54 protein-coding genes (1 of these 54 running past the window's edge) are annotated in these 56,654 nt (G+C 65.8%); 22 read left to right on the top strand and 32 right to left on the bottom strand.

Translation table 11 applies throughout. From position 1 onward, the window contains the following. The 4 genes in view from LK533_RS16945 to LK533_RS16930 are tightly spaced (at most 50 nt apart) and all read left to right on the top strand, a layout consistent with a single transcriptional unit that may run on beyond the window. On the top strand, positions 1-80 hold the final stretch of the coding sequence (locus LK533_RS16945) for a MotA/TolQ/ExbB proton channel family protein (RefSeq protein ID WP_229364250.1). Its footprint begins 397 nt before the window's first position; the window shows 80 of its 477 coding nt (coding positions 398-477); its start codon lies off the left edge, out of view; it ends in the stop codon at positions 78-80. Continuing rightward, on the top strand, positions 80-385 hold the full coding sequence (locus LK533_RS16940) for a DUF2149 domain-containing protein (protein WP_229364249.1): 306 nt from the start codon (positions 80-82) through the stop codon (positions 383-385). Before LK533_RS16945 ends, LK533_RS16940 begins: the two co-directional genes overlap by 1 nt. 50 nt (positions 386-435) lie before the next feature. Then, the gene (locus LK533_RS16935; RefSeq protein ID WP_229364248.1) at positions 436-2,847 is read left to right on the top strand and encodes a M1 family metallopeptidase; all 2,412 of its coding nucleotides are present in this window, start codon (positions 436-438) and stop codon (positions 2,845-2,847) included. Continuing rightward, entirely contained in the window at positions 2,844-3,332 is a 489-nt protein-coding gene (locus LK533_RS16930; RefSeq protein ID WP_229364247.1) for a DUF6702 family protein, read from the top strand. Before LK533_RS16935 ends, LK533_RS16930 begins: the two co-directional genes overlap by 4 nt. A gap of 40 nt (positions 3,333-3,372) precedes the next feature. Here the strand turns inward: LK533_RS16930 and LK533_RS16925 are convergent, their stop codons facing one another. From LK533_RS16925 to LK533_RS16900, 6 genes are all read right to left on the bottom strand, one after another. Further along, on the bottom strand, positions 3,373-4,827 hold the full coding sequence (locus tag LK533_RS16925) for an ABC transporter permease subunit (protein WP_229364246.1): 1,455 nt from the start codon (positions 4,825-4,827) through the stop codon (positions 3,373-3,375). After that, positions 4,824-6,224 carry a DUF3526 domain-containing protein gene (locus LK533_RS16920; RefSeq protein WP_229364245.1) on the bottom strand — a complete coding sequence of 467 codons (1,401 nt, stop codon included), beginning with the start codon at positions 6,222-6,224 and terminating at the stop codon, positions 4,824-4,826. Before LK533_RS16920 ends, LK533_RS16925 begins: the two co-directional genes overlap by 4 nt. Further along, on the bottom strand, positions 6,221-6,937 hold the full coding sequence (locus LK533_RS16915) for an ABC transporter ATP-binding protein (RefSeq protein ID WP_229364244.1): 717 nt from the start codon (positions 6,935-6,937) through the stop codon (positions 6,221-6,223). Before LK533_RS16915 ends, LK533_RS16920 begins: the two co-directional genes overlap by 4 nt. Before the next feature lie 11 nt (positions 6,938-6,948). Beyond that, positions 6,949-9,600, bottom strand: a complete 2,652-nt coding sequence (locus LK533_RS16910; protein ID WP_229364243.1) for a TonB-dependent receptor plug domain-containing protein — start codon at positions 9,598-9,600, stop codon at positions 6,949-6,951. 226 nt (positions 9,601-9,826) lie between these two features. After that, positions 9,827-11,122, bottom strand: a complete 1,296-nt coding sequence (locus tag LK533_RS16905; protein ID WP_229364242.1) for an aminotransferase class V-fold PLP-dependent enzyme — start codon at positions 11,120-11,122, stop codon at positions 9,827-9,829. Positions 11,123-11,161: 39 nt separating this feature from the next. Then, a complete protein-coding gene (locus LK533_RS16900) occupies positions 11,162-11,626 on the bottom strand; it encodes a RidA family protein (RefSeq protein WP_229364241.1) in 465 nt (154 codons plus the stop codon). 361 nt (positions 11,627-11,987) lie between these two features. On the opposite strand from LK533_RS16900, the gene LK533_RS16895 reads away from it, so the two are divergent. Then, entirely contained in the window at positions 11,988-12,362 is a 375-nt protein-coding gene (locus LK533_RS16895) for a c-type cytochrome (RefSeq protein ID WP_229364240.1), read from the top strand. Positions 12,363-12,464: 102 nt separating this feature from the next. Here the strand turns inward: LK533_RS16895 and LK533_RS16890 are convergent, their stop codons facing one another. The 6 genes from LK533_RS16890 to LK533_RS16865 form a co-directional block, all read right to left on the bottom strand. Then, positions 12,465-13,454 (bottom strand): LysR substrate-binding domain-containing protein, encoded by a 990-nt coding sequence (locus LK533_RS16890; RefSeq protein ID WP_229364239.1) that lies wholly within the window; start codon positions 13,452-13,454, stop codon positions 12,465-12,467. Continuing rightward, positions 13,451-14,683, bottom strand: coding sequence for an NAD(P)/FAD-dependent oxidoreductase (locus LK533_RS16885; RefSeq protein ID WP_229364238.1), 1,233 nt, complete (start codon positions 14,681-14,683; stop codon positions 13,451-13,453). Before LK533_RS16885 ends, LK533_RS16890 begins: the two co-directional genes overlap by 4 nt. A 300-nt stretch (positions 14,684-14,983) precedes the next feature. Further along, the gene (locus LK533_RS16880; RefSeq protein WP_229364237.1) at positions 14,984-15,724 is read right to left on the bottom strand and encodes an SDR family oxidoreductase; all 741 of its coding nucleotides are present in this window, start codon (positions 15,722-15,724) and stop codon (positions 14,984-14,986) included. A gap of 36 nt (positions 15,725-15,760) precedes the next feature. Beyond that, a complete protein-coding gene (locus LK533_RS16875) occupies positions 15,761-16,945 on the bottom strand; it encodes an alkene reductase (RefSeq protein WP_229364236.1) in 1,185 nt (394 codons plus the stop codon). A 264-nt stretch (positions 16,946-17,209) separates the two neighbouring features. Next, a complete protein-coding gene (locus LK533_RS17885) occupies positions 17,210-17,524 on the bottom strand; it encodes a DUF1330 domain-containing protein (RefSeq protein WP_324255330.1) in 315 nt (104 codons plus the stop codon). Beyond that, the gene (locus LK533_RS16865) at positions 17,521-18,207 is read right to left on the bottom strand and encodes a type 1 glutamine amidotransferase domain-containing protein (protein WP_229364235.1); all 687 of its coding nucleotides are present in this window, start codon (positions 18,205-18,207) and stop codon (positions 17,521-17,523) included. The genes LK533_RS17885 and LK533_RS16865 overlap by 4 nt, the downstream gene beginning before the upstream one ends. A 280-nt stretch (positions 18,208-18,487) precedes the next feature. On the opposite strand from LK533_RS16865, the gene LK533_RS16860 reads away from it, so the two are divergent. From LK533_RS16860 to LK533_RS18090, 3 genes are read left to right on the top strand one after another with little or no spacing between them, the layout of a single operon-like run. Further along, positions 18,488-19,090 (top strand): TetR/AcrR family transcriptional regulator, encoded by a 603-nt coding sequence (locus LK533_RS16860; RefSeq protein ID WP_267495493.1) that lies wholly within the window; start codon positions 18,488-18,490, stop codon positions 19,088-19,090. A 32-nt stretch (positions 19,091-19,122) separates the two neighbouring features. Further along, a complete protein-coding gene (locus tag LK533_RS16855) occupies positions 19,123-19,473 on the top strand; it encodes an ATP-binding protein (protein ID WP_229364233.1) in 351 nt (116 codons plus the stop codon). Then, entirely contained in the window at positions 19,401-19,616 is a 216-nt protein-coding gene (locus tag LK533_RS18090) for an ATP-binding protein (protein ID WP_420705880.1), read from the top strand. Before LK533_RS16855 ends, LK533_RS18090 begins: the two co-directional genes overlap by 73 nt. Positions 19,617-19,863: 247 nt before the next feature. Here LK533_RS18090 and LK533_RS16850 read toward each other — a convergent pair whose 3' ends face one another. From LK533_RS16850 to LK533_RS16815, 8 genes are all read right to left on the bottom strand, one after another. Then, the gene (locus tag LK533_RS16850) at positions 19,864-20,694 is read right to left on the bottom strand and encodes a hypothetical protein (protein ID WP_229364232.1); all 831 of its coding nucleotides are present in this window, start codon (positions 20,692-20,694) and stop codon (positions 19,864-19,866) included. An 8-nt stretch (positions 20,695-20,702) separates the two neighbouring features. Continuing rightward, positions 20,703-22,318, bottom strand: a protein-coding gene (tnpC, locus tag LK533_RS16845) for an IS66 family transposase (protein WP_420705878.1) whose coding sequence is annotated in 2 segments (ribosomal slippage) — positions 20,703-21,274 and positions 21,274-22,318 — 1,617 coding nt in all. Because the reading frame shifts where the segments join, the coding sequence is not laid out codon by codon here. 57 nt (positions 22,319-22,375) lie between these two features. Then, positions 22,376-22,729: an IS66 family insertion sequence element accessory protein TnpB gene (gene tnpB, locus LK533_RS16840; RefSeq protein WP_229364230.1), complete on the bottom strand. Its 354-nt coding sequence runs from the start codon at positions 22,727-22,729 to the stop codon at positions 22,376-22,378. Next, positions 22,726-23,187 carry an IS66-like element accessory protein TnpA gene (gene tnpA / locus LK533_RS16835; protein ID WP_229364229.1) on the bottom strand — a complete coding sequence of 154 codons (462 nt, stop codon included), beginning with the start codon at positions 23,185-23,187 and terminating at the stop codon, positions 22,726-22,728. Before tnpA ends, tnpB begins: the two co-directional genes overlap by 4 nt. A 57-nt stretch (positions 23,188-23,244) precedes the next feature. After that, positions 23,245-24,021 (bottom strand): DMT family transporter, encoded by a 777-nt coding sequence (locus tag LK533_RS16830; RefSeq protein ID WP_229364228.1) that lies wholly within the window; start codon positions 24,019-24,021, stop codon positions 23,245-23,247. A 78-nt stretch (positions 24,022-24,099) separates the two neighbouring features. Continuing rightward, the gene (locus LK533_RS16825) at positions 24,100-24,525 is read right to left on the bottom strand and encodes a GFA family protein (RefSeq protein ID WP_229364227.1); all 426 of its coding nucleotides are present in this window, start codon (positions 24,523-24,525) and stop codon (positions 24,100-24,102) included. A 335-nt stretch (positions 24,526-24,860) separates the two neighbouring features. Continuing rightward, the gene (locus tag LK533_RS16820) at positions 24,861-26,153 is read right to left on the bottom strand and encodes a spinster family MFS transporter (protein ID WP_229364226.1); all 1,293 of its coding nucleotides are present in this window, start codon (positions 26,151-26,153) and stop codon (positions 24,861-24,863) included. 82 nt (positions 26,154-26,235) lie between these two features. Beyond that, positions 26,236-27,186 (bottom strand): LysR family transcriptional regulator, encoded by a 951-nt coding sequence (locus LK533_RS16815; protein ID WP_229364225.1) that lies wholly within the window; start codon positions 27,184-27,186, stop codon positions 26,236-26,238. A 535-nt stretch (positions 27,187-27,721) separates the two neighbouring features. Here LK533_RS16815 and LK533_RS16810 point away from each other — a divergent pair. Continuing rightward, on the top strand, positions 27,722-29,008 hold the full coding sequence (locus LK533_RS16810) for a lipase family protein (protein WP_229364224.1): 1,287 nt from the start codon (positions 27,722-27,724) through the stop codon (positions 29,006-29,008). Here LK533_RS16810 and atzF read toward each other — a convergent pair. From atzF to LK533_RS16790, 4 genes are read right to left on the bottom strand one after another with little or no spacing between them, the layout of a single operon-like run. After that, positions 28,990-30,744 carry an allophanate hydrolase gene (gene atzF, locus LK533_RS16805; protein WP_229364223.1) on the bottom strand — a complete coding sequence of 585 codons (1,755 nt, stop codon included), beginning with the start codon at positions 30,742-30,744 and terminating at the stop codon, positions 28,990-28,992. The two genes, LK533_RS16810 and atzF, sit on opposite strands and share 19 nt — an antisense overlap. After that, positions 30,741-31,352, bottom strand: a complete 612-nt coding sequence (locus LK533_RS16800) for an urea amidolyase associated protein UAAP2 (RefSeq protein ID WP_324255329.1) — start codon at positions 31,350-31,352, stop codon at positions 30,741-30,743. The genes atzF and LK533_RS16800 overlap by 4 nt, the downstream gene beginning before the upstream one ends. A gap of 5 nt (positions 31,353-31,357) precedes the next feature. Next, positions 31,358-32,185 carry an urea amidolyase associated protein UAAP1 gene (locus LK533_RS16795; protein WP_229364222.1) on the bottom strand — a complete coding sequence of 276 codons (828 nt, stop codon included), beginning with the start codon at positions 32,183-32,185 and terminating at the stop codon, positions 31,358-31,360. A 12-nt stretch (positions 32,186-32,197) separates the two neighbouring features. Next, on the bottom strand, positions 32,198-32,818 hold the full coding sequence (locus LK533_RS16790) for a cysteine hydrolase family protein (protein ID WP_229364221.1): 621 nt from the start codon (positions 32,816-32,818) through the stop codon (positions 32,198-32,200). A 408-nt stretch (positions 32,819-33,226) separates the two neighbouring features. Between LK533_RS16790 and LK533_RS16785 the strand changes: the two genes are divergently transcribed. After that, the gene (locus tag LK533_RS16785; protein WP_229364220.1) at positions 33,227-35,560 is read left to right on the top strand and encodes a TonB-dependent receptor; all 2,334 of its coding nucleotides are present in this window, start codon (positions 33,227-33,229) and stop codon (positions 35,558-35,560) included. 156 nt (positions 35,561-35,716) lie between these two features. Beyond that, positions 35,717-35,983, top strand: coding sequence for a hypothetical protein (locus LK533_RS16780; protein ID WP_229364219.1), 267 nt, complete (start codon positions 35,717-35,719; stop codon positions 35,981-35,983). Between the two features lie 478 nt (positions 35,984-36,461). Here the strand turns inward: LK533_RS16780 and LK533_RS16775 are convergent, their stop codons facing one another. Further along, on the bottom strand, positions 36,462-37,409 hold the full coding sequence (locus LK533_RS16775) for a bacteriophage abortive infection AbiH family protein (protein ID WP_229364218.1): 948 nt from the start codon (positions 37,407-37,409) through the stop codon (positions 36,462-36,464). An 8-nt stretch (positions 37,410-37,417) separates the two neighbouring features. Here LK533_RS16775 and LK533_RS16770 point away from each other — a divergent pair, with 8 nt between their 5' ends. Both LK533_RS16770 and LK533_RS16765 read left to right on the top strand, forming a co-directional pair. Further along, positions 37,418-38,866: a toll/interleukin-1 receptor domain-containing protein gene (locus LK533_RS16770; RefSeq protein ID WP_229364217.1), complete on the top strand. Its 1,449-nt coding sequence runs from the start codon at positions 37,418-37,420 to the stop codon at positions 38,864-38,866. After that, the gene (locus LK533_RS16765; protein WP_229364216.1) at positions 38,863-40,386 is read left to right on the top strand and encodes a hypothetical protein; all 1,524 of its coding nucleotides are present in this window, start codon (positions 38,863-38,865) and stop codon (positions 40,384-40,386) included. Before LK533_RS16770 ends, LK533_RS16765 begins: the two co-directional genes overlap by 4 nt. Before the next feature lie 537 nt (positions 40,387-40,923). Here the strand turns inward: LK533_RS16765 and LK533_RS16760 are convergent. From LK533_RS16760 to LK533_RS16730, 6 genes are all read right to left on the bottom strand, one after another. Then, a complete protein-coding gene (locus tag LK533_RS16760; protein WP_229364215.1) occupies positions 40,924-42,114 on the bottom strand; it encodes an IS91 family transposase in 1,191 nt (396 codons plus the stop codon). A 6-nt stretch (positions 42,115-42,120) separates the two neighbouring features. Next, positions 42,121-43,029: a tyrosine-type recombinase/integrase gene (locus LK533_RS16755; RefSeq protein ID WP_229364214.1), complete on the bottom strand. Its 909-nt coding sequence runs from the start codon at positions 43,027-43,029 to the stop codon at positions 42,121-42,123. 373 nt (positions 43,030-43,402) lie between these two features. Beyond that, positions 43,403-44,803, bottom strand: a complete 1,401-nt coding sequence (locus tag LK533_RS16750) for a tyrosine-type recombinase/integrase (protein WP_229364213.1) — start codon at positions 44,801-44,803, stop codon at positions 43,403-43,405. Positions 44,804-45,456: 653 nt separating this feature from the next. Next, entirely contained in the window at positions 45,457-46,608 is a 1,152-nt protein-coding gene (gene lldD / locus LK533_RS16740; RefSeq protein WP_229364212.1) for an FMN-dependent L-lactate dehydrogenase LldD, read from the bottom strand. A 7-nt stretch (positions 46,609-46,615) separates the two neighbouring features. Continuing rightward, on the bottom strand, positions 46,616-47,380 hold the full coding sequence (locus LK533_RS16735; RefSeq protein ID WP_229364211.1) for an SDR family NAD(P)-dependent oxidoreductase: 765 nt from the start codon (positions 47,378-47,380) through the stop codon (positions 46,616-46,618). 14 nt (positions 47,381-47,394) lie between these two features. Continuing rightward, positions 47,395-48,210, bottom strand: a complete 816-nt coding sequence (locus tag LK533_RS16730) for an IclR family transcriptional regulator (protein WP_229364210.1) — start codon at positions 48,208-48,210, stop codon at positions 47,395-47,397. 111 nt (positions 48,211-48,321) lie between these two features. On the opposite strand from LK533_RS16730, the gene rhmD reads away from it, so the two are divergent. From rhmD to LK533_RS18020, 7 genes are all read left to right on the top strand, one after another. Continuing rightward, positions 48,322-49,512, top strand: a complete 1,191-nt coding sequence (gene rhmD / locus LK533_RS16725; protein ID WP_229364209.1) for an L-rhamnonate dehydratase — start codon at positions 48,322-48,324, stop codon at positions 49,510-49,512. Positions 49,513-49,522: 10 nt separating this feature from the next. After that, complete coding sequence (locus tag LK533_RS16720) at positions 49,523-50,380, top strand: fumarylacetoacetate hydrolase family protein (RefSeq protein WP_229364208.1); 858 nt, start codon at positions 49,523-49,525, stop codon at positions 50,378-50,380. Next, a complete protein-coding gene (locus tag LK533_RS16715) occupies positions 50,377-51,126 on the top strand; it encodes an SDR family NAD(P)-dependent oxidoreductase (protein WP_229364207.1) in 750 nt (249 codons plus the stop codon). The genes LK533_RS16720 and LK533_RS16715 overlap by 4 nt, the downstream gene beginning before the upstream one ends. Positions 51,127-51,186: 60 nt before the next feature. Further along, a complete protein-coding gene (locus LK533_RS16710) occupies positions 51,187-52,098 on the top strand; it encodes an amidohydrolase family protein (protein WP_229364206.1) in 912 nt (303 codons plus the stop codon). An 8-nt stretch (positions 52,099-52,106) separates the two neighbouring features. Beyond that, positions 52,107-53,189: an L-rhamnose/proton symporter RhaT gene (gene rhaT / locus LK533_RS16705; RefSeq protein WP_229364252.1), complete on the top strand. Its 1,083-nt coding sequence runs from the start codon at positions 52,107-52,109 to the stop codon at positions 53,187-53,189. A 28-nt stretch (positions 53,190-53,217) separates the two neighbouring features. Continuing rightward, on the top strand, positions 53,218-53,373 hold the full coding sequence (locus LK533_RS16700) for a hypothetical protein (protein WP_229364205.1): 156 nt from the start codon (positions 53,218-53,220) through the stop codon (positions 53,371-53,373). A 439-nt stretch (positions 53,374-53,812) separates the two neighbouring features. Continuing rightward, positions 53,813-54,061, top strand: coding sequence for a TraC family protein (locus LK533_RS18020; RefSeq protein ID WP_324255328.1), 249 nt, complete (start codon positions 53,813-53,815; stop codon positions 54,059-54,061). On the opposite strand, the gene LK533_RS18085 is transcribed toward LK533_RS18020, so the two are convergent. Beyond that, entirely contained in the window at positions 54,031-54,636 is a 606-nt protein-coding gene (locus LK533_RS18085) for a cupin domain-containing protein (protein WP_420705877.1), read from the bottom strand. The genes LK533_RS18020 and LK533_RS18085 overlap by 31 nt on opposite strands. A 146-nt stretch (positions 54,637-54,782) precedes the next feature. On the opposite strand from LK533_RS18085, the gene LK533_RS16685 reads away from it, so the two are divergent. Both LK533_RS16685 and LK533_RS16680 read left to right on the top strand, forming a co-directional pair. Further along, positions 54,783-56,258: an efflux transporter outer membrane subunit gene (locus LK533_RS16685; RefSeq protein ID WP_229364202.1), complete on the top strand. Its 1,476-nt coding sequence runs from the start codon at positions 54,783-54,785 to the stop codon at positions 56,256-56,258. Next, a partial coding sequence (locus LK533_RS16680) for a biotin/lipoyl-binding protein (protein ID WP_229364201.1) occupies positions 56,255-56,654 on the top strand: 400 nt, incomplete at its 3' end. The genes LK533_RS16685 and LK533_RS16680, both read left to right, overlap by 4 nt.

Here is a 56,654-nt window from a genome sequence, read left to right as displayed (position 1 = left end):
CGATCAGCTTCTTCGTCTACACGATCCGGCGGCGCTGGCTTCTCGAAGAGCTGCGCGCGATCGAGACGGCGACACGCTGATGCGCTTCATCGAGGACGACGAGAACGACGATCCCATCCTGTCGGTGGTGAACCTGGTCGACCTGTTCCTGGTGGTCACCGCGGTGCTGATGGTGCTGATCGCGCGCAATCCGCTCAATCCCTTCCAGTCCCGACAGGTCGTTGTGGTCGAGAACCCAGGCCAGAAGGACATGACCATCACCGTCAAGGATGGCGAGAAGATGGAACGCTACACGGCGTCCGATCGCGTCGGCCAGGGCGGCGGCGTCAAGGCCGGCGTCACCTACCGCCTCCCGAGCGGCGACCTCGTCTACGTGCCCGAATGATGCGGCGCCTTCCGCACACCCTCCGCCCAGCACCGCAAAGGACCCTGCGCATGGTCTCTCGGACCCCCGTTCCACTCTCCTCGCTTCTCGCCCTGGCGATCGCCTCGGCGTTTCCGGCCACCCCCTCCCACGCGCAGGCGCTGCAGCAGACCAAGGGGGACTTCCAGGACAAGTTCCGGCAGCTGGAAGGCGAGGACTGGCCCACCCCCACCGACTATCGCAACGCCAGCGGCGCCCCCGGCTATCGCTATTGGCAGCAGAAGGTCGATTACGACATCCGCGCCACCCTCGACGAGCAGCGCCGCACCGTCTCGGGAACGCAGACGGTCAAGTATCGCAACAACTCGCCGGACGCGCTGCCCTATCTCTGGCTGCTGCTCGACCAGAACGACTACCGCCGTGATTCGGCCGCGGAGCTGACCCGCACCGTCGAGGGCGACGAGATCAGCCTGGGCGAGATCCGCCGCGCCAAGCGGATGCAGGAATGGGAGGGTGGCTTCACCATCGCCGCAGTGCGCGACGCCGCAGGCAACCCGCTGCGCTTCTCGCTCAGCGACACCTTGCTGCGGATCGAGCTGCCCACCGCCGTGGCCTCGAACGGCGGAGAGACCAGCTTCACCATCGACTGGTCCTTTCCGATGGTCGAGAACAAGGTCGTCGGCGGTCGATCGGGCTACGAATGCTTCACCCAGCCGGGGGAGGACGGCAACTGCATCTTCGAAGGTGCGCAGTGGTTCCCGCGGCTGGCGGTCTATTCCGACTATGAGGGCTGGCACACCCTCAACTTCCTGGGCGCCGGCGAGTTCACGCTCGAGTTCGGCGACTATCGCGTCGCCCTGACCGTGCCCTCGGACCACATCGTCTCGGCGACCGGAGAGATCCAGAACCCCGACGCGGTGCTGACGCCTGCCCAACGCAGCCGGCTGGCGACCGCGCGGTCGGCGAAAGCGCCGGTCTACGTCGTCACGCCTGAGGAAGCCGCAGCGGCGGAACGTGGCAAGGCGTCCGGCACCAAGACCTGGCAGTTCGCCGCGACCAACGTGCGCGACTTCGGCTGGGCATCGTCGCGCAAGTTCGCCTGGGATGCGATGGGTGTCCGCCAGGATTCCCCTGAACAGCCGCTCGTGATGGCGATGTCCTTCTTCCCCAAGGAAGCGCGCCCGCTCTGGGACGCCTATTCCACCAAGGCGATCGCCCACACCATCGATGTCTATTCGCGGTTCGCCTTTCCCTACCCCTATCCGGTCGCGCAGTCGGTCAACGGGCCGGTCGGCGGCATGGAATATCCGATGATCAGCTTCAACGGCCCGCGCCCGGTCCGCGACCGGCGCACCGGCGAGCTGACCTACTCCGAAGCCACCAAGAACGGCCTGATCGGCGTGGTCATCCACGAGGTTGGCCACAACTACTTCCCGATGATCGTCAACTCCGACGAACGCCAGTGGACGTGGATGGACGAGGGGCTGAACACCTTCCTCCAGTTCCAGGCGGAGAAGCTGTGGGACAAGGACTTCCCTTCCCGCCGCGGGGAGCCGCGCGACATCGCCGAATACATGCTGTCGCGCGACCAGGTGCCGCTGATGACGCAATCGGATTCGGTGCTCCAGTTCGGCGCCAACGGCTACGGCAAGCCTGCGACCGCGCTCACCATCCTGCGCGAGACGATCCTGGGGCGTGAGCGGTTCGACCGCGCCTTCCGGGAATATGCCAATCGCTGGCGGTTCAAGCGCCCGACGCCGACCGACTTCTTCCGCACGATGGAGGAATCCTCGGGCGTCGATCTCGACTGGTTCTGGCGCGGCTGGTTCTACATCACCGACCATGTCGACATCGCGCTGGAGGACGTCGTGCGCGCCCGCATCGACAGCGGCGATCCGAAGACCGAGGCGGCAGCCCGCCGGCAATCGGACAATTCGGAGCCGGCATCGCTGACCGCAACACGAAACACCGAGCGAACCGTCGTCGAACGCGACCCGGACACCCGCGACTTCTACAACGCGAGCGATCGTTACACCGTGACGGCGTCGCAGACCCGCGAAGCAAGCGAAGCCGACGCGCGGCTTACCGCGGAGGAACGCGCCGCCCGCCAGGTGAAGGACAATTTTTACCGCTTCCGCTTCCGCAACGTCGGCGGGCTGGTGATGCCCGTCATCCTCAAGCTCGACTATGCCGACAAGAGCAGCGAGACGATCCGCATCCCGGCCGAGATCTGGCGCAGGAACGCCCATGTCGTAACGTGGCAGCATGTCACGCCGAAGACGGTGGTGCGCGCCGAGGTCGATCCGCTCTGGGAAACCGCCGACGCCGACCGCTCGAACAACGTCTTCGCCGGGCGCATCGCGGAGCGCACGCTCGGCATCGAGACACCCCGTGAGACCGAGAACCGCATGCGCGACGCCAACAAGAAGGTCGAACCCGCATCGCTGCGCACGAGCGATGCCCGAACCGGAGATGCCCGATGATCCGCGCGTTCCTTTCCGCCGGCGCGATCGGAGCCGCCCTGTTGGCCCCTGCCGCCATCGCCCACCGCGGCCATGACTCGCTGACGGTGGTCACGGTCGCGGATACCGGCGAGGTGAGCGTCTCGCACCGCTTCGAGCGCCACGACCTGGAACCTGCCCTCTCGAAGATCGCGCCCCAGGCACAACCCAGCTTCGACGATCCGGAGGCGGTGGCGGCGCTGGAAGCCTATCTCCAGCGCCGCTTCTCGCTCGCGACCGAGCGGGGGCAAGTCGCGCTGAAGATCACGCGACGGACGCTCGGCGCGTCCGAAATCCGGATCGAGCTCGGCGGACGGATCAAGCCGAAGGTCAAGACCCTAACGATCCGCTCGGGACTGCTCTCGGACATCTATCCGTCGCAGGTGAACCAGGTGAACGTCCGCCGCGGCGCCGTCACCCGCACGCTTCGCTTCGAGGGAAGCGCGACCAAGAGCGTGACTTTCTGACCCGACGCCCGCCGGACCGCACCCTGCGCGGCCCGGCGGGCTAGAGCGGCCAGCGTTGCAGCCGGCGATAGGCAAGCGATGCAACCGCGAGGACGGCGACCGCCAGATAGCCGATCGCCCATGCGAGCGGCGCCGGATCGGGAGCCGGGATCGACGCCCGGAACGCAGGAACCCGGTCGTGCTCCCGGAAACTTAGCCGGCCCGGGCAATCGGGGCACCGCGGCGGTTTACCCAGGGCCGCGACCACGCGTCGTTCGAACCAGCGGCGCAGATGCTGGGTATAGCCATCGGCGGCGTGGACATAGGCCTGCTGCCGCGACCCGTCGGTTCCAGCCAGGTGTTGCAGCGCTCCGTCCAGGACGAGTGCGGGCGAAACCAGCCGTGCCACGGTGCTGCCGTCCTGCAGTCGCGCGGCATGGCCCTCGAACGCCTGCCGCAGCGGAAGCAACGCCGCCCGATTATGTTGGTCGCGCGCCAGCCGGGCGAGTTCGGGCCCGAACACCGGGTTCGGATTGATCCAGCCGAGGTCATGCCGGCTGTCGAACCAGTCCGCGGCCGCGCCCTTGTCCATAGCCTCTCGGTCGGCAGCAACCCGGCTGGCGTCGACATAGGCGAGCCGCGACGGCGCGGGTGCCGCGAGATCAAGCAGCAGCGCGGCCAGGGACGGCAGCAGCACGGTCATCGTCGCCCAGCTGAGCACGAGCATCGCCAGCGCCGCGACCGAACCGCGCCACAAGGATGCGGCAAGCGCACACATCGCGATCCAGAAGCAGGCATAGGCTGCGCTCAGGATCGCCAGCGCGGACAGCATGGCTGCCGAGCTTCCCGTCCCGATCCCTCCGGTACTCCAGAGGGCGAGCAGGGGAACCGTGGCGATGAACGGAACGGTCACTGCGGCCAGGGCCAGGAACTTGACTGCTGCGACCTGCCGCGGCGCGACGGGCTGGGCGGCGATCATCCTGAGGATGCCGCTGTCCTGCTCGCCCGCCAATCGGGTGCCGCCCAGGGCGATCACCGCCAGCGGCACGAGGTAGACGAGGACGAAGCCGAGATCGAACGCTCCCAGCGCCAGCATCCGGGGGCTCCGCAACTCGTAGCCGCTGTCGGGAAACACGTTCGCGAAGTTGACCCGGATGAAGGGCGGCGTGAGGTCCGACTGGCCGACGGTCACCGCCGCGAGCGGCGCCGGAACCCGCGTCGCGTACACGGTGAGGAAGTTGTACATATAGCCGAAGGCGTCGCTGGGATCGCGGAACTGCGCCACTTCCAGCTGCGCGGGCGCAGCGTAGCGCCTGGCCGTCGCCTTCGCTTCCTCGACCGAGACCCGGGCCTCGTCGGTCACCTCGGCCAAGGCGGCGCGCTCCGCCGCGACCCGCGCGGCCCCGACGGCGCAGCCTGCCAGCATCGCCGCCGCGAGAAGCGCGAGCACGATCCAGGTGAGCGGTTGCCGCAGCGTTTCGCGCAGCTCGAGGCGGAACAGCGCCGCGTTGCTCATGGCTTTACCTTTCTTGCGGCCACCGCCGCGGCCCCGATCACGAGAACGATCCACGCCGCCAGGATCGCGAGCGGGACGGATGCGTCGCGCAGGGAGGTCGCGAGCGCGGTCGGGTTGTATGCATAGGGCGGCACCCGCTCCCACAATGCACGCCTGCCGAGGTACGGGCTGTCCGTACCGGCGGGATGTGCCGCCAGATCGAGGTTCATCGTGTCGACCAGCCGGCGCCGATAGCGCTCGGCGCTGGTGAGGAACTCGATGTGCCGGCGGAAGTCGGTCCCTGCGATCGCCTGGCTGACCGACTGGATCGCGACCATCGGCGAGAGTATCCCGGCCCATCCGGCGAGACGATCCTGGCGGATCAGCGCCGCATGGAATTCCGCCAGCCCGCGATCGTAGGCGGCATAGTCGTGCTGCTCGCGTTCGTGCCCGAGGGTCCCGCCCAGGTTCACCGGCAGTTCGTCGACCGAGCGCACGCCGTAGCGGGCAAGCAGGCGGCGCTGCCGCTCCGCATTGGCCTCACCGCTGTTGTAGCGTCGGATTTCGTCCTCGACCCTTGCGATCATCGTCTGCTGCGACGGCGTCGGAGCGATCGTCTCGACCCCGGCGGTGACGAGCCGCGGAACCGCGACGCACAGCAGCGCCCAGGCGAGCAGCGAGAACGCCAGCGCGCCGCGCGCCGTCCGTGCGAGGAGCGACGCCAGCAACGCGAACGCGAGGAACGCGGTCACATAGCCGATCTCGGCCGCGACCCACAGCAGCACCCGCGTTCCCGACTGCCATCCCGCACCACCGAGCGTGAGCGAGGCGAAGCCGCCGAGCAGCAGCGACGGAATCCCGATGGCGAGCACGAGAACCGTCCACAACGCCCCGAACCGCGCCGCGAGCAGCCGCCCCGGCGCGGTTCCATTGCCGAGCGCGAGCCGCAACGTCCCGCGCTCGCGGTCCACCGCAAAGGCGGAGAAGCCCAGCAGGATCGCTGCCAACGGCACCACCAGATGGAGGATGTCGGCGACCGTGCCGGTGCCGGCGCGAGTCAACGGACTGCGATCCTGCGCAGCGCGAAAGATCGCGTCGTTGTAGTGATGCGCTTCGGCTCGCATCATCCGGCCGACATAGGGCTCGACCCCGGGATCGAGCACCGCCAGCGGCGACGGCTGCTTGAACAGCCATTGCCCGTAATGCGCGGCGCTATGCGGGTTCTTGGGATCCTGGTCGAGCCAGCGGGCGCGCTCCGTCGACTGGAGCGCGTTCGTCTCCGCGAGGCTCTGGCGGGCCTCGCTCCACGCGAGCGCGAAGGAGATGCCAATCAGCAGTAGCAGCACGCCGGCGATCCAGCGGACCCGCGCCGCCCGAAGCAGCAGCGCGAGTTCGGTCCGATACAGGCGCCCGCTCATGCCGCCGCCAGGCGCTCGATGTAGATCTGCTCGAGCGCGACGTGATCGAGCGTCGCCGGGTCGATCTCGTCCGCGATCCTGCCGGCCTGGAGCACGCCTACCCGATCCGCCACCTCCTTGATGCGATACAGGTCGTGCGTCGCCATCAAGATCGCCGTCCCGCGCGCGGCCGCCGCGCGAACGACGTGCGAGAATTCGGCCGAGGCGCTCGGATCGAGGCCCGATGTCGGCTCGTCGAGCAGCAGCAGCTGCGCCTCGCGCGCGACTGCGATGGCGATTCCGACCTTCTGGCGCATTCCCTTGGAGTAGCGCCCCGCCTTGCGGTCCTGTGCCTCGGCGGCAAGACCGGCGTCCGTCAGCAACGTTCGGCACGTCGACTCGTCGAGCGAGAGGCCGGCCAGCGTGGTGAAGTAGCGGAGGTTCTCGATCCCCGTCATGCCGGGATAGAGGGCGACCTGCTCGGGGATGTAGGCGACGTGCCGCCGGGCAGCGAGCGGCTCGCGCCCGCTGTCGATGCCGCAGACCTCGACGCTGCCGGCATCGGCGCGCAGGAAGCCGAGGATCAGGTTGATCGTCGTCGTCTTCCCCGCGCCGTTGGGACCCAGCAGCGCGAACACCTCGCCCGCCTCGATCCGCAGATCGAGGCCGTTCAGCGCACTTCGCGGTCCAAATCGCTTCGTCACGCCACGGATGGCGAGCACCGGTTCCGTCATCGCGATACTCCTCAGAATCGGAACCCTGCCTTCAGATAATAGGCGCGGCCGCTGTATCCGAAGGGAGAGATGTAGTTGTACGGGAAGATCCCGGCATTGTCCGAACCGTTCGTCCCGACCGCCACGCTCTCCGCGGTCGACGCGATGTTCTTGTCGGGGTAGGTGTCGAACAGATTGCTAATGCCGGCGGTGAGCGTCATCTTCTCCGTGGCGCGCCAGGCAAGATTTAGATCGGTGATGATCTTGGCGCCGAAGTACTGAATCACCTGGCTGTTGGTGCTGCCGTCGATCGCAACGATGTCGACGTCGTATCCCGGCGTCAGCACGTCGATCTGATCCTGCCTCAGGCTCGTGAACGCGACGGCACCGACACGCCCGTAGCGGGTGTTGCTGAGGTTAAGCGTGAACGCCTTCCAATCCCAAGCAAAGTCGAGCGTCACCTTGTCGCGCGGAAGGCTGTCGGTGAACCGCACCTGCTGCGTCAGGTCGAACAAGGGCGTGGTGACGCCAAGGTCGGCCAGCGCCTGGGGCGTTCCGGCGATGCGATCGAACGACTGCTTGTTGTAGTTCGCCGCCAGCGTCGTGGTGAGCTTTCCCGCCGCCCCGAAGTCGTGGATGTAGCGCGCGGTCAGGTCGACGCCCCGGCTGGTCGTGTCCACCGCGTTGGTGAGATAGCTCACCGCGCTGATGCCGGTGAAGCCGTTCTCCGCAAGGAGGCTCGTGACCGCCGCGCCCTGGAAGGTCGAGGACAGGGCGATGCGGTCCTTCACCTTGATCTGGTACAAGTCGACCGATGCACTGAGCCCGGGAAGCGTGAGGACCGCGCCGATCGAGAGGTTGTCCGACTTCTCGGGCTTAAGGTCCGTCGCGCCCAGCAACCGAGCGACCGGATTGGACACGGGAAGCAGGCGCGACGAGGTCTGCGCGCCGTTCACGATCGTCATCGAGGTGGTGGCAAAATAGCTTTGCGGCAGCTGCGGCGCGCGAAAGCCGGTGCTGATCGAGCCGCGGAGCGCCAGCGGCTCGGCGAGCTGCAGCCGGGCCGCCAGCTTGTAATTGGTCGTGTCGCCGAAGTCGGAGAAGCTCTCGTACCGCCCCGCGCCCGAGATCAGCAGCGGACCGAAAGTTTTCTCGAGTTCCACATAGACGGCTTCGCTGTTGCGGCTTTCCTTGCGTGCCTCTTCGGGCGTGATGCCGGAGTTCGCCTGAAAGCCGATCGCCGCCGGCTTGCCGGCGTTCGGACCATCCAGGATCGCAACGCCGCCGTTGGTGTAGCTCGCGGTATCGCCGGCGACGATGCGATAATATTCCTCGCGATGCTCGTAGCCGAACGCGAGCTTCAGGGGCGACGTGTCGCCGAGCGGAATTTCGCGGGTCAGATCGGCGTTGGTGGTCCATTGGAAGAAGCGCGTTCCGCCGCGATACGAACGGGTCGGGCTTGCCGCCCCGAGCGAGGGATTGTTCGAATTCACCTGGTCGATGTCGATGATGCTTCCGCCGTACACCGTCGACACGTCGTAGCCGAAGCCCGCGAGATCGTCGCCGCGCACCCCCAACGTACCGGACGCGTTCTGGAGCGTCGCCTCCACCACCGGCGCGTAGCCGTCCGGATGCAGCGCGCGGACGGTTTCGTCCTGGCCGGCGCGGCGGGCGAAGCCGATCGACTTGCCGTCGAGTCGGCTGTATCCCCCGAAGCCGTAGAGATCGATGCCCGGAGCAAGCGGCAGCTCGGCATTCACGAACGCCGACTTCTGGTTGTACTCGGGCTCGCCCAGCCGGAACGTATCGCGGTCGACGGTTGCTTCCCGGGGATCGAGTGTGCCGTTTGACGCGGTGAGCCCCGTTCCGGAGCCATAGTTGCCGGAAGGCATCAGCGTGCCGTCGGAGCCGAAATACTGTTGGCGCGTATCCGGCCGCGCCCGGTTGGTTCCATCCGTCGTACGGTACGACAAGGTGGTCCGGACGAAGCCGCCGTCGCCGAGCGGAACGCCAAGCCACGCGTTGATGTCGGCTGTTTCGCCATCGGCCTTGTCGGTAATGCCGAGTGTCGTGTCGACGCCGGCGCCGATGCTCCGATCGAGCACCAGGTTGATGACGCCTGCGATTGCGTCGGAGCCATATTGCGCCGAGGCGCCGTCGCGCAGCACCTCGACCCGCCCGAGTGCGGCGGACGGTATGGCATTCAGGTCGTAGGCGACGTCGCCCCGACCGATCTGGTTGTGAATCGAGAGGTCGCCCGACGAGTGCCGCCGCTTGCCGTTCACCAGCACCAGCAACTGTCCCGGCGAGAGCCCACGCAGCGATGGCGCGGTGTAGAAGTCGACAGCGCCCGCCGTCGCCGGCCGCGGAATGCTGAACGACGGCACCTGGACCTTCAGCTGATCTTCGAGCTGCGTGTAGCCGCCCTTGCGCAAGTCGGCATTGGACACGGAGTCGATCGGAACGGGAGACTCGGCGATCAAGCGGCCACCGAAGCGCGTGCCGGTCACGACGACGTCCTGGGCCTCGGAGGGAGCGTCGTCGGGAAGCTGGTCCGAGGCGACGGTGTCCGCCGCGACGACCGGCGGAGTCGCTCCCGTCTGCGCACTGGCGGAAACCGCGCCGAACACGCTCGCGCCCACCATCAGGCCGGCAGCCGCCGTTCGCCCCTTGAACTTCATCATTCGAGATTTTCCCCCACGAACGCCAATTATGATATGAGACATCATCCCGTAACCGGGCGCTTGGTATTGCTCAAGCGATTTTGGAAACCCGATCGGCACAATCCCCCGGTGTCTCGTCGACGCTGCCGCCTTCCGAGGGGGACATCTGGTTGCCAGAGCCGGAGGGGTTCCGACGAGCGATGCCGCTGCTCCCATCGTGAGGGGGGCTCCGCGAACCGACGTCCGATCAGGCGAACAGGCGGCGCTCCGCACGAATCGCCGCCGCAAGCCGATCCAGTTCGGCGGTGGTGTTGAACAGCGCCGGAGTCACCCGCAGCACCGGCCCCGACGCCAGGCCGGCCTTCGCCACCACCAACAGCCGGTGGCGGGCGACGAAGCGCGCCTGCGCAGCCTTTGCCTGCTCCAGGGTCCGCATGCCAGGGAGACGGAAAGCGCTGATCGCACCATAGTTGCCGGGTTCGTCGGGCAGCATCAATTCGATGCCGGGAACCTCCCGAACCCGGTCCAGCCAATGATCGCGAGCGCCTTTCAGATAGGCGAACTTGCGATCGACGCCGATGTCGGCCTGAACCTTCAAAGCGGTGGGGATGGTGAGACGCGCGGCGAAGTCGACGGTGCCCGTGGGAATCCGCGCTCGAATGTCCCCGGCGTCATGGATGCGGTTGCCGAGCCAGGGCTGGATGTCTCCCTGCCGCTGCCTGCGGACGTAGATCGCGCCGGTGCCGAGCGGCGCACCGATCCACTTATGGAGCGACAGGCCGATGAAGTCGGCTCCGGTATCGGCGACATCGAACGGCATCTGCCCAACCGCCTGGGCGCTGTCCAGGATCACGTCCACACCACGCGAACGGGCGAGGGCGACGATTTCCTTGACCGGCGGGATCAGGCCGTTCCGGTTGGAAACATGCGTCAGCAGCAGCAGCTTGGCGCGCGGCGTATCCTTCAGCACCCTATCGTAGGTCGCGAGGATATTGGCTCGGCTATGCGGTTCGGGCAACGAAACGCGTACCAGCCGGGCGCCGCGGCTCTCCGCCAGATGGTCCATCGCATATTGCATCTCGTCATAGTCGACGTCCGCGTAGATCACGGCGTGGCCGGCCTTCAGCGGCCGGTAGTTGGCGATCAGGGCGTACAGTGCCTCGGTGCCGCCGCCGCTCAGGGCAACCTCGTCCAGCGACGCGCCGATCAACCGGGCGACCGCCGCACGCGACTTGTCCAGTTCGGGATCCCTCGGCACGCCGTCGACGGCACTTCGCAGGAAGGTGGAATTGTAGCGGTTCACCCATGCCGTTCGCGCGAGATAGGCGGCGTGTACCGGCTTGGTCATGGCGCCGTAGTAGGCGGCGTCGAAATTCGCGATGGTGCGATCGACATCGTACAGGCGCAGCAGTTCCGCCTGCATCGCCTCGAACGCGGATGGCGGAAGCGACACGTTCGCGCGCCGCTGCGCCAGCGCGGGACGGACAACCGTCGCCGCAGCGGCAAGGCTCGCGCCGGCGAGGAATTGGCGTCGGCTTTTCATGGTGGCGGCTCCGAATGCTTCGATCGACCGGGTGCCGGCTCAGGCGGCGATTTCGGCAATGGCGTCGATCTCGACGGCATAGCCCAGCGGCAGGCGGAAGACGCCCACGGCGGAGCGGGCATGCCGCCCGCGATCTCCGAACGCGGCGACCATCAGGTCGGAGGCGCCATCCACGATCGCCGGCACCGCATCGAACATCGGCCCTGCCTGCACGAAGCCGCCGAGCTTGAGGATGCGGGTCACCCGGTCGAGGTTGCCGCCGCACGCGGCACGCAGCTGGCAGAGCAGGTTGATGCCGCACAAACGTGCGCCGTGGACCGCCTGCTCGCGCGTGACGTCCACCCCGACGACGCCGCGAACGTCACCCTCGGCCCCCTTCGACAACTGCCCCGACACGTACACGGTCCGGCCCGAACGGGTGAACGGCACATAGTTGGCGATCGGGCTGGCGGTGTCCGGCAGCACGATACCAAGCTGCGCGAGCCGGTTCGCCACGCTCAGCACGCGCCCACCCGATCCGCCGCGCGATTTCGCCGTGGGCGAGCCATACGGTATATCATCGCCACCTTGATGTCGCCCCGCGCTCTTGTGATTGTCGCCATGCAGCTTGGCGGATCGAAGTGGCCCCTTCAATTGCCCAACCGACACAGCTCGATGCGTCGAGCTTATGAGGGCGTCGGGGGCGTGCGCGTCTGGGCTCCCATGACCTCCACGCATGGAGCGTAAAGCGATCGGCAATTGCCGGCGTGGCAGCGCGCGTCCAGAACCCGCGTTGCGCCGAGCGCCGGCACGACGCGCGAAGCAAGGTCGCTGGGACGCAACTGAGGTTCCTGGCGCTGTCGGCTCGCCAACAACGGAGAAGTTGATGCATCGTTCGTCTGCCGCGCTGCTTGCCGCCTTCGCGATCACGATCGCCGTCCCGGCCGCCGCGCAAAGCGGCAGCGCGGAGGGAGCGGCGCTGTTCAAGCGGCGGTGCAGTTCCTGTCATGCTGACCGCCCAGGCCAGCGATCGGCCATGGGTCCGAACCTGCACGGTGTCGTGGGGGAGAAGGCGGCCCGCACGGCATACCCCTACTCGCCCGCCCTCAAGAAGAGCAGCCTGCGCTGGGACGCGGCCACGCTCGACCGGTGGCTGACCCGCCCGGGCGCAGTCGTACCCGGCACGAGGATGTTCACCACGGTGCCGAGCGCCGAGGAGCGGCAAAAGATCATCGCCTATCTGTCCCGGTCCAGCCGCTGACACGATCGGGCGCCCCACCGATGCGAGCGCCCGGTCGACCCGAGCCAAGTCACGATGGGGCCCGGTTCGGCCGAACCGCGCAGTCGTAGCCTCGCCGCAACCTCAGGAGCGGCCGGCGCGAAGCGTATCGTTCAAGGCGGCAGCGAACTCCCGCACGAGCTGGGCGCGTTGCGCGTCGGGACGGAACAACATGTACGCCTTGAAGTAGACGGGTGGTTCGTACGGTCGGATGACCAGGCCGCGCTGCTCGAAACCGTCGGTCGCGACGGGATTAACCAGCCCCACGCCCACCCCCTGCAGCGCGAGCGCGCAGATCGTCAGCGACGCAGGCGTTTCCATGATGACGTGCGGTTCTACCCCTGCAGCATCGAAGCCCTCGTTGATGCGCATTCGGGCGCGGTCCTCCGGCGCCAGCGCCAGGAACGGAATGTCATGCAAGTCCTCTGGACGGATCACGGCTCGACTGGCGAGCGGATGGTCCGGCGGGAGGACGCAGACCGCCCGCACGCTGTAGAGGATGCTATGGTCGACGCCGGAGAGATCGACCTCGTCGGCGGCGAGCCCGATATCGAAGCCCTTGTTGACGACATGGTCGCGAACGCCCGCCGACGATAGGATCTGAAGCGTCAGGCTGACCTTCGGATTGGCATCGCGGAAGCGGCGCACCGCGCGAGGGACAACCGTCGAACCGAGCGCCGCCAGGCTGGCGATCTTGAGGTTGCCCGACCCGAAGTCGCGAATACGCGCCGCCGAGGCGCGCAGATGGTCCAGACCGAGGAAGGAGCTGTGGACGTCCTTGAAGAACAGCTCTCCTTCGGGAGTCGGGATCAGCCGTCCCTTGATCCGGTCGAACAGGGGAAAGCCGACGCGGTGCTCGAGGTCGGCGACCGCGCGACTGACCGCCGGTTGGCTGATGCCCAGCAGATCGGCCGCCCGCGAAGCGGAACCGCCGATCATGAGCGCACGATAGATCTCGAGCTGGCGGAAATTCACGTCCGAGCTTTCCGATGGGATTCGATCGGCGCGCGCGATCGGCGGGACCGGCGCCAGCCGCAGCGAAACCGCGCGGCAGGCACCGGTCCGAACGCTCACGCCGCGATGTAACGGCTCGGCCGGTAGGGAGCGAGCGACGGCGCCTGCCTGCCGGTCGCGATCTCCTGCGCGGCATATCTGCCGAGAATGGGCGCGAGGGTGATCCCGCTATGGGTCACGATGGTATAGAGGCCCTCCACCCCCGGCACCGGGCCGCATATCGGGCGATTGTCGAGCGGATAGGGCCGGAAACCGACCAGGATCTTCACGGGCTGGGCGTTTCCGATCGCCGGGATGTATTCGGCCGTGCGGGCGATCAGCATCTGGCCGTGGAACTGCCGGAGCTCCTCGCTGGGATGCTGCATCTGCCGCTTGAGCACTTCGGCATGCACGGGAAGATCGGGCGGGCCGCCGGTGAAGCTCGTGAGGAAGCGGCCGTCCGCATATTGCTTGAACTCGATGAGGCTCGATGCCTCGAATACCTTGTCGGTGACGACCGGCTGGGCGTCGGTGTGGATGACGAGGCCGGGCTTGTGGGCAAGCTGCAACTGCTTCCCCGCCATCGCCATGATGTGGGGGGTGTCGGTCCCCGTCGCGCTGACCAGCATGTCGAGCGGGAAGTCTCCCTTGCTGGTCCGGACTCCCGTCACTCGGCTCCCAGTCAGGAGGATCTTCGTGACCTCGCATGGATAGAGGATTTTCGCGCCCGCGGCGGCTGCGGCAGCCAGATAGCGTTCGGTCGCGTGGACGGGATCGACGTGCCCGTCCTTGTGCGACTGGAACGCGAACGCCACGCCGTCGCCGGGGTTCACACCCGGGCACGTCTGCCGGATCTGTCCGGCCGAAAGGGTGCGCGGCGGGTCGTCGGTGCCCTGAAGCACCTCGGCCTTGGCGCGAAGCGCCTTCTCCTTGTCCGCATAGGCCCAGCTTACCGAACCACCCCAGACCGCCTGCAACCCGAGGACACGATCGTCCTCGAGCCACGCCGCCATGCTTTCCAGGCGAAGGCGCATGTAGGTAGCGTCGTTCACCACCGGATTGATCCAGGCGACCGACGCCTGCGTCGCGCCTGCGGCCGGGCGCTCCTTCTCGAACAGGAATACGTCGGCACCGGCTCGGGCGAGCTGGAACGCGACCGAGGCCCCGATAATGCCGCCACCAACGACCCCCACCCGCTTTCTGGGGGTGGCGGCAAGCCCGCCAGCCGACATGGTAGCGGCCACCGCTACCGCCCCTCCGATGACCGTACGCCGTCGCATTCCCATCCACCGCTCCATCGTGTCAGACATGCGACGTTCTATCATGTCATCTCTCGCAGCGCAGCAAAAACCGGTTATGGTCCTGTGCGTCCATCTTATGTCATGCTCCAGGTCCGTGCTCCAGGCAATCGAGCCGATCACGTCGCCGGATGCGGGGTCCGTGACCTCGAGGGTCGCACCCTCCGCGGAGCCGCGCCAGACACCTCCGATCGCATTGGTCTGCCGCATCCAGCCATCGGCTTTCAGCGTTTCGGAAATCGAAATTTGCATGGTTTCACTTTCGGTGTGCCTCGACAGCGAAGCGGTGTCGGCGCCCGCGGTCGGGCCTGATCAGAACTGCTGGCTGGTTGGCCGGATAACGATGGCATTGACATCGACTTCAGCCGGTTGCTCGATGGCGAACGCGATAGCGCGTGCGACGGCGCTCGCCGGGATCGCCTGCCTGTAAAAGTCCATCACGGTGTCGGCTGCCATCCCTGTCGTCCCGTATTTCAGGTCGCTTTCGACAGCTCCCGGCTCGATCGACGTCACCCTTACTTTGTCGCCGACCTCTTGCCGCAACCCTTCCGAGATCGCGCTGACAGCAAACTTGGTTCCCGAGTAGACCGTGCCGCCCGGCGCAAAGACCTTGATGCCGGCGACCGAGCTGAGATTGATGATGTGTCCGCCACCTTGTGCCAGGAAGCGTGGAAGCACGGCCGCGATCCCGTAGAGCGTGCCCTTGAGGTTGACGTCGATCATGGCGTCCCACTCATCGGTGTTGACCTCCGACATTGGTCGGATGGGCATCAAGCCGGCATTGTTTACCAGCACATCGACCCGCCCCAGATCGGCGACGACGGCGGCGACCGCCCCCTCGACATCTTGCTTGCGCGTGACGTCCAGCGCATAGGCAGTTGCGGCTCCGCCTCTCGATGCAATCTCGGCGGCCACTTCCTCGAGCCGGTCCTTGCGTCGCGCCGCGATCGCGACCTTGGCGCCGCGCGACGCCAGCAGCCGCGCCGCCTCCGCACCGATCCCCGTGCTACCCCCGGTGATCAGCACCACCTTTCCCTCGATACCTTCAGTCATGTGTCCTGTTCCGTCCGTTTGTGTCTGGTTGATGCGTCAGCCGGCCACGTGCGAAGCCAGCAAAGAAGCGGCTCGCCGCGCTGTCGGATCGGTCGGGCTCGCGCCATAAGTCGGGTAGTCGATGAGGCCTTCCTCGCCCCCGCCGTAGATGGTCTCGGGCCTCAGCGGATTGAGCGGCCAACCGTTTGCGATCCGCTCGACCATATCTGGATTGGCGATGTAGGGGCGGCCGAATGCGACCAAGTCCGCGAGGCCTGTAGCCAGCAAGGCCTCTGCACGCACCGCCGTGTAGCGACCGGCATAGATGATCCGGCCGGTGAACGCCGATCGCACCGCCGTCCGGAACGTTAGCGGTAGATCCGGCGCATTGTCCCAGTCTGCCTCGGCGATGGACACATAGGCGATGCCCGCAGCTTCAAGAAGATTGATCGCCGCGATGTAGGTCTCGTCCGGATCGGCCTCGACGAGGCCGATATAGACGCGATCCTGATCGGTCGTTTCGAAGAGCGGTGTGAGCCGCACTCCCAATCGATCCGGCCCGACCTCGGCGGATACCGCGGCGACGATTTCGGCCAGGAAGCGCAGGCGGTTTTCCAGCGTCCCGCCATACTCGTCATCCCGCTGATTGGCATGCACCGAGATAAACTGGTTGACGAGGTAGCCGTTGGCGGCATGGATCTCGACCCCGTCGAAACCGGCGTCGATGGCGAGACGCGCCGACCTGGCATAGGCGCCGACCAACTCGCAGATCTCGCTTATGGCAAGCGCGCGCGGGGCGGACGGTTCGACCAAAGTGCCGACTCCAGGGGCCGTCTCGATGAATGCCTTGACGCCCTGAGCGGGCACGGGTGATGGGGCGACCGGCGCGCCGCCGTCTGGCTGGAGTGCCGTGTGCGAAACACGGCCTACATGCCAGAGCTGCGCGAAGATGACGCCGCCCCGCGCATGAACGGCATCGGTCACCTTGCGCCAGCCGATGGCTTGAGCCTTGCTGTAGATACCTGGCGTCCAGGCGTAACCCTGACCTCGGGGTTCGACTTGCGCGCCTTCGGTCACCATGAACCCTGCGCTTGCTCGCTGCGCGTAATAGCGCGCCATCAGCTCGGTGGGCACGTTGCCAGGCTGCGCCGCCCGTTGCCGCGTAAGCGGAGGAAGAACGATGCGATTCCGCAGAGTGTGCCGTCCCAGCCGGGCGGAGGTCAGAAGGAGGCCGTCTTTCATCTGTAGTTCCCGTGTTCTGCCCTGATCCGTCAGCACGCGCGTCACCGTCGTCGCGTGAGGGCAGTGCATTGAGGTGGACCGACCGCCAGCAGCCCGCAGCAGGGCTGCGCGGCGGATCAGGTCGGGCGCGAGCGAACAGTCACCGATACTCCGATGCGTATCGCATCGATTGTCATCAACAACGCTTCGATCTCTATTGCGTAGAGCGGCTGCGAGGTCAGGGCCCGCCGGAGCCAGCGCAACAGCCCTGCTATTCTGCCGCGACTATGCGCCATCCATCGTGTCAGGTTCGTCTGCGCCGGAGACGAGTATGACGCGCGAAACGCTACCCTGCTTCCGGTGGGATAGCGCCGCCTGATACTCGGGACTGAGATACCACGCCCGTGCCGCCGCCATCGATGGGAAGCTCAGGATCGCGACCCCCTCAACCTCGTCACCTTCCAGAATCTCGTGCGGCCCATAAAAGGCGATCGGCTCGAGGGGATGCTTCTCCCGCGCAAGCGGCGCCCGATCCCGATAACGCACTAGCGCATCGGGATCGGTCGTCCGTTCGCGAACAAGGACGACGTACGCTGTCACGCGGCTACCCGCACGGCGTCCAGCAGTGCCCGCGCGGTCGCGGCAGAAGATCCCGGGTTCTGGCCGGTGATCAGCAGTCCGTCCTGCACGACATACGATCCCCAATCCGGGCCGCGCGAGAAGATGCCGCCCTTGGCCTTCAGCTCGTCCTCGACAAGGAAAGGCACGACTTCGGTGAGGCCGACACCCTCTTCCTCGGTGTTGGTAAAGCCTGTCACGCGCTTGCCGTCGACCAACGGGCGACCGTCGGCACCCTTCACATGGCGCAGGGCGCCAGGCGCGTGGCAAACGAACGCCGCAGGCTTGTCGGCGCCGATGAAGCTTTCGATCAGCGCGATCGACGTTTTGTCCTCGGCCAGATCCCACAGAGGACCGTGGCCGCCGGGATAGAACACCGTATCGAAATCGCCGGACGACACCTGCGCCAGAAGGACGGTTTCGCCGAGATGCTTCATCGCGGCCGCATCTGCCTCGAAGCGGCGGGTCTCGTCAGTCTGGAAATCAGGCTCGTTGCTCTTCGGATCGAGCGGCGGGCGGCCGCCCTGCGGAGAGGCGAGCGTAATGTCAGCGCCCGCGTCCTTGAACGCGTAATAGGGGGCCGCCAGCTCTTCCAGCCAGAAGCCGGTCTTGCGACCCGTGTCGCCGAGCCTGTCATGCGACGTTAGAACCATCAGAACCTTCATATTCATCTCCATATCGCGGCCTCTATCACCGCATTCGAGTAGACCGGTCGGCTCTAGCTGGCGCGAGGAAGTGCCAGAGACTTGCTCGAATCAAGGCCTCGCCAATCAACCGATGAAAGGGATGTAGCACTTGCTAGACCGGTCGTCTAGTACGAGGTCGCACTTTTTCCTTCCGGTTGGCGAGCTTCGCTGCTGCTACCCTGACTGAGCACCTAACGCGCGCATTAAAAAGTACGGCGCGCCACTAGACGACCGGTCTATATGATCCTAAACTTCTAATATGGCACCAGCTCGACCGATACACGATACGCGTTCCGCAATCCTCACCTCGGGTCAGTCGATCATGAGCCGCAAAGGCTTCTCCGGCGTCGGTCTCAACGAGATTCTCTCGTCAGCCGGTGTTCCCAAGGGATCATTCTACCATTTTTTCCCTTCGAAGGACGCCTTCGGCGAAGCCATGCTCGCGACCTATTTCGACGACTATCTGGCCGAGATGGAACAGATTTTCGGCAAGCCGGGGCTTACTGCCGCGGAGCGCTTGATGCTGTATTTCGCCAACTGGCGGGAGAACCAAGGGGCCTCTGATTGTCAGGGGCGTTGCCTGGCGGTGAAGCTTGGCGCGGAGGTCGCGGATCTGTCGGAGCCGATGCGCCTTGCCCTCAAGGTTGGGACCGCCGGTATCGTGTCGCGCCTTACGGCAGCTCTCGAAGTGGGCGTCGCTGATGGCTCGTTGCACATCGAGGACCCCGCCGCGGATGTCGCGGCGGCGCTTTACAACCAGTGGCTAGGCGCAAGCGTCATGGCGAAAATCGTCCGGACGCATGATCCGTTCGAGAGCGCCCTCCAGTCGACGCGTCGAATGTTGTCGATCCCGAAGCGCTGATCTTTGCAGAGCACAGGTGAAGCGCGGGTCACATGATCGTCAGCGTCCCGCAAACCGCGCATGGCCTCTTCTATAATGAGAATACGATTTCACAGGATGTTGGTGAGCATCCGCTTCACGCCCTTGAATCCGCGCCCGAGAAGTGCCAAGGGCTGATAACGGCGGTCGCGCTTCAGCGGATGATCGAGAACCTCATCGATAATGCGCTCCGATACGGCGGTAACGTCGCGCGGGTGACACTACCCCCCCCCCGCGGCGAGGAACTGGTCGTGAATATCGAAGACTCTGGGCGGGTGTCCCTGACGAGCATCTGGCAAGTCTGCCCAAGCCATTTCGACGGCTGGAGACATCGCGCGCTCGTCACACGGGCGGTGTTGGACTAGGTCTGTCGATCGTCCAGGCGCTTGCGCACCGGTTCGGAGGCTCTCTGGAGTTGGAGAACCGCCGCGAGGGCGGCTTACGCGCCAGCCTTCGACTGCGCCGACTTCCCGACGCCCCCTCTCGCCCGGCTGCGACCGACACATAGCGTTACAATCGTCGCGACCGTCTGTTGCAGTGTTCAGCGATTGTCGGGCTCCAAGGAGTCTCCGCATGACACAGTTATCCGCAAGCAACAGGCCGTTGGCGACGATGCTGCCCGTGACGACATTGATGAAGACATACACGGCGCAACTCGTGATGGCGCTTATGATGCTGACAGCGGTCTTGGCGTATGCGTCCGGGCTGAACCGTTGCGTTAAAAAGCAGCCCTCCCGACATAAAACCGTTGCCACCTAATTGCTGAGCGCGGTTGTGGCACTCGCGCCATTCGCCGGCAGTGCTGCGGTCGTCGGCGCCCCGAGTTCATAGATTGCGTCCCACTGCCTGTCGGCAGCAACGGAATATTTGATGCCGGGTGCGACCTGACGCGTATAGCCATTGTCGTGGGGGCGGCACCCATCATCCTGGCAGTTCCAAGCCTTGCCGCCATTGCCATCAACATTGATGGTCATGGTTCGCTTGACCGGCATCATCGCGCCCGCGGGAACAATGATGCGGTGGCCGAAGGCGATCGGTTTTCGCATGGCATGCAAGTTGCCGACGTAGGCCAAGATGATTGCATCGTCGGGAGCTGCAATCTTTGTCCACGTTTGTGCCATTGCCGCATTGCGATCCTGACCCTCGGGAGTCGCACGGCCAACGTCCGAAGCGATTACACCGTCAATGCGTCCTGCTTGCTTTAACACACGCAATCGGTCGAACAGGCGCATAAAGGCGACGCTGCCGCGTCCGTCGTGGAACTCGGATTTGAACAACGACAGCTTCAACAGCGCAGCTTGGGCGGACGGTGACCCGTCGGATGCCAGAAAGGCATTGATGGCGGCCTGGTCATCGGAAGTATGTTCTACAGCAACAGTCACCGGGCGGCCTGTTGCACTCGCTAGGCAAACCAGATTGGCGAAGGCATCAGGTGACTCGTTCGTCCCGTGCATTTCGCCCACAATGACCCACCAAGTCTCTGGTTGCCACAGGCGATCTGCACCCGGCACGGAGGCACAGCTTGGCGCGGTGGCGCTCAACAGCGCAGCGGCGATAGCGAGCACGGTACAGTTCTCCTTGGTCAAAAGTAACGCTACTGACGACAACCACCCCGATGAAAGAGCCATGGCGCGAGTTCGCCGATGCGGTTGACCGGGTGCCCGTCGGCAATGCGGGTGAGCACGTCACACAGCCAGGCTTGCGGGTCGACGAAGTTGAGCCGGGCGGTCTGGATAAGCGTGTAGATCGCCGCTGCCCGCTCGCCGCCCTTGTCGGAACCGGCGAAGAGGTAGTTCTTGCGGCCGAGCGCGACGGGGCGGAGACAATTCTCGGCGCGGTTGTTGTCCGCCTCGAGCCGCGCGTCGTCGCAGAAGCGGGTCAGCGCCTCGCGCCGCTTCACGGCATAGCGGATGGCGTCGGCGAGCGCGCCCTTGCCCGAGATGCGGCGCCTGGTGTCCTCGGCCCAGTTGAAGAAGCCGTCCACGCCCACCCTGACGACTTGGCGCCGTTCGAGCCGGTCCTCCAGCGGCAGCCCGCGCCCGAGTTCCTCTGCCTCGTACATCAGGTCGATCATGCTCACGCCGGTGCGCGCTGTGGTCGAACCCGTCGCCTTCCACACGTCGTAGATCTTGCGGCGGACATGCGCCCAGCACGCCACCTCGAGGATGGGCCGGGTTGTCGGCGTCCATCATACAGCTGGTCGTAGCCCGCATAGCCGTCGGCTTGCAGGAAGCCGCTGAAGTCAGCGAGGTGCGCGCGCGCTCGCTCACCTTTGCGGTCGGGCGTGTAGAAATAGGCAGCTGCCGGTGGACCGATGCCCTGCCAGCCCCGGTCGTCGCGGGCATAGACCCAGAGCCTGCCGGTCTTCGTCTTGCCGGTGCCCGGCGCCAGAACGGGCACCGGTGTGTCGTCGGTGTGGATCTTGTCGGCCGCGAACACGTGGACGCGGATGTGGTCGACCAGCGGCTGGAGCAGCCAGCTGACCTGGCCAACCCAGTCCGCCATGGTCGAGCGGTCGAGGTCGACGCCCTCTCGGGCGTAGATCTCCGCCTGACGGTAGAGCGGGAGGTGGTCGGCGTACTTGGACACCAGCACGTGCGCGAGCAGGCCGGGACCTGCCTTGCCGCGTGGGACGGGCAGTGCTGGGGCCGGCGCTTGGGTGATGGCGTCGCAGCGCTGGCAGGCGAGCTTGGGGCGGACGTGGCGAACGACCTGAAAGCGGCCGGGTACATATTCCAGCACCTCGGTCACGTCCTCGCCCAGCGCCGACATGGTCCCGCCGCACGCGCCGCAGCCGTCCGCATGCGGGGCGGCGTGGACGACCTCGTGGCGCGGCAGGTGGTCGGGCAGCGGCAGGCGCTTGGGGCGGCGCTTCTCGCGCACGGGTGGCGGCACGCCCGCGTCGGCGGACGCGCTGGTCGCCTCGGCCTCAACCGTCTCCAGCTCTTCGAGCCGCAGCTCCAGCTGCTCGATCTCGCGGGAGAGCCGCTCGGACGACTGGCCGAACTGCATGCGGCGGAGCCGTGCCAGCTGGACCTTGAGCTTCTCGATCTCCAGCGCGGTCAGCTGGATAGTTGCCTTGGCCGCGCGAAGCTCGGCAGCGGTGCTGGCCAGTTCCGCGGCAGTGGCTGCGTGCTGGGCCTGCAACGCCTGTGCAAAGGCGCGCAGCTCGTCCGGGTCGGAGGGGAGATCGACCGTCGCCAGCGACATGGCCCATCCTACCACCGGCCCGACTCAGGCCAAGCGAAAAGGACGCAAAAGCGTCGTTCAGACGAGCGTCGGCGCGGCTACCGGAGCCGGCGCCACGGTGCGCCGCCAGTCTATGCCCTCGATGAGCAGCGCCAGCTGCGCGGGGCTTAGCACGATGCCGCCGTCGACCAGTGGCGGCCAGACGAACCGACCCTTCTCCAGCCGCTTGGCAAACAGGCACATGCCCGAGCCGTCCCAGTACAGCGCCTTGAGATAGTCGCCGCGCTTGCCCCGGAACAGGAACAGGTGACCCGAATACGGGTCAGCGCCGAGCATCTGGCTGGCAAGCGCGGTCAGCCCGTCGAAGCCCTTCTGCATGCTGACCGGCTTACAGGCGAGATAGACCTTGGTGCCCGGCGCCAGCGCTATCACGACGCATGTCCCAGCGCCCGCAGCACGTGGGCGAGCGCCTTCTCGTTGACGTAGCTGTCGACCGACAGGCGCACACCGGTCGGCAGATCGATGTCGATGCCGCCCGGTCGTGACCCCGGATGCGGGCGGACCAAATCTTCCGTCGTTGCGGCAGGTGGCAACGGCTTGGCCGGCGCAGGTGCAGGCGTTGCCGTCGTAAGCGCCACGCTCGGCTCAGACGGAACGACGTCCGTCACCAGGCCATAGGGGATGAACTGCAACGGCTCGCTGGCGATGCTCGCCGCCTTCCGCTGCGTCGACCGCCAGTTGTAGATGAGGCTCTCCGCGATACCGAGCCGCCGCGACACCTCGCGCACCGTCACGCCCGGCACCGAAGCCTCCGCGACCACCGCCGCCTTTTCCGCCTCGTTGTATGTCCGCCGGCGCTCCGTCCGGGTGATGACCTCCATCCGCCCCATCTCCTGACCTCCTTCTGGACTCCAGAAGGAGACCACCACAGGTCCAGACATCGATGGCTACGCCCGTTTGGACAACACGCGGCTCACCGGACGGTTACCCGCCGCGAACACTACGCTCGTCTCGCGGAGGGCGGAGACCGGCCCCATTGGGCCTAGCGACATGGCGACGATGACGATGCCGTACGCGACGAGCGACACGAGACCGCCGCCTGCTGATATCAGCATCTCGCGCGGGCTGCGCAGCAGGTCGCGCCGGCCCCGGAGTGCCAGGTACACCGGCGGTATCATAGCGCCCCAGAGCAGGCACATCCACACCGTGTAGCCGACCGGCGAGCCAGAGAGCCGGCCGCCAATGCCATCCGTCACGCTGTACGCGCCGATCAGGCACCCTGTCCCAAGCGCACTCAGCAACCCTGCCCTCCCGACCCCGCGACCCTGGAAGGCGAGCGAGACAATACCACCTGATACTAGTGCCACCCCGACAAGGGCGGCGGTTCCGGGCAGCTCGCCCGCGAACATGGCCGCGCCCAGCGTCACCAGCACGGGCGAGGATCCTCGCGAGATAGGATAGGTCTGTCCCAGATCCCCGGTCCGATACGTTCGAACCAGGAACAAGCTGTAGCCGACATGGATGACGGCCGAGAGGATGGCGTATGGCCAGCTCGCCCATAGTGGAAGTGGTACGAACGGGGCTAGCACCGCACAGGCTATGCCGATGGCGGCACACATAACCGTCATCGACCACAGCCGATCCGAGCCGGCGCGCAGGAGCGCATTCCAGCTCGCGTGCAGCACCGCTGCCACAAGCACGACGAAGGTGATCGGAAGGGACATGCCGGACATCTCTAACGGGGCAGCAAAAGCGGACCAGACGAGGCGTCCACTCCCAAGCCGACGCTCGTCGCGGAGCGCTTAATCTGCGGGCGTGAAGCGGAGAATGCCCGCGAGACGTGCCGCGCCACCGACATCGCTAGGATGGTTCACGCCGTCGACAACCGGCACTTCTGCGAAGTCGAACGGACTTACTCCGTCCAGACAGGCAACATTGACGCCATACTGATTTGGGTCGGATCGGCGCTGATGGTGCGTGTAGATGCCGCATCGGGAGCAGAAGAAGTGCTCCGCCGTTCGCGTGCCGAAGTGATAGCTCGTCAGAGTGTCCCTACCCTCGACGATGCTGACCCCGCCCATTGCCGCCGAAACGACCACAGCGCCGCGCATGCGGCAGTAGGAGCAGGTGCAGCGTCGGATTGTGTCGAAGCCGTCAACAAGCGTTGCCTCGAAACGGACCGCACCGCAGTGGCAGCCTCCAGCTAGCACATTGTCCACGAGCGTCATCGTCACTGAACTCCTCTGAGCCGCGCGTACATCCGCTAACAGCGGCCTTGCAAGAAGGCACAGGAGTTCAGGCACGCCTGCGGAGTTGGGCCGAAAGCCGGGTCGGCTTCACTTGGAAGAGGTATTCCAGCTGATGCCTGCGCTCCGTTCAGTGTAGCGAGGACCCGCATTCGCCATTCGGGCCACGATTTCGCCGCGCCAACTCCAGACGTTCATTCAGCTCGAGCTCCTCGGCATGAACTGGCGCAAGCCGACCTACTGCTACCGGAGTGCTGATGCTCAGGAACTGCTGTCGCCGCGCGGCACCTCGAGCGCTGCTCACGGGATCGGAATCCTCAGGAGGGCCGGAAGACTCTTGCGGCATAGGCGAGCGCCGCCATGCCGAGTAGTCCCAATACTTGCATGGCGATGATCGCGACGGAAAGGCCGCCGGCAGGGCCGGCGCCGCCGATCAAGTCGCTGGCCCAGCCAGTAAGGAAAGTGCCGAGCCCGGTGCCGAGCACATTGAGCATGAACAGGACAGTAGCCATACCGACCGCGCGGAGCCGCGGCGGGAGCAGCATCTGGCTCGCCGCGAACAGCGGCGCCGAATAGCCCGAGATGCAGAACTCGATCAGGAAGTAGCACACATACGCTGCGCTCTTCGACACGATGAAGAACAACACGATCAGAGGCGTCGCCGCAACCGTGCAAATCAGCGGAACCCAAATGTACCACGAGGAATTGCGCCGGGCGAGGCGATCGGAAAGGATTCCGAAGATCAAGGCGCCGACGATTGCGGTAAATCCCTGGGCCAGGCCGCTGACGGATCCCACCTCCGTAGCACTCAGGCCATAAGCACGGATCAGGTAGGTAGGCACCCAGTTCTCGAATGCCGAGGTTGCCAGAGACACGAGCCCGAAGCCGATCACGATGGCTGCAAACGCGGGCTGCCCCATCACATACCGGACTGCCTCTCCAAGCGAATAGTTGCGCTGATCCTCGCCAGCGACGTCTTCGAGTGTGCCGCGCGACGGCTCGCGGACGAGAAAGAACAGGATGGCTGCCAAGCAGAACCCCGGCAACCCAAGCACCACAAAGGCGCGACGCCATCCAAGAGAGTCCGCCGCATAGCCTCCCAATGTCAGCCCCGCCCAGGTGCCGATCGAAATGCCTAGCGAGTAGATCGCGATCGCCGTGCCCCGACGGCGCGCGGGGAAGATGTCGGCGATCAGCGAATAGACCGCAGGCGAACAACCTGCGGATGCGATCGCGATGCCGAACCGGCACGCCGCCAGCGTCACGAACGATGCGACGAGGCCGATTGCCGCGGTGAGCGTGCTCCAAGCCGCAAGAGCGGTTGAGATAACGCCGATCCGCGAGTTGCGGTCGGCGAGCCGCGCTATCGGAAAGCCGGCAAGCGAATACAGCAACGACGCACCGAAGCCGGTGAGCAGGCCGATTTCAGTGTTGGATACGTGGAGATCGCGGCTGATCGGATCGAGCGAGATGATGAGCAGGAACCGATCCATCCAGCTGAAGCTGTAGACCAGAGTAAGTATGGCAAGGATCCCCCAGGCCTTGCGGCTTTCGGTGCGGGGGGCTTCCGGCAGGGTGGCGGCTGGCGGCGTCAGCGAGGAAATGGTCATGGCCGCATGACCCCATGTCGGGCCACCACGATCCATAGAGTGATCGGAAACCAAACTTGCGTCGCTTGGCACGTTCGGCGGTTCAGGCCGATACGCGTGCGGGGATGCCGTGGTGCTGGCGGTCGGGCAACAGGCGCTCGATGAACGATCCCGCGAGCGGCGGCACCAGGCCCGAGCGTGTGATTGCCGAGATGCGGCTGCCTACGCTGAACTTCTCCGGCGCGATAACCCGGAAGCGATCGGCGCAATGCAGCGACTGAACATATTGTTCGGGCAGGAAGCCGAGGTAGGCATCGGAGTCGATCAGCATCGCGATCGACTCCATGCTGGTCGCGGTGGCGGTGCGATGCAGCAGGCCGCTCACGCCCATCTTCTCCATCATGTGCGCCATAGGAAACCCGGCGAACTCGTACGCGGACAGATCGACATCATCGATCCGGCCTGCATGGTCGCGCCAAAGTGGATGGGCAACCGAACAATAAAGGTAGCTGAACTCCTCGAACAGCACATGGTAGGAGAGCTGCTCCATGTGCCGGCGCTCGAAGATGATCCCCAGGTCGAGATTGCCGTTGATCACTTCCTGTTCGATGACGTTGGTGGTCATCGTCGCCAGGCTGAAGTGGATATTGGGGAACGTTGCCTTGTAATCGCGGATCGCGCCGGACAGGCTGAAATGCGGCTCGCTGATCAGTGTGTCGACCATGCCGATGCGCACCGCTCCGGCGGGATTGGCGTGGATGTCGCGTACCTGCTGCGCGAACTCGTCCAGATTGTTGAACAGGCGCGCGCAGGCGTCGTGAACCTGACGTCCCTCGTTGGTCAGCGTGAAGCCGCGCCGGCCGCGATCGCACAGGCGCATGCCGAGGCGGATCTCCAGATCCTTGATGTAGCGGCTGATCGACGGCAGCCCGATCTGCAATTCCGATTCTGCCGCCACGAAGCCGCCATGGCGCACCACCGTGCAGAAGGTCCGGAGCAGCCGCAGGTCGTTGTCGCTGACGCGGCCGGTGAACCGCTTTACGCCCAACTCCATAGTTGACCCTCCCGGCAACCAAAATTTTGCATCGCGTTATTTCCCTCCCCCACAGAGATCGCCTTGAATGTCATGAGATTGACGCTTCTGGGCAAGCGAAAAACTTATAAAGTTTCGCATCGCAGCATATCTGGAGAGAGTGAAAGACCCAATCAGGACCCATCCTGTGTTGGCCGCAGAACGCCAGGTCTTGCTCAACATTGCAGCGCAGCCTGCTCGAAATCCGGGCAACGGTGCGCCGTCGTACAGCAAGTGCAGGAACTAACGTGGCGAGGCACAGGCTAAAAAACAGGCAGGGCCCCGGCATGCGACAGGGTCCGCTCGCGCCTTGGCGTCTGGGCAGCAGTTGCAATCGCCATCAACACGGGCGCTGAAAATCATTGGCCGCCCGTGCTTGAGCCTCGAACAAGCGTCTTTCTGCGCCGGAGCAAGCCACCCGGGCGCGCGAATCACCCGCCCCGGGCGTCGGTCAGGGAACGCCCCCCTACCCAGCCATGCTGCCGGCGACAGCAGCGAGAACCGAAGGATGATGGACATGCTTTCACACTTCAAACGGCACGTTGCCGCCGTCGCGGCGAGCGCCCTCCCGCTCGCCTCCGTGCCGGTGCAGGCGCAAAGCGATCGTTGGGCAGGCGATGGCGGGCTGCCGCCCTTCTATCACTGGACCAAACCGGTGACCGGTCGGCCGGGCCGGATACTCAGGTCCGAGCCGGCGCCGGCCACGGTCTCGATCCCCGCAGCGGGCCGCGCGGAGCGAATTCTCTACAGCTCCAGCGACTGGCGCGAGCCGAGCCGCCGGATCCCCGTATCGGGTGTCGTCTTCTTTCCCAAGGGTACGCCGCCGAAGGGAGGCTGGCCGCTGATCGCCTGGGCGCATGGTACCACCGGCATCGCCGATGTCTGCGCCCCCTCCTCGCTGCCCCGCTCGGAACGCGATGCAACGTATTTCAGACATTGGCTGGACGCCGGCTATGCGATCGTCGCGACCGACTATCAGGGCCTTGGGACCCCGGGCGTACACCCGTATCTTCACTATGAGGCGGAGGGCATCGACATCCTCGACGGCATCCGCGCGGCGATCCGCGCCTACCCCGAACTCTCGCGTGACAAGATCCTCACCATGGGTCAGTCGCAGGGCTCCGAAGGAGCGATCGCGGCGGCGTACCTGGCGCCCCGCTACGCACCTGAGCTCAAGATCAGGGGCACGGTGGCGACCGGCATCGTCGCCGAAACGGCCAATCCCGGCAAGGCGCCCCAGGCGGCGGTGCCGACGCTCTACGCCAACGCGGCCGATTACGGAAACACGGCCTATGAGATCCTGTGGTTCCTCGGCACCGCGCGGTCGATGGATCCCGGCGCGATCCGGCCCGAGGACTATATCTCCGATGCCGGCCAGGCGATGGCTCAAAAGGCGCAGAGCAGCTGCATGAGCGGATTGCGCAGCTATGCCGCCGAGATCCGGCTGCCTTATGCCAAGTTCTACAAGCGGCCGATCGATGCGCTGGAGCGGCGGGTATTCGCGTCGACACGCTTCCCCGACACGCGGATCACCACGCCCGTATTCATCGGCATGGGGCTGGCCGACAGCGAGGCACAGCCCGCCAAGCAGTATAATTTTGTCTCGGCGATGTGCGCGGCAGGGACCCGCGTCGAGTTCCATTACTATCCCGGCGCGACCCACGGCTCCGCGGTACTGCGCTCGCTCGCGGACTCGCCCGCCTTCGTCGACAAGGTGATGAACGGCGCGCCGGCGCCCGGCAACTGCGCGGACCTGACGGCGCCAGGTCCGCTGCAGCAGCCCGATCAGCCGCGCGCGATGTAGGCGCGCCAGCCGCCGAGCGCCGTGATGTCCTCCGCGCCCGCAAGGGCGCGGGGCTCCGCGACGAAGCCCTTGACCGGCTCGCCCGACGCCAGGGTCACCGTACCGATGGCGAGCGGCGGGGGCACGTCCGCAACGAAGCTGCCGAACGCCGCGACGTCGAGCGCATAGACCTCGACCTCGATCTCTTGCCCATCTTCGGCGTGCGCCAGGGCCGGCTTGGGGGGCGTGGAATTCGCCATTGCATAGAGCCGGTAGGTCGGCGCGGTGTGGGTCTTCTCGACAAGCGTGGCGTTGCGCGACGTCAGCTGCCAATGCAGCGGCATGCCCTCCAGATGCGCGCCGACGACGCAGAGCTTGATCGTGTCCATGGTGTCTCCCAGGTCGAGCGGAGGGGGCGCGGCCAGTGCGGCCGCCGCGAGATAGGCTTCGCCCGCCGCCAGCAGTGCGCGATCGGCATGCGCCGGCCCGATCAGGGTGATCCCGAAGCCGGTGCCGTTCGATCGACAGCCGGCGGGCAGCGCAAGCGCGCTCATGTCGAGCAGGTTGACGAAATTGGTGTAGGTGCCCAGCGCGCTGTTGAGCCGGATCGGCTCCTGCCGCATCTCGGCAATGCGATACACGCATGGCGCGGTGGGGAGCGCGAGCAGGTCGATCGATTCCCACATCGCCGTAGCCTGCCGCTCGAGTGCCTTGCGGCGATACTCGCCGTGGAACAGTTCCACCGCGCGGATGCCCTGCCCGGCAGCGACGATCTCGCGGACCACGGGATCGATGGCGGCAGGGTCGGAATCGAGCAGCGGGCCGAGCGCGGCGGTCCGCTCGGCGAGCCAGGGACCGCCGTAGAGCAGCTGCGCGGCCTCGTTCAGGAAACCGATGTCGAGCGGTACGATGTCGGCGCCAGTGGCAGCCAACGCGTCGAGCGAGCGGGCGTAGAGATGTGCGGACGCCTCATCGCCCAGGAACACCCGCTGGTGCGGCAGCGGAACGCCAATCCGCTGTCCGGCGCGCGGCAGATCCTCGAGCGGACGTGAATAGGCGTCTTCGCCGTCGAAGCCGCCGACGACGCGATCGATCAGCGCCGCATCGGCAATGGTGTTGGTGAACACGCTGATGCAATCCAGCGAGCGGCACGCGGGCACCAGTCCGCTGCTGCTCCAGCGTCCGCGGGTCGGCTTCAGCCCGACAAGGCCGTTGATCGCGGCGGGCACGCGGCCCGATCCAGCCGTGTCGGTGCCAAGCGCGAACGCGACCAGTCCCGCCGCGACCGCCACCGCCGATCCCGACGAAGAGCCGCCGCTGACGAACGCACGGTTGCGGACGCAGGCGGGGGCACCGTACGGGCTGCGCGTGCCGTTCAACCCGGTGGCGAACTGGTCGAGGTTGGTCTTCCCCATCGGGATTGCCCCCGCCGCAAGCAGCCGCTCCACGACAACCGCCGACCGCGCCGGTGTGTAGGCGAACGCGGGACAACCAGCCGTCGTCGGCAGCCCGGCGAGATCGACATTGTCCTTGATGGCAAACGGCACCCCGGCAAGCGGCAGGTGCTCGCCCGCCGCCACCCGTGCGTCTGTCCGATCCGCGATCTCGAGCACCGCCGTGGACGAAAGGCGCTCGATCCACACCGTGTCCTGAACGGTGTGGTAGGCGTCGATCGCGTCCAGTGCGGTCTGCGCCGTCGCTCGGGCGCTCTGCTCGCCGGAGTGGACCGCGTCCGCGATCGCGCCCGCGTCCATCATGCGCGAACGATCATGCGAACCGGAGTCGGATTGAAGCCGTTGCACGGATTGTTGATCTGCGGACAATTCGAAACCACGACGGTGACGTCCATCAGCGCCTCCAGCGTCACCGACAGCCCCGGCGCCGAAATGCCGTCGACGATGCCGAGAGCGCCGTCTGCCTCGACAGGCACGTTCATGAACCAATTGATGTTCGAGACCATGTCGCGCTTGTTGCGGCCGGCGCGGCTGTTCGCGTCGAGGAAATTGTCGACGCAGGAATGCTGCGACCTGGTATGGTGGCCATAGCGCAGGGTGTTGGACTCGCACGAGCAGGCGCCGCCGATCGTGTCGTGATAGTCGACGGTGGAGGCGACGATCCGCATCATCGGATTGCCCTCGTTCGACAGCAGCACGGCACCGGTGTGCAGGAAGATGTTGCCCTGGGCCGCGATCGTATCCTGCGCGCTGTACCGCTCGGCATCGTCGGCGCTGCTGTAGAGAAGGAAGTCGACCGCCTGGTTCCCCTCCAGGTCGACGATCTTCAGCGTCTGCCCCTTGGCGACATCGTGCATCCACGGCGCGCGGGCCGGCACGGTCTCGTCGTGGAGGATGTCAGTGTCGGCCACGCGGCTCACCTCGCATAATAGGCTTCGGTATTGAGGAAGGCGCGCAAGCCCTCGGGCGTGCCGGTCCGGATGGGATCGTCCGGAGCGGCGACCGCGTCGCGCCAGGCACGGACACGCACCGGGGTCGCGTGATAATCGGCGCGCGGATCGAGCACGTGCGGGCAGTTGGCCAATACCAGGATCAGGTCCATCTCGGCGCGAAGCACCAGCCGGCGGTTCGGCGCGAACGGGCCGACCTCGGGCTGGGTGGCGCCGTCGGGGGCGATGCGCACGCCCTTGAAGAAGTTGACGCACGGGTGGATGTCCTTGCGGCCGAGCCCGTATTTCGCGACGGCGATGCGGAAGCGGTCGCGCGCGTTGGGATGCGCCCCGTGATTGTCGCCATCCCCGTATCTGCGGGCATTGGACGCCCGGTTCGACGCGCCGCAGAAGGCGTCGTGGGTGCCGGCCTCGTCCTCGACGATAGAGAGCAGCACGCGCCCCATGTCGGAAAGCAGCAAGCGCCCGGCACCGAGATAGCCGTGCCACTGGACCTTGAGCGTGTCGGCAACGTTGAGCCGCTCCACGGCGCATTCGGCGTTGAACGCCAGCAGCGAGATGCAGCCGTCGCCGGCGAGATCGGTGAGTTCGATCCGCGCGCCGCGGCCGACGATCTTGGATGCATAGCCGCCGCCCGCCAGCGTCTCGGCCCACAGCATCGCATCGGCGGCCACGCCCGCCGGCAACGCATCGGCATCGCGCGCGGGCAGGATCGGCATGGCCTCGGTCTTGGTCCCGGCCTGGGCGCGGGCATGCGCCTGTGCGCCATGGGGATCGGCGGTCGCGCTGGTCATCGCGGCTTCCCGTCAGGCCAGCGGCGCATAGTCGCGTGCGGCGAACGCATCGATGATTTCCTGCGCGCTGCGCACCGCGCCGTGCTGAAGATATTCCATCGCGTTGAGCGCGGCGTCGTGCGCGGGCGGCGAGGATGCCGTGGTGCAATCCTCGATCACCCGGCAGTAATAATCATGCTGGTGGCCATCCACGAAGGTGTAGTGCACGCACACGTCGGTGAAGCCGCCGGCCATCAGCAGCGTGTTCGCCTTCAGCCCCTTGAGCAGGATCTCCAGCTCCGTGCCGAAGAAGCACGAATAGCGGCGCTTGGTGATGACATAGTCGTCGGCGAGCACGCCCAGTTCCTCGGTGGCGACCGGCGTGTAGGGCGAGGTCTCGAGGCAGTGAATGTTCTCGGTCCCGTCCAGCTCGCGGCCGAAGTCGACAAGATTGGCGCGATGCTCCTCCTTGAAGAAGATGACCGGTACCCCGGCGGCACGCGCCGCGTCGACCACGCTGCGCACGCGGTACATCCGCTCCACCCGATCGGGCAGCATGGGCAGCCGCTCGCTTTCCTCCCAATCCGCAAAACTTCCCTTCTGAACGTCGATCACCACCAGCACGGGCCGGCCGACGATCAGGGGCTTGGGCATTTTCTGCGGCTCGGCCACGCAACTGCACTCCCTCAAGCATATCGTTGCCGCAGTTTTGAAAAGCCGAAGACATCGGGCAAATGTCCCGCTCGGCAATGATGGTTGCAATGCCCGGCAACTAAGCATGCCCGCACCGCGCCGCTCCCGGGACGAAAGGCCGGTTGTCGCCGCTCACTTTGCAAAACCGCCAACCATCTTTGTGCGTCGCGGCATTTTTCGCCTCGCGATCTTTGCAACTCTGTGACGGTCGAGCGGCGGATAAGCCGCCGCGGGGAGCGGCATTCAGCCGGCATCCGCTCCATCCAGAACAAGGACATCGCGATCTTAGCGCGAGGAAACTTCTGCGACCTGCAAAGGCAGGCGCCGTCGAGGGAGGAACGCTGCGGACAGACACTAAAGGGATGGTCGATGCAAGCTATCAAGACTCCTCGCGTATCGCACCTGGCGCGCCGGTATCGCTCGGCCGGGATGCTAAGCCGGTCCGCCCTGGCATTCGCGTCCCTGGTCGCGCTGCCCGGGCTCGCCTTTGCACAGGCAGGCGTGCCGGAAGGCACCAGTGAGCCCGGCGATATCGTGGTCACCGCGCAGAAGCGGGTCGAGGGGGTTCGCGACATCCCGTTGAGCATCAGCGTGCTCGATGCCGAGCAGCTCTCCCGCGCGCATATCACGGATTATGGCGATCTCGCCCGCAACGTGGCCGGCCTGTCCTTCACCAACACCGGCGCCTCGGGGCTGAGCCGCATCGCGCTACGCGGCGTCGCCTCGGCATCGGGCGCCGCGACCGTGGGCGTCTATCTCGACGATGTCGCCCTCTCCTTTCCCAACCAGTCGTTCACCGGCACCACGCTGCCGCGGCTGTTCGACCTCGAGCGTGTCGAGGTGCTGCGCGGCCCGCAGGGCACGCTGTACGGCGACAGTTCGCTGGGCGGCACGCTGCGCTTCATCACCAGCCAGCCCGAACTCGGCCAGATCAGCGGCTATGCCAACGGCCAACTTGCGGCCGTCAAGGGCGGCGGCACCGATTACGAGGTGAGCGGCGCCGTCAATCTGCCGCTGGGATCGCGCGCCGCGCTGCGCATCGCCGGAGTGAGTGGGCGCCAGAGCGGCTTCATCGATCATGTCGACGCCACCGGTGCCGTCGACCGCCAGAATGTCGACGCCGAGCGTTACCATGCGGTGCGCGCAACCTTGCTCGTCGAGGCCACGGACTGGCTCAAGCTCACGCCGACGCTGCAATGGCAATACAGCAAGACCGATGACAGCAGCGTGTTCAACCTCAGCCTGCCGCGCTTCCAGCGCGCCAATCAGGTCCTCGAACCCAGCCGCGACACCCTGATCGTGCCAAGCCTGACCGCCGAAGCTTCCTTTGGCGATTACACGCTGACCTCGATCACGTCCTACACGAAGCGCAAGTTCGACCGCCGGCTGGACGCTACCGTGTTCGACAGCGAATATGTCGCCAGCGCCATCGATCCGGACTATGGCGCTCCCTATGACAGGATCGCGGCGCTGCCTGGCGTCCTCGCCAATGTCGACCGGATCACCAACTGGTCGGAGGAACTGCGCCTCGCCTCGCCGGGGATCAAGGCCGGTGGCCGGTCGTACGAGTGGCAGATCGGCGCCTATCTCAACAGCCTCAAGGCGCAATCGCTCGACGACGAATATGTCTACGGCCTCAACGACGCGGTCACCGGCCAGTTCGGCACCAGTGTCCAGTCGATCATCGGCTATGCCGCTCCCGACGACCTGCTCGGCTATTTCCACTCCGACCGCACGCTGAAGCAGATCGCCGGCTTCGCGCAGGGATCGCTGATGATCGTGCCGAAGCTCAAGGCGACGGTAGGGGTGAGACAGGTCAAGGCCTGGACCGAATCGCGAATGGCACAAGGCGGCTGGCTCGCCGACGGCACCCCCGCATCCGAGAAGGTGAAATCCGACGAAAGCCCGTTCACGCCCAAGTTCGCGCTCGACTACGCCGTGAGCCGCGAACTGAGCCTCTACGCCAGCGCGACCAAGGGCTTCCGCCTAGGCGGCCAGAACAACACGCTGCCCAGCTTTTGCGGCCGGGCGATCACGTCAATCGGCCTCACCGCCGTTGGCGTGAAATCCTACGGCTCGGACACGATCTGGGCGTATGAAGTGGGCGGCAAGGCTGGCTTCTTCGGCAACCGGCTGCGGGTCAACGCGTCGGCCTACCGGATCGACTGGAGCAACATCCAGCAGCAGCTCCGGCTGGCGTCCTGCGGCTATGTCATCACTGCCAACGCCGGCGATGCGCGCAGCCAGGGCGGCGAGCTGGAGATCGCCGCGCGCGTCACCGACGCGCTGACGCTGAACGTGACAGGGGGCGTCACCGATGCGCACATCACGGAGGAGGCCGCAGGATCGACCGCGAAGGTCGGCCAGAAGGTGCTCGGCGTGCCGAACAAAACCTTGATGCTCGGGGTCGACTATGACCGGCGCCTGAGCGAGCGTCTGGCGCTGCACGCCACCATGAACTGGAACTACACCGGCGAGAGCCGCGGCAGCTTCACGGTCACCGACTCCGACTACGTCCGGGAGGATTATTGGGTCGGCGACCTCGATGCGGGCGTCGACATCGACAATCTGACGCTGGGCGTGTTCGTCAAGAACATCGCGGATGACCAAACGGTGATCCAGAAGCCCTCCATTCTCTTCATTCGGCAGGGACTAACTGTCCGTCCCCGCACGATCGGCGCTTCGCTACGTGTTCGCTATTGAGCTGAAAGGTGACGAGCCCGCAACGATCGCCGACCTCAAGTCATGACCTAAGTGGCTTTAATACCCTGCAGATGGGATAGGTGTAGGGCTGCCCGTACTGCTCCAATGATGGATCGAGCGCTCGGCTCGCGCCGACTATCCGATTGGTGTTCAACGATGGCGACAGCGGCTGGCGGGCGGCACGGGCGTCACCTGGGCGCGCTCTATTTCGCCGCGCATCCGTGCCGTCTGGTAGAACAGTTTGGAACATTGATCCGTCCAATCGAAGACGTAGCGGCATGGAGCGCGACAGCAGCTTGGGGCCCGCTCGACCCATTTTCCGACGTTCAGGGCACCGACAACGCTTCCCATAAGTCGACGGTCGTTCATGTCGCCATCCAAGACCGCGCCCTCACCGGAAAAAGTCGGGAACTGACCAACTAATAGACGGTTTGGTCCTTTGCACCACAAGATGGTGCTTGCTTGGAGCCGAAAGATGGCAAAGAACGAGCACACGAGCGAAAAAGCCGGCAAGGCAGCCTCGAAGGTCCTGAAGGACGGTCGAACCGGCAAGGACTCGAAGACGGCAGCTGGATCCGCACTGTCTCAGCGCCCGACAAAAAGAAGAAGTGATCGATCGGGCCGGTCGGTATCGGTTCCACCCGTCTAGAACAGGTATGAGTACGTCGACCAAATTCCGGTCATTTGTGTCGGTTCTGCCGCTTCCCAATCTCGGTCGCTTGTCAATATCGGCTGCGAGCGTTCTGCCAGGAATCGCTCTTGTCCCAAGCTCGGCGGGCGTTCTCAAAATGATCGGTTGATCGAGGCAGGTGATCATCGTCTGGACTGCACCGAAGTAACGCGCGAGGCCATCTTGCGCGCACGCGCTGCCTGATCCGGCGTCGCGTCGGACGCAGCACAGCTACATTTCGGACAAAGGCAGGTAGCGCACTAGGCGAGGGTCTATGCCGAAGGCACCGAATGCAGCTTGCCGCTCGGGCAGATCGTCATAGACGCTGATCGTCCACCGAGCGGCACCCTTGTCGACGCCAGAGATCACCGCGTCGATGTACGGTGCGTCCACAGAATGGAGACCGTGCTCCATGATCAACACCTCGCGAACGCCGGCGAGGTCGCCGAAGAAATCCTGCTCGCGCGCGATGATCTCCGCCGTGGGCTTAAGCGTCGCGCTCAGGAACTCATCGAGATGTGAGAGCCCGTCTCGCACCCGCCAACCGTCATCCGGCCCGTCAGTGCCGTGACTCAGAAACTCCTCATCGGACCGCTCCCAGCCGTGCCTGAGGATCAGCTTGGCGTCGGGATCCTCTGCGCTGCCATGGATGTGGAGGATCTGCGCTCGCGGAACGCTGTAGACCGTCTCCAATGTCGGGGTGTAGTTGAAGGACAGGAATCGAGCAGCGGGGTCCACACGCAGCGGGCGTCCAACCGTGGCGCGAGCGGGTATTGCGAGGCTGCGGATCCAGTCCCCGAAGCGCGCAGGCAGGCCATCGGAAAGTTGCTCGGCGATCTGCTGAAGCTCGAACTGGAAGTCGCTATACCCCTTGTCGTCGAGAAACATGGACGCATCGTCGGTCGCGCCATCGCTGTCGAAATCCGCTAGGCCGGCCTCGAAGTTCGACCAGAACGCGCCATCGACCGGGAAGTAGCGATCGATCGTCCGCGCCAGGCGTCGGTCGACCTGCTTTAGATAGGCCCCGAACGCGGCGTAGCTCGATCCAACTCCGTGATGCAGGTCGAAGCCGTTCCCGATGATGTAGAGTCTTTCCCGTCCCATCCCGAAAACCCTCTTTCCGCCCCTCGAATCCGCATCTGACACAGCCTTGTGGACGAGAGTATTCCCGGCGGCCATGATGCGTCATGGCCGATGCTGAAACCTCTCCTCAGTCAAATGATGGCGCGGACGCCTCGTCGCGTCGGACGGTATTCATCAGCCACGCCAATCCGGAGGACAACGAATTCACGGCTTGGCTGGGAACCCGCCTCATCGGCGCCGGCTACCACGTCTGGAGCGATCTGCTTCGACTGATAGGAGGCGAGCCGTTCTGGCGCGACATCGGCGACGCGATCAAGGACCATGCGGCGGTCGTCGTGCTCGTCCTGTCGCGCTCTTCGTTCCAGAAACCCGGCGTCCTCGACGAGATCGCGCTTGCCGTCGCGACGGCGCGCAGGCTGAAGAACCCCAAGTTCATAATCCCGGTCCGCCTCGACGACCTCCCATTCGACGAGTTTCCGGAGCAGGTGATCAGGCTCAACGCCATTAACTTCAACGGCAACTGGGCGGACGGGCTCCACCGCCTCCTCGAGGCGCTGGACGAGCGCGAGATCGCCAAGATCGAAAGCGCGCGCGAACAGGGCATCGCCGAGTTTCGAAACTTCCGACTGCGGCAGAGCGCCTCGATCGCGCAGGAGCCCGAAATCCTCGAAGGCAGCTGGCTTAGAATCGAGACGCTACCCGCCACCGCCTATCTGAACCGGTTCGGCGGCGACCCCAGGTCGGTCGCCAAAGCGCTCAGCCGCTTCACTACGCCCGTGATCGCCTGGGACAGGCTCGGCCTCGGCTTTGCGCGCGCAAGCGAGGTCGTCGAAGCCGAAGCTCCCGATCTCACCGTCGAGCACGCCTACGCCGTCGGCCTGCGGGCATTCGTCGCGGGCCGAACGGAGAATGCGCCGCAGCTCCGCGCCGCCGACGCGCGCCGCATGGTCGCGAACCTGCTGCGGCAGGCTTGGGAGGGCTTTGCGGCCAGCAAGGGGCTGCTTCCCTACGAATTCGCGAACAGCACCGGATGGTATGTTCCGCGCGGCCTGATCGAGAAGGACACCGTCGTCTTCGACGACCGCAACGGCAAGCGCCGGCGCAAGCGGCTTACGGGCCGAAGCGAGAAGCGTGGGGTCTACTGGAGCTTCGCTGTGACCATGCACCCCGTCGTCGGCCAGCGATGGCTGTTCGAACTCAAGCCACAGGTTGTGTTCACCGAGGATGGCTCGAAGCCGATCGACAGCAAGCCTAAGATGGCTCGACTGCGGAAGAGCTTCTGCAAGAACTGGTGGAACGACCAGTGGCGCACGCTGCTGAACGCCTACGTCCGCTTCCTCGCCGACGACGACGGCGTGATAAGGATACCACTTGGCGGAGCGGCCGAGCTCACCCTCAGGGGCGAACTGATTGCCTTCGAGGCGCCAACCCGGATCTTGGGGGACAGCATCTCTCCCGACGAGGACGCGAACGAGAGCGAGACCTCGGCCGACACGCTCGACGACGGCGAGGACCGTGCGGATTTCGACGATCTCGGAGAGGACCAGGCATGACGTCGCCGCTCAGGCTCCTCCAGCTTCCCGAACCGCTGCTCGGCTTCGGCTACCAGCAGCGCATGGAGCATCCCAAGGATGGCCTCTTCCTCTTCGGCCCGCTCGAGGACGGCGCCCATCCCGCGGAGATGCGGATCGGCGTGATCGGCACGACGGAGGGCCTCGGCCACTTCAATACCTGGACGAAGCGGATCCGCGGCCACATCCCCTCGGCAAACGCAGATTCGGCGCACCATGCGAGCTGGCCCGGGTTCGAGGCCGTCTTCGACACGCGCTGGCCGGACCGTCCGATCACCGAGATCGCGGTGGACGCCGACGCGCTTGCGAACGCGATCCGCATCGAGAACCGGCACGAGGCGATCTCGAAGGCCGTCGCAATTTTCGAGACCCCGATACGACGCTACCTCCGGCAGGAGGAGGCGCCTCCGACCATGTGGTTCGTTGTGATCCCGGAGGACGTCCACCGGTTCGGACGACCGAAGTCGGTCGTGCCGCGAGGCGAGCGGGTCAAAGGCGATGCGCGCCTGAGCCGGCGCGCCGGCAAGTTCGTCCTGGAGACTGGATCGCTCTTCGCCGAAGACGTGGAGGCGGCCGAGATCTACCGCTTCGAACTGAACTTCCACCATCAGCTGAAGGCAAAGCTGCTCGACCAGAAGGCGGTCATCCAGATCGCCCGGGAGACGACTCTAGCGCCTGAGGCCTTCGTCGACGACAAGGGACGCGCGGTCCGCGCCACGCAGGATCCGGCGACGATCGCCTGGAACCTCTGCACGACCGCCTTTTTCAAATCCAGCGGCAAACCCTGGCGGCTGGTCGACGTCCGACCTGGCGTCTGCTACGTCGGGCTCGTCTTCAAGAAAGACGACACTGCGCTCGGCGGAGCCAACGCTTGCTGCGGGGCCCAGATGTTCCTCGACAGCGGCGACGGCGTCGTCTTCCGGGGCGCAGTTGGTCCCTGGTATTCGGAAGCCGACAAGTCCTTCCACCTGACCGAGGCGAAGGCGGCCGAACTGATGGCGCTGATCGTGGACGCCTACCGCGACATGCACGGTATGCCTCCCGCCGAGCTCTTCATTCATGGCAAGGCGCGCTTCAGCGACGAAGAATGGGAGGGATTCTCGTCTGCCGTCCCCCCTGGGACCAGCCTGGTCGGCGTCCGGATCCGACCGACCAGCGAGCTGAAGCTGATGCGCCTCGGGAAGACGGCGGTTCAGCGAGGCACTGCCTACATGGTCGGCGATCGCCTCGGCTACTTGTGGACCAAGGGCTTTGTCCCGCGGCTGGCGACCTACCCCGGCTGGGAGGTGCCGAACCCGCTTCTCGTCGAGATTCATCGCGGCGAGGCCGATCTCGAGCGGGTCATGACCGACGTCCTCGGCCTCACCAAGATCAATTTCAACGCCTGCGTGTTCGCCGACGGGCTGCCTGTCACGCTCAAGTTCGCCGACGCGGTCGGGGACATACTTACCGCGGCGCCGGTCGGCGACCTCCCGCCCCTGCCATTCCGGCACTACATTTGAGACCTTTGACATGCGGGTGGTGGTCGACAGCAATGGCCTGCACAGCGACGAGCTTCGCACATTCCTCGCGATGGCACCCGCTAACTAGGCCATCATCACTGACTAAACGGCGACGGAGGCCTACAAGGACAACACGCTGGTCTCCACCACCAGCAGGCGTTCGTGCCCCCCTGTGCTACCTCCTGAACGAGCGGCAGCTTACCGCGATCGACCGCTTAAAAGCGGACCGACCGCTCCCCTGAAGAGTTTCGGATGCCGGCAGGCGTACGAAAGTCTTGGAGGCCCGAACCCGCGGGCCACGAGCGGTGTGCTATGGGGTTTTCGGTTTTCGGCCCGCGGGGATGACGAGCGGCACGGTAGGTGCGGGCGCGACCTTGGATGCGGACGGTCTGAATCTGGGTGGCCATGCTGGGCTCACCGGCGCGAGCAGTTCGGCTTGGCTTAAGGTGACGACTTCGCTGACGGCGATCGACGCAGGTGACATCGGCTCCGCAGGCATCGACGCTGCGGGGTATGTTGCTGCCAGGCCGTGCCGGGTCACGACGCCTGTGTCCCGGGTAGCGGCGCAGGAGCTGGCGGCGCGCGGGGCTGGCGCTGACGTTCGAAGGTCTCGATGACGACCATGTGCCCGCCGCAGCATGGACACGGCGGGCGGGTGTCGTCCGGCTCGGCCCGTGCTTCGGCTGTGGCCGGCGGCGCGCCGAGCAGTTGGCGGACCTGGTCGAGCAGAGCCTTGCGGGTGGCGCCGGCGAGCAGGCCGTAGTGGCGGATGCGGTGAAAACCCTTCGGCAGGACGTGGAGCAGGAAGCGGCGGATGAACTCGTCCGCGGTGAGCGTCATGACCTGCTGGCGGTCGGCGCCGCTGCGGCGATAGTCCTTGTAGCGGAACGTGACCCCGCCCTCGTCGAAGCGGAGGAGGCGGCTGTTCGAGATGGCGACCCGGTGGGTATAGCGCGACAGATAGGCGAGCACCGTCTCGGGCCCTGCGAACGGTGGCTTGGCATAGACCACCCAGCGCTTCTTCCTGACCGGCGCCAGATGCCGCAGGAATGCGCGCCGGTCGGCCAGCTGGGCGAGGCTGCCGAAGAAGCCGAGCCGCCCGGCCTCGTGCAGCGCCGTCAGCCGGGTCAGGAACAGACGGCGGAAGAGCTTGCCGAGGACCCTGACGGGCAGCAGGAACGCCGGGCGCGACGAGATCCAGCGGCGTCCATCCGGCGACAGGCCGCCGCCCGGCACAATCATGTGGATGTGCGGGTGGTGGGTCATGGCCGAGCCCCACGTGTGGAGCACGGCGGTGATGCCGATGCGGGCGCCAAGGTGCTTCGGGTCGGCCGCGATGGTGGTCATTGTCTCGGATGCCGCCTGGAACAGCAGGCCGTAGACCGCCGCCTTGTTCTGAAGCGCGATGTCGGCGACCTCGGCCGGCAGCGTGAAGACGACGTGGAAGTAGCCCACCGGCAGCAGGTCGGCCTCGCGCTCGGCGAGCCAGGTGCGTGCGGCCGCGCCCTGGCACCGGGGGCAATGCCGGTTGCGGCAGGAGTTATAGGCGACCCGCCAGTGCCCGCAGTCGGTGCAGGCTTCGACGTGGCCGCCCATGACGGCGGTGCGGCAGGTCTCGATAGCCGACATGACCTTGAGCTGGTCGAGGCTCAGGTGACCAGCGCGGGCGGCCCGATACGCAGGACCGGCAGCGCGGAAGATGTCAGCGACCTCGATGGAGGCGCGCATGCGGGCTCACCCGCTGGACGATCTTCCCTCCATGGCGGTCACCCCCAGCCTGTCGAATGGGCTGCTCACGTTGCGCAGCGTCCGGGTGGCGACCTTCGTGTAGAAAGCCGTGGTATCGAGCTTTGCGTGGCCGAGCAGCGCCTGGATGATGCGGACGTCGATCCCGTCTTCCAGCAAGTGGGTCGCGAAGCAGTGCCGCAACGTGTGCGGCCCAACCCGCTTGCCGATGCCCGCCGCCACACCGGCCTCGACGACGATGCGGTGGAGCTGCCGGGTGCTGAGCGGCTTGAGATAGTGCTGGCCGGGGAACAGCCAGCCGTCGACGTGCAGCACGCCTTCTTGGCGCCCGACCTTCCACCACTCTCGCAGCAGCGCCAGAAGCCCGGCCGGGAGCATGGCATTGCGATACCGACCTCCCTTGCCGCGCTCGACCCTGAGCAGCATCCGCTCGCTGTCGACATCGCGCACCTTCAGCGCTGAGACTTCGGCCGCGCGCAGACCCGAACCGTAGGCGACCGACAGCGTCGCCTGATGCTTGAGGCATGTGGTCGCGTCGAGCAGCCGCGCCACCTCGTCTTGGCTCAGCACCACGGGCAGCTTACGCTCGTGCTTCGTGCGGACCAGCTTGCGCGCGAGATCCGGCCGGTCGAGCGCGTGAGTGAAGAAGAACCGGAGCGCCGCCACAATGCTGTTCATGGTCGGCGCTGTCACGCCCAGGTCGCGCTGCTCGACTTGGAAGCGCCGCACCTCTTCCGCCATTGCTGTGTCGGGCGAGCGCTGCAACCACGTTGCGAACCGGTTGACGTCACGGATGTAGTTACGCTGCGTGTCGCGGCCGAACCGCCGTATCTCCATCTCGTCAATGAGACGCTGGCGTAGCGGGCTGACGCCAACAACTCGGGTGAGGATGTTCATGGCAGGGCTCCTTCTTGTGGAGCCCCGATGCTCTGCCTGCCTCCGGCCGCGCTCAATCCGAACGGAACGCTCGCCCCTTCACCTCAACCGTGCCTCAAGCACCCCTCCCGCGCAGCGGGTTCGTGCCTCCACCAGAATCACCTGAAAAGGAGACGGCCCGCCCACGATCAAGAGAAGACCAAACGCCCGGGCAGGTTGTGCGCATTTCGTCAAACGACATTATCGCGCCTACGCAAGCTTAGTTAGTGAATCCGGTACTTCGCTGATTTTCTTTCGGCTTTTCTGTTCATCACTGTGTGACATAGTTACAGGCTAATGGGCCGCACCCGGCTGTTCGAGACGCGCCATTCCTCAAACACCCCCAAGTTTGTACTCAGACTGCTCTTGATCGGTGGTGCGCGCGCCCTGCTGAAGCTGTCATCGTCATACCCGCGGTTGGCTCAGCCGCCGCCAGGGGGAAGGTGAAATCAGGAGCTACAGGCTCCGGCACCCGGCGGCGCGATATTGGGCCAAGTCTCTTGGTTGGACGACCTACAAGTAAAACCGGATCGGGGAGCCCCTCGCTCAGCATGTCCGCCCACTGCAAAGCGATTTCGCGACGGCGAGGCATGTAGGCGGCGCGGTTGTAGGCCCCCTCCACCTTCTCCTTGGGCACATGGGCCAGCATTAGGTCGATCACTTTGCGATCATGCGGGTCGCCGTGTCGCTCTGCCCACTCGTTCATGATCGTCGAAAATGCCGCTCGAAAGCCATGCGGGACATGGTGCCCATGGTAGCCGGCACGGTGAAGCAGGTAGCCGATCGCGTTCTCACTCATCGGCCGGTGAGCATGCCGGTTGCTGGGGAATATCAGCGGGCCGCTCCCCGTCAGTGGCCAAACTGCCCGCAGGACTGCAACTGCCTGCGGCGCGAGGGGAACGAGGTGGTCGCCGCCGGCTTCCTCTTTGCGATCGAGGTCGCCTTTCATCCGAGCCGAGGGGATGCGCCAGAGTGGCCGCTTCCCGTCGAGGTCTTCGAACTCGGCCCATTCGGCACCGCGCAGTTCGCTTGGCCGCACTGCCGTGAGCGCCAGCATCCGCAGCGCAAGTCGTGTGATCGGCCGCGCATGGTCATCCTCAGCCGCTAGGATCATGTTGCGGAGTGGCACGAGGTCCGTGATGGCCGGCTGGCGTCCCTTGCGCAGCGGCTTCAGAACGGCACCCAGTTTTTCTGCGGGATCTGCCGTTGCGGTGCCTTGAGCTATGGCCCAGACGAACACCGCTGAGATGCGCTGCCGGACGCGCTTCGCTGTTTCGATTGCCCCGCGAGCCTCGATCTCGCGCAGAACCCCGAGGATCAGTGGTGGGGTCAATTGCGCAATCGGTAAGGAGCCGATCGTTGTAAAGACATCGCGCTCCAGGCTGCGGATGACGTCACTGGCATGGATCGTCGCCCATTGCCCCTTGGCGTTCCCATACCACTCGCGAGCAACACGCTCGAACGTCTGGCGCCCGGCTTCAAGGTTCGCTTCGATCTTCAACCGCTTTGCGACATTGGGATCCTGCCCCTCGCACAGCACCGAATAGGCTCCGTCCCGCTTCTCGCGAGCATCGGCCAGCGACACGAGCGGATAGGCCCCGAAGGCCATCGTCTTGTTCTTGCCGTCGTATTCATAGTTCCAGCGCCACAGCTTGCCCCCGCTGGGCGTCACCATCAGGAAAAGGCGATTGGCGTCGGCGATTTTATACGCTTTGGGGCGCGGCTTGGCCGCGCGCACCTTGGCATCGGTAAGCATGGTTCGGTCTCCGAAAATACCTCGTTTTTCGACCGCGCGTACCTCGTTTTCGCCCTTCCAATTTGCTGGATGGGCACGGACGGCCGAGGCCGAACCGGTCTGCTAAGCGTCGGTAATCAGGAGGAAAAAGTCGAGACCAGTGGTCTATTGCGGACCCCTGTGGAACGGTCCGTGGCGGAGCGCCGAGCCTGGCCGACAGCCATCTCGTGCCTCCGCTCTATTCGGCCGAGTGCTTCGGCGTCACGCTCGCTCTCCACCGTCGGCGGACGGCGGCAGGCGAGCGGGCACGCGAGCTGCGGGGTTCTCCGCGGCACAGCCCGACCGTCAACCCAGCCCCCACTGGTCACGGCCTACACGCGTATCTTCGCCGACCCCGCTGGCGTGGCGGTCGGTCCGATTGACTAAATAGCCGATGGGAGGGGGGGCGCCTTAGTCCTCCAGATGCGCGCCGGTCGCTGGCGCAGGCGCTGGACAATTATCTCGCGCCGGGCGGCTAGTTGATCGCCTGCTCCTGGCATGTCGCACGGTTCACGATTGAGGATGGCGCTTGTGTCGGCGACCCGTGCATGGACCAGCGACTGACCCCTGGACCGACGACGGTAAAGGACGGCCTGCTGCGGACTGCGTGAGCGACGGATTGCGGGACGGCACGCCTACCGCACCGTTCGCGCCACCCTGCTGCCATCGATCGCGTTGATCGTGCGGGCGCCGGTCAACGCCATCGCCACGCGCATCTCCGCTTCAATCAATCGAAGCATATGGCTCACGCCCGCCTGACCGCCGCCTGCCAGCGCATAAACCCAGGCCCTGCCGAGCAGCACACCTCGTGCGCCGAGCGCCAGCATTCGTACGACATCCAGCCCGGAGCGGATGCCACCGTCGGCGAGGACGGTGAGCCGGTCTCCCACTGCCTGCGCGATCGACGGAAGCGCCGCAGCCGTCGACGGCACGCCATCGAGTTGCCGTCCCCCGTGATTGGATACGACGATGCCATCGGCGCCAAGCTGTGCCGCCTCCACCGCATCTTCGACGTCGAGGATGCCCTTGATGATCAGCGGTCCACGCCAGTTGGCGCGGATGAAGTCGAGGTCGCGCCACGTAACGCTCGGATCGAAATTGCTGCGCATCCAGGCGAAGAAGTCCTCCAGTCCAGTGTTTTTGCCCAGAACCGGAGCGACGTTACCGAGTTGGTGCGGGCGACCGTGGATGCCGACGTCCCACGCCCACCGCGGGTGGGTCACGCCTTGCCAGAACCGTCGCAATGCACCGGCGGCACCGGGCGCACCCGCAAGGCCCGACCGATAGTCGCGATAACGCGATCCCGGCACTGGCATGTCGACTGTGAAGACCAGCGCCGAACATTCCGCTTCCTGCGCCTGCGCCATCAGCTCGCGCATGAAACCGCGGTCGCGGATCATGTAGAGCTGGAACCAGAACGGCCGGCTGGTCGCGCGCGCCACCTCGTCCAGCGGACACGCCGACACCGTGGAAAGGCAGAAGGGAATGCCCGCGGCCTCCGCGGCGCGTGCCGCCTGCACTTCGCCCCGACGCGCATTCATCCCCGCAAGCCCGATTGGCGCGAGCGCCACCGGCAGGGCCAATGACCGTCCGAAGAGTTCAACGGAAAGGTCGAGCGAGGAAACGTCGGTGAGCACGCGCTGGCGCAGCGCCACGCGTTCCAGATCCGCGATGTTCCGCCGCAGCGTCACCTCGGCGTAGGACCCACCATCGATATACTCGAACAGGAAGGGAGGAAGTCTGCGCTGCGCCAGCGCGCGATAGTCGAGGGCGGAAGCAGCCTTCATCACACCCTCACTGCAGGTTCACGAACGCGCCGCCGTCGACCAGCAGCGCTGCGCCGGTCACGTAACGCGCGAGGTCGGACGCCAGGAAGACGATCGGCCCGGCAAGATCCTCGGGCTCGCCCAGCCTGCCGAGCGGCACCCGTGCCGCCATTCGCTCGCGCTTGCCACTGTCGGCCAGATCGTCCTTATTGATGTCGGTAAGGATCGTGCCGGGCAGCACCGAATTGCATCGGATGCCGTGCCTGCCCAATGCGATCGCGGTCGACTGCATCAGCGAATGAAGCCCGGCCTTGGTGGGCGTGTAGTGCGTCTGGTACTCCCCGCCGACCAGCGCGGAAATCGACGAGACGGCGACGATCGCGCCGCCGTGACCTTGCGCGACCATCTGGTTGGCTGCGGCCTGCACCATGAAATAGGCGCCGTGCAGGTTGACCCGCATCGTCCGCTCGAAGGTTTCGACCGGCATGTCGAGGAAGGCGTGGAACGGGCAGATGCCGGCGTTGTTGACGAAGACGTCGACCTTGCCGAACGCTTCGACGGCCTGCCGAACGAAGCTTTGAGCGGTCTGCGGATCGGCGACGTCGCCCTGTACCGCGATCGCTTCGCCTCCCGCCGCCAGGATCGTGTCGACGCAGGCTTGCGCGCCCGCATCGTCGGCATGATAGTTGATCGCGACCTGCGCGCCATGCGCTGCCGCGCCGATCGCGGCGGCGCGGCCGATGCCCGCCGAGGCACCCGTCACCAGAACCGTCTTGCCGTCCAGCAGCCGCATCCTACCCTCTCCTCCTACTTCGCCGTTAGTCGCTCTGCCCGCCGCCGCTCGCCGGTTTCGTCGGACCAGCCCAGATCGCGACTGATCGCCTCGGCGGTCGCACGAACATCGCTGCTCAGGGCGGCGATACGGTCGTCGCTCATATACTGCGCGGCACTGGAGACGCTGATCGCGCCGACGATGCTGCCCTGCGCGCCGCGGATCGGCGCCGCGACGCAGCGGATCTGATCCTCGTTCTCTTCCAGGTCGAAGGCATGCCCCGCCTCGACATAGCCCTGCATGCGACCGTGCCAGAGCCCGGAGCCGCCCTCCGCGTCACGACGCTGCTCGGCCTGCAGCCGAGCGGCCCAATAGTCCGCCGGATGGTCCAGCATCAGCGCCTTTCCGAGACCGGTCGAGGTAAGCGGATGACGATCGCCAACCCGGCTTGAAATGTTGATGCGACGACGGCCCGCGATCTTGTCGAGATACAGCGCCTGATCGTCGTCGAGCACACCGAGATGCACCGTGTCGTCAGTGCTCGCGGCCAGCGCCTCGATATGCGCCCTCGCGACCTGGATGAGGTCGGTCTGCGCCTGGGCGAGGTGGCCGAGCGCGAGCAGCTTCGGCCCGAGCCGATAGCCGAGCCGCGGCGTGAACGCGAGATAGCCCCGGTCGACCAGCGCGGTGGCGAGGCGATAGGTGGTGCTTTTCGCCAGGCCGAGACGCTCGCTCAGTTCGGCGAGGGCTACCGGCGCCTCCCCCACCGCCTCAATCACGTCGAGCCCGCGCAGCAGCGTCTGGCTGCCGCCTCCGGACGAGCTCGTCTCCGCAGTGCTGATCCTTTGCATTGACGCATCCATTTTCATTTTTTAAAACTTCATTTCACATGATGGCAACGTCAAAGTTGACGCATGCCGGTGATTGTCTCTGCCCAGCAACGCCCAGGAGCGGAAAACCTCATGCCGTTACCGCAAATCAAACAGGTTCGCGCCTTCGTGGTTCAGGGCGGCGGCGGGGCGGATTACCATGATCAGCAGGGCTATCATTGGATCGACGATCACATCGCCACGCCGATGGCGCGTTATCCGGAGTATCGGCAGTCGCGCCAGAGCTTCGGCATCAACGTGCTCGGTACGTTGATCGTCGAGATCGAGGCGGACGACGGCACGATCGGCTTCGCGGTGACCACCGGAGGGATGCCGGCGGCGTACATCGTCGAGAGGCACCTCGCCCGCTTCCTGGAGGGGCGCAATCCGGCCGAATACGAGAAGATCTGGGACCAGATGTACTTCTCCACCCAATATTACGGGCGCAAGGGTTTGGTCGTGAACGCGATCTCCGGCGTCGACCTGGCGTTGTGGGACCTGCTGGGCAAGCTGCGCGACGAACCGGTGTATCAGCTGCTCGGCGGTGCAGTGCGCGACGAACTTCGCTTCTATGCCACCGGCGCACGGCCGGACCTTGCCAAGGAGATGGGGTTCATCGGCGGCAAGCTGCCGCTCCACCACGGCCCCGCCGAGGGCGAAGAGGGGCTGGAGAAGAACCTCGCCGAACTCATCAAGATGCGCAGCCGCGTCGGGGACGATTTTTGGCTGATGCTCGATTGCTGGATGGCGCTCGACGTCGACTACGCAACGCGCCTCGCCCACCGCGCCTGGCAGGAGGCCGGGCTGAAGTGGATCGAGGAGGCGATCAGCCCCGACGATTATTGGGGGTATGCCGAACTCAAACGCAACGTGCCCAAGGGGCTGCTGGTCACCACCGGAGAGCACGAGGCGACGCGCTGGGGCTTTCGGATGCTGCTCGAGATGGACTGCTGCGACATCATCCAGCCCGACGTCGGCTGGTGCGGCGGCGTGACCGAACTCCTCAAGATCTCCGCGCTGGCCGACGCCCGCGGCAAGCTCGTCGTGCCGCACGGTTCCTCCGTCTACAGCTATCATTTCGTCGTCACGCGTCACAACTCGCCCTTCGCCGAGTTCCTGATGATGGCGCCCGAGGCCGACCGCGTGCAGCCGATGTTCCATCCGCAGCTGATCGGCGAGCCGGTGCCGGAGGCTGGCCGCCTGCGCGCCTCCGCGCTCGACCGTCCCGGGTTCGGCGTCGAACTCAACCGCGACATCCCGCTCCACCGCCCCTTCACGCATTGAGGACACGCACATGAAACTCTGCCGCTTCGGTCCGATCGGTTCCGAAAAGCCGGGCGTCGTCGACGCCGAGGGCCGCATCCGCGACCTGTCCGCCGTGGTGCCCGACCTCACCGCGGACACGCTGGCCACTGCCCTTGCCGCCGACGCCGCCGCGCTTCCGGTCGTCGAAGGCGAGCCGCGCTACGGCGTGCCGCTCAAGGGTATCGGCAAGATCGTCGCGATCGGCCTCAACTACGAGGACCATGCGATCGAATCGAACCTGCCGATCCCGACCGAGCCGATGATGTTCATGAAGGCGATCTCGAGCCTAAGCGGCCCGAACGATCCGGTGATCCTGCCCAAGGACGCCACCCACGGCGATTGGGAAGTCGAGCTCGGCGTCATCATCGGCAAAACCTGCCGCTACGTCGACGAAGCCGACGCGCTCGACCACGTCGCCGGGTACGTCCTCGCCAACGACGTGTCGGAGCGCTTCAACCAGAAGCAGCGCGGCACCCAATGGTCGAAGGGCAAGGGCCACGACACTTTCTGCCCGCTGGGGCCGTGGCTGGTGACGCCCGACGAGCTCGACGACCCGCAGGCGCTCGACATGCACCTCGACGTCAACGGCGCGCGCATGCAGACCGGCAACACGCGCACGATGATTTTCGATGTCCGCCAGCTCATCGCCTATGTCAGCCGCTTCGTCACGCTCGAACCCGGCGACCTGATGATCACCGGCACCCCGCCCGGCGTCGGCGAGGGCAAGAAGCCGGAGGCCGTGTATCTAAAGGCAGGTGACGTGATGGAACTCGGGATTGCAGGTCTGGGCACGCAGCGCCAGCAGGTCGTCGCCTGGCAGCCCGTCGGCGCGAAGTCGCAGGCATGACGACCTACGCGGGCCGGTTCGCCGGGCGGGCGGCGATCGTCACCGGCGGCGCGTCCGGGCTCGGCCGGGAGGTCGCGCGCCGCATTGTCGCCGAAGGTGGGAGCGTGGTGCTGTGGGACCTCGACGAGGCCGCTCTCGACGCGGCGGCGTCGGACGTGGGTGCCGTGCAGGCGGTTGCCGTCGACATCGCCGACGAGGATGCCGTGTCGCGGGCGGCCCGGGCGAGCCTGGCCGCACTTGGCCGGATCGACGTGCTGGTCTGTTCGGCGGGGATCACCGGCGCGACTGCACCGGCGCACGAGTATCCCACCGATAGCTGGCGGCGCGTGATCGACATCAACCTGAACGGGCTGTTCTACTGCAACCGCGCGGTGGTGCCGATGATGCTGGCCAACGGGTACGGCCGGATCGTCAACATCGCCTCCGTGGCCGGCAAGGAGGGCAATCCGAACGCCTCGGCCTACTCGGCCAGCAAGGCGGGGGTGATCGGCTTCACCAAGTCGCTCGGCAAGGAACTCGCCGCCAAGGGGGTGATCGCCAACGCGCTTACCCCCGCCACCTTCGAAAGCCCGATTCTCGCGCAGCTTCCGCAAAGCCAGGTCGACTACATGCGTTCGAAGATCCCGATGGGTCGCCTGGGCGAGGTCGCGGAGAGCGCGGCGATGGTCTGCTTCATGGCGAGCGAGGAGTGCAGCTTCACCACCGCGTCGACCTTCGACACGTCCGGAGGCCGCACGACCTTCTGATCCCTGCCCGAAATCGGACGCGCGACGGCCCGCAAGAGGCCGCGCGCAGGAGAGCCCCGTATGACCGCCGCCCCCCTACCCTTCGTCGACGCCCATATTCACCTGTGGGACTTGGCGCACATCCGCTATCCGTGGCTGACGCCGCCGTTCGCGGACGGCCCCAACGGCAACGTCGAGGCGATCGCCCGCAACTACCTCACCGACGACTACCGCGCCGATGCGGGTAAATGGGCCGTTGCGGGCGCAGTCCATATCGATGCCGGTGCCGATGCCTCCGAGGCGCTCCGCGAAACCGAGTGGCTGGAAGGTGTCGCCGACACCGACGCGCTGCCGACCGCGATCGTCGCCTTCGCCAGCCTCGACGCTCCGGACGTCGATCGCCAACTGACAGCGCAAGCGGCGCATCGCCGCGTGCGGGGCATCCGCCAGATCGTCAACTGGCATGTCGATCCTCGACGTAGCTATACTCCGGAAGACCTGACCAGAGACGAGCGATGGCAGGCAGGCTTCACGGCGCTGGGCCGTCATGGCTTGTCCTTCGACCTGCAATGCTATCCGGCGCAGATGCCTGGGCTCGCTCCCCTGATCGAGCGCCGCCCGGACGTGCCGGTGATCCTCAACCACCTCGGCATGCCGGTCCTCTCCGACCCCGAGGGCGTGGCGCAATGGCGCGAAGGCCTGAAGGCGCTCGCGGCGATTCCGCACGTTGCGATCAAGCTGTCCGGACTCGGCTTCATCGACCGGAACTGGACGCTCGATCGCATCCGGCCGTTTCTGGAAGAGGCAGTCGCCCTGTTCGGTCCTGATCGCTGCATGATGGCCAGCGACTCCCCCACCGATACGCTCTTCGCCCCTTTCGACCGCACCATGCAGGCGTTGTACGACTTTTCGGCCCCGTTCTCCGACGACGAGCGGCGAGACCTCTTCGGCCGCACTGCCAACCGCATCTATCGCCTCGGCCTCTCTCTCTAGGACGCGACATCATGGGCAATCCAATTCTCGGCGTGTTCTTCCACTGGCTGGGAGGATTGTCGTCCGCGACCTTCTACGTGCCCTATCGCGGCGTGAAGCGGTGGAACTGGGAGATCTTCTGGCTGACCGGCGGCATCTTCAGTTGGCTCGTCGCCCCCTGGCTGTTCGCGAGCATCCAGACCCATGACCTGATCGGCGTCCTCTCCGCCGCGCCGGCAAGCACCAAATTCTACTGCGTCCTGTTCGGCGTTCTCTGGGGATTCGGCGGCCTCACCTATGGGCTGACGATGCGGTATCTCGGATTGTCGCTCGGCATGGCGGTGGTGCTGGGTCTGTGCACGGTATTCGGCACGCTCATCCCGCCGATCGTCGCCGGCGAATTTGGCAGCACCTTGCTGGGCACCGTGCCGGGGCGGATCAATCTGCTCGGCCTGGCGATCACGGTGGTGGGCATCGTCGTGGTCGCCCTGGCCGGCGCGCGCAAGGACGCGACCCTTTCTGCCGAGCAGAAGGCGGCGGCGGTGGCCGAGTTCCATTTCTCTAAGGGGATCGTCGTCGCGATCTTCTCCGGCATCATGTCGAGCTGCTACGCCTTTGGCCTGGCTGCGGGCGAACCGATCCGCGAGCTTGGGGCGGCGGCGGGAACCGGCGTCCTGTGGGTCGGACTGCCGGTGATCTGCCTGGTGACCCTGGGCGGGCTGATTACCAACGGGCTGTGGTGCAGCTTCCTGATCGTGCGCAACCGCAGCGCAGGCCAATGGCTAGGGCGCGCGTCCACTCAGACGGTAGCTTCCGACGCAGGCGGGCGCCTGCCGCTGCTGCGCAACTATCTGCTGTCCGCGCTCGGCGGCACGCTGTGGTATTTCCAATTCTTCTTCTACACGATGGGCGAGAGCCAAATGGGGCGCTTCGGCTTTTCGTCCTGGACGATCCACATGGCGTCGATCATCATCTTCGGCACGCTTTGGGGTTTCGCGTTTCGCGAATGGAGGGACGCCGCGCCAGCTACCCGCAGGATGGTGTGGGCCGGCGTCGGCCTCCTCGTGCTCGCGACGCTGGTCATCGGCTATGGCAACTTGCTTGCGCAGTAGCATCGCAGGGATGTCGCCGCGGCTACAGGTGGCGACATCCCTGCTCGCGGCAGTCGAGCGCGCCGACCCGCTGATAGTCGAGGGTGCTGAGAACAATGCGGGCATGCCGAGCGAGGCGGCCGTTGCCGCAGCAGCGCCGCAACAACTGGCGAGCCCTAACCCGATCCGCGACATCAAGGACTAGGTCTCGCGCCGCTCACCGCACCGCGCCGCCAGCACGTCAGCCGTGTATTTCCTGCGGCGGCGCCACCCTCTGCTAACGCTCAGCCGCTGAGCGCCCGGGCTGAGGGAACGGCGTACCCTTTGCCAGCCAGCACCGGCACGCCCGCGATTAAGGTCGCGGGGTCTTCTTCTAGCACCGCCTCTTCCCCATCCGCGCAACTCGTTTGCCCCGTCGCTTCGATTGCGCCGGCGATAGCAGTATTGGCGCAGGCGACAGATGCCGGTCGAGCAGCAATTGCCGCTGTGGCGGCGAACCTGCGGTCCGCGCCGGTCTGGCGCAGGCTGAACCGCAGGCGCGAACCGCCGTCCAAGACGCAAAGCCGCTGACGGTCTTATGCGCCATCTCGTTCCCGGGAGTTCAGCCATGAGCATGGTCCGCAATCTGTTATCGTCGTTGCTCGGTGACAGCTCGCAGGCGGAAGACGCCCACCAGCACGGCGGTGCCGAGGCTCGTTCAATGGCTCCCGTATCGCAGCTACGATCCGAAGACGCAGATCTTCTACAACAGCGCCTCGCGCGGGTTTGTGCTGGAGGCCGCATCTATGTTGGGTACCAACGCAGCAGATCCACGTTTCCGTCGTCGAGTCCATAGCGAACGCCACAGCGGACCGTATCGGACCTATCCAGGTTGGCGATCAGCCCGAGCCTGATCCGCGAACAGCGACATACCATCGGCAGCCGCTACGCCATCGTCGCTGGTCACAACGTTGCTCTCGGTATGGAGTGGCATCAGCATGTCGCCTCTCGAGAGACTAAGCAGGGGGCTATTGTGGGGGCGGATAAAGCACTGTCCCTGTTTGATGCTGATGAACTTGAGCATGGCTGCTGCCGGGGAGGCGAGGGGTCGTTCGCCGCCCGCTTCGAGCTGTGACCAGGCTGCTTTTTGCACCGCAAACAGTGAAACGATTTGCGACAAAGGATCCGCGCTTATGGATAAACGCGGCTTCAGCACCCGTGTTGACAGCGAAATCGGTAAGGGCGCGACGAACTGCGGAACTCGTGGGAACCGGCTCGGCTCACGGCGCTTCGTGGCTCCCCCACACCGGAAAAGCGGGCGAGCGCCTAGCCGAGCAACTCGCTCCTTGCCTCCCGGAGGTAGGTGCCGCGGGTGCCAGCCTCCGCCCCGTGCGCGACACGCCGCCGGATGAAGGCGTTGGAGGGAAACGACGTGACGCGTGATGGCAGCTCCATGATCACGCGGATCTTCACGTAGGCGAGCTTCCATACACTTGCCCGCGCACTTCAGAAAGCGGGCCCTCCCATACAATGCATAGGTCGCCTTTAATCAAGCACAAACACAATCTTTACGACGTATAGATTACCAGCTAGGGGCGCTCGATCTGCCGCCCTCAACCGATGATGCCCTGCCGAATGACTCCTCGCCGCCTTATCCAGTTCGCTGGTCCTCCTGCCGCATGGGCGTGCGGGTCGGCGCTGCTGCTTGCCGGCTGCGCCCATGCGCCGGCCGTCCGCACCCCGACGACCGCTGTTCCACCAGCGTACGATGCACAGAGCAGCGAATTGCCCGCGATCGCGATCGATCGCTGGTGGACGCTCTACAGCGACACGCAACTCGCCTCGCTGGTCGATCATGCCCTGTCGAACGGCTTTTCGGTGCGGGAGGCGTTCGCCCGCCTTGACGAAGCGCGGGCGACGCGAACAGGCGCGCTGGCACGCTTCGGGCTTCAGGGCAATATCGAGGCGAACGCGCAGGTTCAGCGAAGCAAGATCCTCAGCATCGACGAGATACCGGGCCTACCCGATGAGCTTCTGACCAACCTGTTCGCGCCGACCACCACGCGCACGGCTAACGCCAGCCTGCCGATCAGCTGGCAACTCGACCTGTTCGGCCGCCGGGGCGCCAATCGCCGCGTCGCCGACGCCACCCTGGCGGCGGCGCGCTTCACCTATGAGGGCGCGCGGGCGACGCTTGCCGCCGATGTCGCGCGCTCGCTGTTCGAGGCGCGTGGACTTGCTGCGCAGCTGGAAGACGCCCGCGCGACCGCAGCCAACCAGCGCCGCCTCAACGAGGTCGTCGCCGGCCGGGTGCGCCGCGGCCTCGACCCGTCGACCCAAGCCGAGCAGGTCGAGGGGAGCCTAGCGCAGGCGGAAGCCGAAGTGAGCAACCTGGAAGGTGCGTTCGACGCCGCGCGGCGAGCGCTGTTGATCCTGATCGGCTCGGGCTCTTCCCCGCTTCCCGCGCTTCCCATTTCGGCCGCTCTACCGACGGTCCCTGCCGTGCCGGCAACGATGCCGGGCGAACTGCTGGTTCGACGACCCGACCTGCGCGAAGCGCGCGCGCAGCTCGACGCTGCGACCGGCAATGTTCGAGTAGCCGAACTCGCCTTCTACCCTACGATCACGCTCCAGGCAGTGCTCGCCTATGCCGCGCAGACTGGGGGCATCGGTACCACGACGCTAACTGGTACCGGCGCGGGCGGCCTTACCGCGCCGGTCTTCGATCGTGGGCGGCTTCACGCTGAATTGCGCACCGCCAGCGCACGCGCCGAGCAGGCGGTGCTCGCCTATGAGCGCCTGGTGCAGAACGCCTATGGCGAGGCCGACCAAGCGCTGATCCGTCTTGATGCCGATCGCCGTCGCATTGCCGCGCTGCAGGACGGCGTTGTCCGATCGCAGCGCGGCTACGACGCCGCGCTGAAGCGGCTTCAGCTCGGTTTCACCGACCTCCAGGAAGTGCTGGAGGCGGAACGGACCCTGCGCAGCGCACGCAGCGGGCTGACTGCGGCGCGGGTGGAAGGGCTGACCCGCTCGGTCCAGGCCTTCCAGGCGCTCGGCGGCGGCTGGACCGCCACCCCGGACACGACGAACCCCGAGGATAGACCATGACCATTGCCGCCCGCGCCGCGGTGCTTGCGCCCGTTCTTGCTATCACCGCCGCGCTGTCGGCCTGTTCGGGCCACGACGAAACCGAAACCAATCCCTCGACCGATGCCGCGCGCGCCGTCACCGTGGCGCAGGTTGCGTCGCGCGCGATGGGCGGCAGCCTTCAGGCATCCGGCCTGCTGATCCCCTTCGAGGAAGCGGCGGTCACGTCCGAGCTGTCTGGCTATCGCATCGCGAACGTGCTGGTCGACGAGGGCGACACCGTCCGCCGCGGCCAGCCGCTCGCGATCCTCGATCCCGCATTGCTCCAGTCCAAGATCGCACAGGGCCGGGCGCAGCTCGCGCAGGCGCAGGCGCAGGCCGCGCAGGCGCAGTCGGAAGCGACCCGGGTGAAGGGGC

This window comes from Sphingomonas sp. PL-96, assembly GCF_020707215.1.
Lineage (GTDB): Bacteria > Pseudomonadota > Alphaproteobacteria > Sphingomonadales > Sphingomonadaceae > Sphingomonas.
Note: the sequence above shows the minus strand (reverse complement) of the source record. Positions and strands in the feature narration are given on the sequence as shown.

Excerpts from the sequence above, each read along its gene's own strand:
- LK533_RS16720 (WP_229364208.1), top strand. The coding sequence starts at position 49,523 with ATGAAACTCTGCCGCTTCGGTCCGATCGGTTCCGAAAAGCCGGGCGTC.
- LK533_RS16860 (WP_267495493.1), top strand. The coding sequence starts at position 18,488 with ATGGCACCAGCTCGACCGATACACGATACGCGTTCCGCAATCCTCACC.
- LK533_RS16830 (WP_229364228.1), bottom strand. The coding sequence starts at position 24,021 with ATGTCCCTTCCGATCACCTTCGTCGTGCTTGTGGCAGCGGTGCTGCAC.
- LK533_RS16820 (WP_229364226.1), bottom strand. The coding sequence starts at position 26,153 with ATGACCATTTCCTCGCTGACGCCGCCAGCCGCCACCCTGCCGGAAGCC.
- LK533_RS16885 (WP_229364238.1), bottom strand. The coding sequence starts at position 14,683 with ATGTCTGACACGATGGAGCGGTGGATGGGAATGCGACGGCGTACGGTC.
- LK533_RS16810 (WP_229364224.1), top strand. The coding sequence starts at position 27,722 with ATGCTTTCACACTTCAAACGGCACGTTGCCGCCGTCGCGGCGAGCGCC.
- tnpA (WP_229364229.1), bottom strand. The coding sequence starts at position 23,187 with ATGGGGCGGATGGAGGTCATCACCCGGACGGAGCGCCGGCGGACATAC.
- LK533_RS16910 (WP_229364243.1), bottom strand. The coding sequence starts at position 9,600 with ATGATGAAGTTCAAGGGGCGAACGGCGGCTGCCGGCCTGATGGTGGGC.
- rhmD (WP_229364209.1), top strand. The coding sequence starts at position 48,322 with ATGCCGTTACCGCAAATCAAACAGGTTCGCGCCTTCGTGGTTCAGGGC.
- LK533_RS16920 (WP_229364245.1), bottom strand. The coding sequence starts at position 6,224 with ATGAGCGGGCGCCTGTATCGGACCGAACTCGCGCTGCTGCTTCGGGCG.
- LK533_RS16935 (WP_229364248.1), top strand. The coding sequence starts at position 436 with ATGGTCTCTCGGACCCCCGTTCCACTCTCCTCGCTTCTCGCCCTGGCG.
- LK533_RS16795 (WP_229364222.1), bottom strand. The coding sequence starts at position 32,185 with ATGACCAGCGCGACCGCCGATCCCCATGGCGCACAGGCGCATGCCCGC.
- LK533_RS16875 (WP_229364236.1), bottom strand. The coding sequence starts at position 16,945 with ATGAAAGACGGCCTCCTTCTGACCTCCGCCCGGCTGGGACGGCACACT.
- LK533_RS16825 (WP_229364227.1), bottom strand. The coding sequence starts at position 24,525 with ATGACGCTCGTGGACAATGTGCTAGCTGGAGGCTGCCACTGCGGTGCG.
- LK533_RS16760 (WP_229364215.1), bottom strand. The coding sequence starts at position 42,114 with ATGCGCGCCTCCATCGAGGTCGCTGACATCTTCCGCGCTGCCGGTCCT.
- LK533_RS16790 (WP_229364221.1), bottom strand. The coding sequence starts at position 32,818 with ATGCCCAAGCCCCTGATCGTCGGCCGGCCCGTGCTGGTGGTGATCGAC.
- LK533_RS16715 (WP_229364207.1), top strand. The coding sequence starts at position 50,377 with ATGACGACCTACGCGGGCCGGTTCGCCGGGCGGGCGGCGATCGTCACC.
- lldD (WP_229364212.1), bottom strand. The coding sequence starts at position 46,608 with ATGAAGGCTGCTTCCGCCCTCGACTATCGCGCGCTGGCGCAGCGCAGA.
- LK533_RS16930 (WP_229364247.1), top strand. The coding sequence starts at position 2,844 with ATGATCCGCGCGTTCCTTTCCGCCGGCGCGATCGGAGCCGCCCTGTTG.
- LK533_RS16815 (WP_229364225.1), bottom strand. The coding sequence starts at position 27,186 with ATGGAGTTGGGCGTAAAGCGGTTCACCGGCCGCGTCAGCGACAACGAC.
- LK533_RS16750 (WP_229364213.1), bottom strand. The coding sequence starts at position 44,803 with ATGCTTACCGATGCCAAGGTGCGCGCGGCCAAGCCGCGCCCCAAAGCG.
- LK533_RS16855 (WP_229364233.1), top strand. The coding sequence starts at position 19,123 with ATGATCGTCAGCGTCCCGCAAACCGCGCATGGCCTCTTCTATAATGAG.
- LK533_RS16905 (WP_229364242.1), bottom strand. The coding sequence starts at position 11,122 with ATGAAAAGCCGACGCCAATTCCTCGCCGGCGCGAGCCTTGCCGCTGCG.
- LK533_RS16785 (WP_229364220.1), top strand. The coding sequence starts at position 33,227 with ATGCAAGCTATCAAGACTCCTCGCGTATCGCACCTGGCGCGCCGGTAT.
- LK533_RS16730 (WP_229364210.1), bottom strand. The coding sequence starts at position 48,210 with ATGCAAAGGATCAGCACTGCGGAGACGAGCTCGTCCGGAGGCGGCAGC.
- LK533_RS16775 (WP_229364218.1), bottom strand. The coding sequence starts at position 37,409 with ATGGCCGCCGGGAATACTCTCGTCCACAAGGCTGTGTCAGATGCGGAT.
- LK533_RS16915 (WP_229364244.1), bottom strand. The coding sequence starts at position 6,937 with ATGACGGAACCGGTGCTCGCCATCCGTGGCGTGACGAAGCGATTTGGA.
- LK533_RS16880 (WP_229364237.1), bottom strand. The coding sequence starts at position 15,724 with ATGACTGAAGGTATCGAGGGAAAGGTGGTGCTGATCACCGGGGGTAGC.
- LK533_RS16710 (WP_229364206.1), top strand. The coding sequence starts at position 51,187 with ATGACCGCCGCCCCCCTACCCTTCGTCGACGCCCATATTCACCTGTGG.
- LK533_RS16865 (WP_229364235.1), bottom strand. The coding sequence starts at position 18,207 with ATGAAGGTTCTGATGGTTCTAACGTCGCATGACAGGCTCGGCGACACG.
- LK533_RS16925 (WP_229364246.1), bottom strand. The coding sequence starts at position 4,827 with ATGAGCAACGCGGCGCTGTTCCGCCTCGAGCTGCGCGAAACGCTGCGG.
- LK533_RS16895 (WP_229364240.1), top strand. The coding sequence starts at position 11,988 with ATGCATCGTTCGTCTGCCGCGCTGCTTGCCGCCTTCGCGATCACGATC.
- LK533_RS16780 (WP_229364219.1), top strand. The coding sequence starts at position 35,717 with ATGGCGACAGCGGCTGGCGGGCGGCACGGGCGTCACCTGGGCGCGCTC.
- atzF (WP_229364223.1), bottom strand. The coding sequence starts at position 30,744 with ATGATGGACGCGGGCGCGATCGCGGACGCGGTCCACTCCGGCGAGCAG.
- LK533_RS16765 (WP_229364216.1), top strand. The coding sequence starts at position 38,863 with ATGACGTCGCCGCTCAGGCTCCTCCAGCTTCCCGAACCGCTGCTCGGC.
- LK533_RS16735 (WP_229364211.1), bottom strand. The coding sequence starts at position 47,380 with ATGCGGCTGCTGGACGGCAAGACGGTTCTGGTGACGGGTGCCTCGGCG.
- LK533_RS16940 (WP_229364249.1), top strand. The coding sequence starts at position 80 with ATGCGCTTCATCGAGGACGACGAGAACGACGATCCCATCCTGTCGGTG.
- LK533_RS16755 (WP_229364214.1), bottom strand. The coding sequence starts at position 43,029 with ATGAACATCCTCACCCGAGTTGTTGGCGTCAGCCCGCTACGCCAGCGT.
- LK533_RS18085 (WP_420705877.1), bottom strand. The coding sequence starts at position 54,636 with ATGGAAGCTCGCCTACGTGAAGATCCGCGTGATCATGGAGCTGCCATC.
- LK533_RS16770 (WP_229364217.1), top strand. The coding sequence starts at position 37,418 with ATGGCCGATGCTGAAACCTCTCCTCAGTCAAATGATGGCGCGGACGCC.
- LK533_RS16685 (WP_229364202.1), top strand. The coding sequence starts at position 54,783 with ATGACTCCTCGCCGCCTTATCCAGTTCGCTGGTCCTCCTGCCGCATGG.